The following is a 57671-nucleotide window of genomic DNA, read 5'->3' as shown; positions in this document are numbered from 1 at the left end:
TGTAGAAATACCGCCATCACTCAGTGAGCTTTTAGTGGCCTATGGCCACACAGCCATTGAAAATAACGATACTATTGCACTGACTGCCGCACTGCGCTCACTTTCAAAAGGCCAAGCGCAAGGGCTGTGTATACAACTAGTAGATGCTGCATTAAGCTCATCTCTTAGTACTGATTCAGATGTACTTTTAACAATTGCAGGGCGTTGTTTTGCTCAACTAGAAGAGCCTGAGCGCTTACATATTTTTATGGATAATTGTGCGCACCACCAGCAAATTGCCGAGCTATTTCCCAGTATATTTGCTGATTTAGTTGCAATACCCACTATACGCCCACACTTATTAGGCTTATTACGTAAAGAAAATCGCAGCGAAACGCTCGCTCGCGCAATTGGAAGGTTGTTCTCTTAATGGCTACTTTGTGGACGTTTATCGCTATTGGCGCTGTAATATACTTATTTTGGCTAAACCGAAAAGTAGCAGAAGCTGCTAACAGTCATGCTGCGCGCCAAGCTGAACAATTACAGGTTCAGTTAATGAGCGTAGCGTGCACAAAGCGCCGCTTTGGCGTTTTAAAAAATGGCAAACCGGGGATCAAAAGCGAATTTATGTTTGAGTTTTCAAGTGATGGCGAAAATGCCTATCAAGGTATTTTAATTATGGAAAATGAAATGCTAAAAAGTGTTGTTGTGCCCCCACACAAAATTTAACGCTAATCGTTAAACCAGTGGGGTTAAAGTGAAACCACTAAAATAAGTTAATACATAAAACTAAGGCGTAACAAAAGTTACGCCTCACTCTTACAGCATCCTGCTTGTTATCCTTGACCCAAAATCCGTATTATCATCCCCTGAACGAGTAAACAACCCTATTTACCCTCAACATTGCATCCTGCAAAATCCATAACCATCCTGACTAACCCGCGTAAACTAACGCTTGGCTACTTACTGTAGCATCATCCTTGGTCATCCTTTTAAGTAGCTCCTGCCACTTTAAATGCATCCTGCATTTTCCACTTGCCGCCTTGGCCATCCTGCGTAAACTAACGCTCCTGCTACTTCCTGTAGCCTCATCCGTAAATATCCTTAAGTAGTTCCAACTACTAAGCGCTTCATGCACTTCCTCGTTCGTCCTTGCGTCCTTTTTAATTTGTCCTTTATGCTTCCTGCTGGCATCTGCTATGTTGCCTATTCCGTATCCTTGGCAGTAGCTTAGTCATTAAGCTATGTCGTCTTGACACGTTAAATACTACGCGAGTTTGGGTTTCATCCTACTAGGTAAACAAAATTAATTTTTCGTAATATATATGAAAAAATATGAAACCCCATACAAAACAGAACCTTACCCTATTAAAGCTGCATTTGTGAACGACCGTAACTGATAATGCGCACGTCAATGTAAGATATATCTCACGGGCATATGTCCGTAATGGCGCTTATCGCTTACAGACTTACTTTGCATATGGTTTAAAAAGAAGCTCTCCAGATACTTTATTAAAGGCAAGTGCTTTATAGGTGCTAAATCCTTCTGATTTAAAAAACGTATTATGCTCTTGGCGTGTAACAAAAACGGCAAGCCCTTTGGCTCCTGTGTTTTTAGTTGCTAAATCATCCAAGCCTCGTAACAGGAAACGCCCAAGGCCGTGGCCTTGCACGTGCGGGTCTACCGCAATAAACGCTAAATAGTAGTAATCGCCAATCTCATTAAGCGCAGTGCGTATTGTTTGCTCTTTTTCTATTAGTTGGTTGGTTTGCAAATACCCTGCACTGAGCATTAACTTTAAGCGCCAATGCCAATAACGCTCTGGTTGTAATTGGCTGCTTGACTCAAATACACACGCGACCGCCTTTAATTTATCATCGCGGTACAAGCCTATTAATGGCAGCTTTTCTTGCCAAAAAGCACTGAGTTCTTCGCGTATCACTGAGCGTAATTTTTTCTCGTAGGCAGCCATATTATGTTGATCATAACCTAATAAATTTTGCAGTAGCGGATCATCATGATAGGCCTGATAGATTAAACTCCCTGCCGTGCTTATATCTTCAGGGGCGAGGTATTGTACGCTTAATGTGTGCTCATTAGAGGTGACTGTCATTGTGTATCCTTTTTGCTTTTCTACCCTCAACGTTGCCAGTTGTTTACCACATGTAAGATGGTTGGTAATTGTATGGCGAAAATGTTTATCTATACTACACGTTAACTATATACCTAAAGCAAAAATACCGTCAATTCAGCGAGAGTTTAACTAGCAAAGCCTATAGTCTGGCTCTAAGCTTGGTTTAATTTAATCAGATGGAGTAATAATATGGATACGACAAAACATGATATGAAAACGTTGTTTGCACAATTGGGTTTACCTAGCTCAGAGCAACAGATTGACGATTTTATTGCTTCTCACTCACTAGAAGACACAACGCTTTTACAACACGCTCCTTTTTGGGATGAAGCACAGCAGCATTTTTTAGCAGAATCGCTAGCAGAAGATGGCGCGTGGAGCGAAGTAATTGATGAACTTGATGTAAGGCTTCGCCAAGAAGGTAAGTAATCCCCCCCTCTACTTATACCAAGGCTTTATGCGCCTTGGTATTGTTGCTACTATAGCACCCGCGCAACAAACACTTGCTGCGCATATATATTAAAGAGTTACAAATCTAATGAATGCAGTTGTATTTGATGCAATTAAAGTCCTTCTTGATGAAGGCAAAACCCCTACTGTTGCCCTAACTAAAAGCCGTTTAGCACAACCTGTGCCTATGCCGGTTATTATTGCTGCAGTAAGCCAATATAAAAATAATCCTGATTCAATTCATAATTTAATGAAAAACCCTGAGCAGAGCATCGTTGAGCCTAAAACATCTCAACTCGATCGCATTGAGAAAAAACTCGATAGGTTGCTAGCCCTGTTAGAGCAAAAATAATTTGAGACTATAAATGTTCGTTGTTGATTTAACGTTTGACTGCTACCAAGACACTACCCTAGAACACGCCGAGCAAGCCATTAACCGGTTAGTTAATGCACTGCGTTTTAATGGCCAAATTATGGGGGAAGAATTCCCAACTGTATTAAAAGATGGCTATTTTATTACCCGGGTAATGTGCCCAACCGAAGACGCCATGCACCCATTAAATAATAGCCCTTTTGTAAAACACAGTATTGAGAAGCTACACAGTGCTGGTTTGCTTGCCCCTAAAATAAAAGTGATTGGCCAAGACATTCACTCAAACGGTGCCGATACCTGTAAATCGCCTTCAAGCTATATTTTATACACAACCTATGTGCATACCTGTAGCCCACTGTATTGTGGTGATGACTTTTTACCTGTGCCATTGTTTACTATCCCCGCTATTGCAAATGGGGACTATAAAACACTCATAAAATGGCAAGAAGATTGGCAAGCCTGCGATAATGCTGGATCATTACTTAGACATTGAATGTAGAAAGCTATTTTTCAGAATTTAGACCCATAGTTACTTGTAAATTTACCCTTCTATATTTACCTCAGTCAACTTTAATTTTTATCGTTATATACTTCAGTATTTTGAAAAGTATGCCGATCTGCTAGAAGCAGAAAATGCTAAGTTTAGGTAATCTTTAATAGTGCTTTTTTCCACTATTGTGTAAGAAATTTGTCACTAATAGTGAAAATAAACACTATTATGAAACCTTCTAAGTGCTCAATACTCTCACTTGGGGTTCTCTCTACAAATTATCAAGCTTATGTTATCTGCATCGTTCTACCGATTTATAACTTTTCTAAATCAGGGTTTGCAACTAGCTGTAAATTAAATAGTTTTTATATGGGTAAGATAAAAACCCTTTAATATTAAGCAGGATTCTACCTACTTAAGTAAAAGTTGCTTAACATAATTATGTTGAATCATGCTGCGGTAGTCCAACTTTCGCTTAAAACTTCAGCTTGCTTCAAACATAACTCGATTGCTTCATCTGAACGATCTGGTGGGTACTTGAAACGTCTAAGCGCCCTTCTTACCAAGTTTCTGAGTCTAGCTCGAACACTATCTCGTTTTTGCCAATCAACTGTAGTCGATTTACGAAGCTTCGTGGTTATCTCTTTGGCGAGTTCTCTAAGATTATTGTCTCCCAATTCCCTTACTGCGGCTTCGTTTTGGATTAGTGCACGATAAAACGCAATCTCATCAGCATTCATGCCTAGCTTTTCAGCTTCAGCAAGATCTTCTTCCATATCCTTAGCCATTTTTATTAGCTCTTCGATTACTTGAGCTGTTTCAATGGCACGGTTATGGTATTTCCTGAGTGTTTCTAATATGCGATCTGAGTAAGCTTTTTCAGACACAACATCATTTTTCATGCGTGCTTTAACTTCATCCTTGAGCAGTTTTTCAAGCAATTCAACTGCAAGATTTCGTTCTTTCATATTTCGAACGTCGTCTAAGAACTCATCAGAAAGTAAGCCAACATTAGGCTTATCTAAACCAGCTTGCTCAAAAACATCAACAACCCCGTCTGCAACTATCGCATTATCAATAATCTGCTTCATTGCTGAGTGTTTTTCTTCGTCAGTTCTTCGCTTGTCTGTTCCTGTATACTTACTAAGACTCGCCTTAACCGCACTATAAAACGCTACTTCCTTCTTATACTCAGATGTTTCATCCAACGTACTACACAGCGTATAGGCTTTTGTTAAAGCAGCCATCACATCAAAGAACCGCTTTTTACCGTCAAGCTTGCCACTTCCTGGGTTTGGTAAGCTCAAAATATGATTCATCGCACCAGGTAGCAATTTTAATGCGTTATCTTCAAAACTTGAATAATCAAAACCATCAAATAGTGCACGAATAACTTCTACTTTTTCTACAAGAATAGAAAATGCTTCATGATTGTCATGAGTCGGCTTTCCTCGGCCTTTGGATTCTGTATAAGTTTTAAGTGCACTTTTCAGTTCGTTAGCAATACCAATATAATCTACAACTAAACCACCTGGCTTATCTTTGAATACACGGTTAACACGGGCGATAGCCTGCATTAAGTTGTGCCCTTTCATTGGCTTATCAACGTACATGGTGTGGCAGTTTGGCGCATCAAATCCGGTTAACCACATATCGCGCACTATTACTATTTCAAGCGGATCGGTTACATCCTTATAGCGTTTCTCGAAAAGTTTCTTTGTTTCTTTATTATGAATATGAGGTTGTAATAATGCTTTATCAGACGCAGATCCTGTCATAACAACTTTAATGGCGCCTTTAGCAGGATCATCGTCATGCCACTCTGGTTTTAAAGCAACTAAAGCATTGTATATATGAACACAAATGTCTCGGCTCATACACACAATCATAGCCTTACCAGGAAAGTTAGATGTACGAGTTTCAAAATGTTGTATTAAGTCAGTAGCGACTTTTGCTATTCTCGGCTCGGCACCGACCAGCTTTTCAAGTGCAGCCCACTTTGACTTTGTGCTTTCACGAGCAGCTACATCTTCTTCATCTTCTATGACTTCATCGACTTCTTCATTTAGAAGCTCTATTTCATCTTGACGAATATCAAGCTTGGCAAGGCGTGACTCGTAGTAAATAGGCACAGTTGCCCCATCTTCAACGGCATCCTGAATATCATAAATCGATACATAGTCACCAAACACAGCGCGTGTGTCTTTGTCTTCTGCTGAAATTGGCGTACCCGTAAAACCAATAAAAGAGGCATTTGGCATAGCATCACGCATATATTTTGAATAGCCGTACACATATTTATTGCCAATTACCAAGCCATTTTCATCTTTTATATCAACAAGGCGAGCCTTATCACCGTATTGACTGCGATGAGCTTCATCACTCACTACAACAATATTGCTACGTTCACTGAGTACAGGGTGCGCTGTTTCATCTTTTAATAAGGCAAACTTCTGAACAGTTGTAAAAATAATACCGCCAGATTGCTTTGCACTTAAAATCTCACGCAGTGAGTCTCTGTCTTCAGCTTGCACTGGAGTTTGCTTTAACGTGTCTGCGGCCATACCGAAGGTATTATAGAGCTGACCATCCAAATCATTTCGGTCAGTTACAACAACTATGGTGGGGTTATTCATTTGTGGCTGCGCCATTAACTTACCCGCATAACACACCATTGAGATAGACTTGCCCGACCCTTGCGTGTGCCAAACCACCCCAGCTTTACCAGAACCTGGCGTCACTTTAGAGGCATAGTCAGCATTAGCTTCTGCAACCATTGCCAATTCGCTTGGCTGCATTGTTGCCACAACGGTAGCTTCTACCGCAGCTCTCACTGCATGAAATTGATGATAGCCCGCAATCTTTTTGATCAAAGCACCACCTGATTCTTCAAAGAGAATAAAATGGCGAATGTAATCTAAAAACAACTCAGGTTTGAAAAATCCACGTACTAATGTCTCTAATCGAAATTCTAAAATTGGTTTATCGTTTTCATTGTCAACGGTACGCCAAGGTAAAAAACGCTCTTTACTCGCTGTTAGTGAACCAACTCGTGCCTCAACGCCATCGCTGATAACTAGCGCTTCATTGAATATAAATAAATCAGAAACTTCGTTTTTATACGTTTCTAATTGATTGAATGCGTGCCAAATATCAGCACTGTTATCTGCGGGGTTTTTAAGCTCTAATACAGCAAGGGGTAACCCATTTATGAAAACAACAATATCTGGACGGCGGCTGCCTTTTGTACCTGTAATTGTAAATTGATTCACCACCAAAAATTGGTTTTTCGCAACATCACTAAAATCGATTAGGCGAACATAGTCCGCTTTATCTTCACCATTTTCTTTATATTCAACTTTAATACCCTCTAACAGGTATTGATGAAACTCTTTGTTATTCTTTATTAAAATTGGCGTTTCGGGATGAATGACTAAAGCTATTGCTTGCTCTAACGCATCGAGCGGAACGTGCGGGTTAATCATTTCAAGCTGACTTAAGAGTCTCGCTTTTAAAATAACTTGTCGAAAGTCTTCACGCTCTGGTGTAGCAGAGTCAGGTGCAATATCGTAACCATTCGCATACTGGTAGCCTGTTTCTTTAAACCAATCTATAGTGATTTGTTCTAATTGATCTTCCGTTATCATATCTTTTCCTTAAGCAAAGCTAACTCGGTTAGAAGATTTCTAAACGAGCTAAGCGAAAGTAGCTGTGTTTGTATTTCAGAAAATAGCGTGTGCACTGTATCAACTTGCTCTTGATGCGTATGCATATCCTTAAAAATAGGTAACATAGGCGTAAGAAGAAAAATAGGATGCCAGCGATTATATTTGGCCTTTGGCTCTAAAGCGGTATCAATAAACTGCCATTGGCAAAACTTCTCTTTCACCAGTTCTGACAAGTCTGATTTAAAATCTTGATAGGTATCTGAACCACTAATATAAGTCTGTCCTAACTTGTTAAAGTCGAAAACAAAACATAAGTTAAGTTCATCCTTGATAAACTCAGTTACGCCGTGATCACCACCATCGAGCAAAACACCACAAAAAATACTCGGTAACCAACACCTGCCATACTCACCAAACTCTGGGCTAAACTCCAACCCGACACGACTTTCTGTTTTTTGCCGTTTGAATAAAGGTTTAATATCAAGGTCTAACAGCGGCCATTGCAACTGTTCAGCTTGTTTAAAAACCGAATCTACTTGGCTATCAAACTTAATCGCTTCAAGGTAATGACTCATTGCAAAACGATTAATTGGCGTGCTCGGCCCTAACCCTTCAGTCTTAAGTAAGGTTAAAAAATCATTGAGTGCCCAGCTTAACTGTTCGTCGTTGTTATTTTGCTCAAGCTTGTGTAAACAATGATAAATGTCTTGCCAACATAAAGCGGCGTCGGGGTTCTGAGCGTGCTGATAAGTTTTAGCCGTAATTAAAATTAAGCGATAGTCATCACTATGTGACTCTATATAATCTCGATAACTCTTTAATTGATTACTATGTAAATGTGACCACACCTTGTGCTCAAACACCCAAGTACAACCAGGCCAATTCACCACCAAATCAGGAAACTTACCGTTAAAGTTCTCTTGGCTCGAAACAACACACTCGTCTTGAGGTAATTCACAAGGTAATTGCAGAGCCTGATTAATTCTAGTAAATATCACTTTTCTTACTTCTTCGCTGCTTCTAAGCAACCAAGCAAAGGCTTCTGTGACAAAGTTTTCTAGCGGATCTGTATTATCACGAGGTCGGTATTTACGTAGATTGACAAGTAAGCTATCCATAAAGTTAATTCCCTAAATTGCTTCTACTTCCATGCTCCGTTCTTTTGGAGAAGTTTCATTTGGTGAAAGTTCGTCTTGAGAACGAGTATGTTCTCTTTGAACAATTATACTTATTATTTGATCAATCACTGAGTCTCTAATTGAAGATGAGACTCCAAACTTTCTTAGTATTACTCTCGCTTTTGAGCGCATTTGGGACAATATTGTTTCGCGCTTATGCCAATCAACCGACTTCAACTCGATAAATGAGCTAGCTAGTTTTTCAGAGACGACCTGTATTCTTCCTGCTTCAATAGGTTTATCAGAAACAGATGTAAGAATCGATACAAAGAGATCTACCTCATTTCTATCAAGATCATAAATTATATTTGAAGGCTTTGTTTGAGAAACCTCCAATGTTTCGCTACTTTCTTTTAGTTTAGCTGCTTCAGAACCAGCTCTATCAATTTCTGCCTGCCTTTGGTCTTCTGCTATTAATAAATTACAGTGCTCTGACGCGCCAATAAGATCGGGAAATAAACTTGCGTGATGAACATTCATTCGCCTGAGATGCCTTAGGCACCCTTCTCTATCCTCATTTTTGATGTAAATTTTACATATATATTTAGCAATTATTCTAGATTGTTCATTTTCATCGGCATTTCGAAGCTCATCATCTTCAAATTTTTCATCAGAAAGAGTATCTGCTAATTTTGCCTCAATAGTTGAGTCATAAGGGGAGTAAGTAAATAGTCCAGCTTGATTTACCAAACGACCATGATCATCCTTTTTAGGTTCAATCAGGCGAATATCAGGACACAAGCTATCATCGGCTATAAAAGTTTTATTGAGCACATATATTGCTCTGTATGGATTATCTTGCTCGTCTTCAGAGTCTTCCTTAGAAAAAGCGAAGAACAACGCCACAAACGGAGAAAATGTCCAATCCAATAAAGGAGTCAGTAAACCGTGGTGTTGCCCTACAGACCAAAGTTCATCTTCTTCTCCATCCAAAACTAATTGATTATCAGACAGTCTCCCTCTTACTGCTTTTTTAAAAATATCTAACTGGTTAGTCGCTAAATCTTCATTAATTATGCCATTGCTTGCTACCCTTGCTAGAGTTGGCATAAGACTCCAATCGAAGCGCCTGTGCCCTCTGTAAACAACTTGAGTTCTAGGTCGGTTGAAAAAAGGTGATTCTAATAGCGCTGTAAAATGTTCCCAATGCTCTAGCTTGGTTGTTGGAATTCTTCCATTCACCTTATCAGCGATAATCTCAAAGCTGTTTTCTGTTCCATCCCAGAGCGGGACTTTTGAGAAATCGTATTCTTCCATTTAATTAACAATCCCTTTAAAGTTTTAAATTACCAGATAATAATTGAGGCAATATGACATCTCTTATCTGAATTAAGGTGCTATTTTCAGCCACGTTAGCTTCTTTCTGTTTAGCTAAAGTTGTAGCTAAATCTGAATAGAACTCTGCTAATTCAAAAGATGGCGTAAAAACCTGTTTAATAATAAACTCAGACCAATGCCTTCTATATTCTTGAAACTTTTGCAGATCTTTTATAGCTTGAAAGACCCAGATGGTTGGAAAATCACAACCTTTCAATGGGATAACATTTGACGAAATATCGAATGGCTCACATGACAAATGAGTCACGCATGTATGGTCTCCAAAAATAAAAATTGGAGACTCTGGGGTAGCTTTAAAACCAGCTTCTCCATTTTGGTAACCTAAAAGTATTCCCGCACCTTGCTCATAAACAGGAACATTTCCATGTGGTTCGACTTGTTTTTTGGTGAACCTTTGTTTGGGCTTTAGTCGCGTGACAATTTCTTCTACTTTTTTAAGTTCCCAACCCTCTGGTATTTGACCTAACTCACTTTCAACAAGTTGGTTAGGGAATAGGTCTGCTAGGGTATGGAGTTTTTCGGTTGGGATAATATCGCCAGCACCTGCAATGGCGACAATGGCAGCTTGCGTTTCCACTTCTGCTACTTCCTGTGGAGATGGGGCTTTGCCTGATTGTTCTTGATACTCAGCAATTATAGCTTCGCGAGCTGCAATTTTGGCTTTAACAGGTTCAAAATCAGCAAACCAGCTTTTGAAAATCGCTTGTGCAATGTTCTCTAGGCTTTGGTTTATGTGGCAGTTGGTTTCAATTTTATCGTCAATATTTCCAAAACACTTAATTATCTCTTGTTGTTCTTCTATTGGAGGAACGGGAACATTTAACCTGGCTAAATCAGATCCAGTGATTCCTGATACAGCAACTTGCCTCAAAATTGTTCCCAGTAACCATTTACCAAATGGAGAATTAAACAGGTAATAATAAAATTCTGGTACTGCTACTTGGGAGTTTAATCTCGCTCGAATAATTGAAGATTCAAATGTTGTAGGCTCATCAATTGCAAGAATTATCGAGCACTTTCCTGCTCCTTCTGCTGTTAGCGAGCGTCTAGCGAAAATGAGATCGCCTTGCTTAAGAGTCGCCTTGATAAGCTCTTTTTCAGTCAATTCTACTCTTTTCATATCCACGCCTTCCTTTAGCCGTGGATACTTAAAAAGTTCACCCATATTAACTATTTTCGCTCCAGAGCCGTGAAACTCTTTCTTTTTATAAATTCCATTTCTTAACGGCTCGCTCAATAACGATTCAAATGTCTGCCATTTCCAATGTTTAGGGGTGTTAAAGCTCATAACCCAACCCCTTTAGATTATCCTTGAGATGCTGTTCAAGCTCTGCACTTTGCTCAAATTGAGTTTTAAGTTTAGATGTTAATCGCGCCATTTTGTCAGAAAACGGTTCACCGTCATCATCGATTTCTGCTGCTCCTACGTAACGGCCTGGTGTAAGTATAAAATCATGTTTTTCGATATCAGTCAGTTCTACAGATTTACAGTAACCAGCCTCATCTTCATAGTTTTCACCTGTTTGCCAGTTATGGAAAGCATCTGTGACTTGTTTGATGTCTTCAAGTTTAAAGTCGCGCAGTACACGGTCTTTCATATAACCTAAATTGCGAGCGTCGATAAACAACACTTCACCTTTGCGTTTACGAAGCTTACGACCATAGTCGGTGGTGCGCTCGCCTTTATTCTTGGCTAAAAACCAAATACAAGCTGGGATTTGCGTATTGGTGAATAGCTGGCCTGGTAACGCCACCATACATTCGACTAAATCGTTTTCAATAAGGGCTTTACGGATAGCGCCTTCGTTATTTGTGTTCGAGGACATCGAACCATTAGCAAGTAACAAGCCTAATGAGCCATTCGGTGCCAAGTGATACAACATATGTTGCAGCCATGCAAAGTTGGCATTACCACTTGGTGGTGTCCCATATTGCCAGCGCGGATCATTATCGCTTACCCCTGCATCCCACTCTTTCATATTAAAAGGCGGATTAGCCATGATGTAATCAGCGCGCAGGTCTGGGTGCTGGTTATGGGTATAAGTGCTGGCAGGCTCTTTACCAAAGTCAAAGTCAATACCACGAATGACCATGTTCATCGCGGCTAACTGCCAAGTAGTGTGGTTGTATTCTTGACCGTATATAGATACGTCACCAATTTTACCACCATGCTCGGTGATGAACTTCTCTGATTGCACAAAGAAACCACCACTACCCATAGCAGGATCGTAAACACGCCCTTTAAACGGCTCTAGCATTTCAACAATCAAGCTTACAATCGATTTAGGCGTGTAATATTGACCGCCTTTTTTACCCTCGGCTAACGCGAATTGACCTAAAAAGTATTCGTATACATGTCCCAGAATATCTTTTGAGTTCATGGTGGAATGGTTGAATGGCACAGTCGCTATTAGGTCGATAAGCTCTGCAAGTTTGCTTTGGTCAATTTTTAGTGTGGTGTATTGTTTGTTTAGCACACCTTTTAGTTTGCTATTGTCTTTTTCAATCGCTTCAAGGGCGTTATCAATCAGCTGACCAACACTACGCAGTTTTTTACCCGTTTCGGTTTCAAGCTCACCGCCGATCACAACCTTATTGTTGTCTTGTAAATATGACCAACGCGCTTCTTTAGGCACCCAGAACACGTTTTTCTCAGTGTAGAAGTCACGGACTTCAAGCTCTGCGTTTAATTCTTCAATATACTCTGGGTCTTCAGTACCAGCATCAAAGTCAGTCGGGTCAATGAAGTATTCATTATCCACATCGGCAAATTGCTTTTTTAATTCTTCACGGCGAATGTCAAACGCATCAGACACATATTTAAGGAAAACTAAACCCAATACAGTATGTTTGTATTGTGCGGCATCGAGTGTAGAACGAAGCTTATCAGCTGCCGTCCAAAGCTTTTTCTCTAATTCGTTTAAGAAGTTTTGTGCTTCATTTTTCATAACAAACCCTATTTACCAGTGCTGGTGAGCACAAAGTATTAATGCGTGTGTTGGCAGGATAGAAAGATAATGGCTAAAAAAATGATAATTTACATGCCGTTATAAAGCGATAAATTACAATTTTTTTTAGCAAATAGAGCATGGTTTAAGATAAAAGACGCCCTGCTCCCTGCCGACTGACTTTTGTATACATTGATTGTGCCTCAAGTTATTCAATTTTCATATGATTTTCATCAATTATGCGATTAGTTGCATGAAAAGTAGCAAACAACTCTTAAAGCAGTTTCAAACTTTGATTAACACGTAATGTTCTTTTGATGTTTAGTTACTGAATTACGTATACAGCTTAATAAAAGACTAATTAGAGTGTTCTTGAAATAACGCGTTTGCTGAAATTGAAAGATGATTTCGTGGGCGAGTTAAAGGAAACTAAGGGTCTAAATAAATAGCCTTTCCAACCCAAAAGCTAATTTAGTAAAAATATTTTTCTTCAAATTATGTAAGCAATGAGTCTAGAGGTGTTTTGACCAGTTAGCACTCACAACACATATAATAGTCACTAAGATATTAAATAAAATTAGGTACTTACTCTTCAACATCCGAGAACATAACATAATGAGTGAATTGTAATATGACTTTTTTTTAAGCTTTTTCATTGTTAGCTTCTGCTGAAGTTTTCCTCTTCAGAGTCGTGAATACAATGAATTTTTAAAATATCAAACTAAATCTGAATAACCATTTTAATGTTATAACTTTCAGTGTGTTAAAAGACTTCATTAAGAACTTTTTAAAATGCCTAAAACATTTTAAAAATGTGTTCTACTCATTCAAAATTGATAAATAGTAAAAAGCAGCTATAAATTACACTAACAAGATTGTTACCCTCACCAAAGAAAAAACCTAAGAGACTGATAAAAAAGAAATTATTGACAACAAACCCATTATCCTCTATCTATTTTTTTAGCCAAAAAAATTAGGTTAAGAAAAATGGATAAACTAATTAAAGAAATATTTCATCGACACATTATCTCTACAGATATGTCTCTCAAAGAAGCATCAGCGCGTCTAACAATGGCGATTATTTTCGAGACAGGGCATAACTGCCAGAACTTGGGTAGCGTGCAAATCAAACGCATGAGATATGATAACGAAATTATTCAAGTGCTAGTTTATAAGTCAAAATTTAGTTCTACTACCAATCAGTTTTTCATTCCTATTTCCCGCAAGCTCTATCAAGCCATCAAGTTGTTTCAAACGCATTTTGACATGCTAGACGTCAAAAATTGTAAAGATGATACAAATCGCTCACGCCAAAATACTACAAGACAACATTTCGAGTCTAAGCATGAATATTTGCGAACACACCTGGGTCACTGCATGGGGCACTCTAATGCATCACACACAAGGTTATATATCAAAAAGTGAAGCTTGATGGGCAAAATTCATAAAGAGGAATTGAGACATGTCTAGAAAAAAACGACTTATATCACCAAGCTATGCAAACGGTGACTATTGTTACGTTTGGCTCACTACTGAGATAAATCCGAAAATCGAATTCATCCAGGGTAGCCAGCACATTGACTTTCAAACAATAGAGCAAACAACAGGTGAAATATTTGAGTGTAAAATTAAGCAACGACAAAAACCCTATTTGATCCGCGCCCCTTACCTATGCTGCCCAAAAGGTAATTTAGTATTCCCTGTTCTTTTGTATATACGTTCTTTAGTCGCTCTACACAAAGATGAAAGCACTCTAATGACACATATCCAAGCTTTATTAATGTTTTACAGATGGTTACACAAGTGTCGAAAAACAATTTACGATTGCAATGCAGAAATAGAAAAAGGAGTTGTTTATCAGTTCAGAGATTTTCTACTAAAAAATGTTAAAAAAGAGAGCTACAACCCTGAACTGAAGGTCAATGAAACCCAAGGTCGCTTTAGTGCAAGTACATGCGCTACCTACCTACTTAAGATAATTAAGTTTTATGTTAAGTTGGATCATCAAAGAGTTTTACGACTTTCTGAGTCATTTAAACCTTTCGAATTTAATATAAAAACTATAGAAGGAAAATCAAGAAGTCGTGGAAATATACTCGCTAACCTTAATTCAAAGGATAGAAGCATTGTTGTTGAAACTACAGGGCTAACAGCGCCTTTTGGTAAAGTTCAATCTCCGTCTTCTTCTCACTCTCTCAAACCCATGCTTGAAGAAGATAAACAGGTTTTTTACGAATATATTCAAACAGCTAGAGGCAGCTATTTTAACGAAGAAAATATTAAAAACTTAATGCTTGAACTTGCAACCGAGACAGGCTTGAGACTTGAAGAGTTTGTGACTTTTCCGGCTTCTGAAGTAGTCAAGAATCACAAGCACAGCGACAACTATAAAGTGACAATTAGTGAAAACTTGAACGGCTGCCTAACTAAATTTAATAAAGAGCGCACCATCGTTATCAGTGAAGATTTGATGTGTAAATTGCGTGCGTATCTATTCTCAGTAGAGCGTGCTGGTGCTATTAAAAAAGCACAGTTCAGACACAATTGTTTATTTGTAAAACTACAAGATGGCCTACCCTACTCCACTAACACACTTCAAAAGCATTTCGAAACGGTCAGAAATAATATACGTATAGAAAACATAGACTGGTACTACACAGCCCATGATATGCGAGCAACCTTTGCGACAAACTGGCTATTTGAGCAACACAGCAAAAGAGGAACTTTATTCGAAATATTAATTGATGAGCTGGCTGAAATTATGGGTCATGAAAGCACGACTGACACTCAAAAGTATGTGGACTATATGCAAGATGAGCAGAATTGGAAAGACTTCTCAGCCAGCAAAAACTCCTTTATAAGAAATGTGCAGAGGTGAGCTATGGCTAAAAGTCCAATTTGTGATATTGAACTTGAAACAGTTCATGATGATACAAAAAATAAAATAGAAAGCTTAGGAACAAAAAGAGATTTGCCATTCTCTTTAACGTTAAAAAGCCATAGTGAAAAAAAATTAAATATCGGCGAGTTAAGTTACTATAAATGTAATCAAAAGCTTGGATATCCTACCTACAATAGGCAAGCCGAAGTAAAGTTATTTTATAAATTTTTACATAGAAAAAGAAAAGATGAATACTCTGATGATTCAATTTACCAGTTTTATGTAGTTTTTCGTCCGTACATTTGTTATTGCGATAATTTAAATATTTCACCGTTTTCTGAAGTTGGTTACCTATCATACCTTGGCAGTGGAGGAGAGTTATGGAGACTTGTAGCACTATATGAGTCAAGAAAAAAGGATTACTTTGAGTATAAAAACGATGAGGAAATCGGCTTAAAAGAACGTACTGCTGCGAGTTACAAGAGCGTAATTGATCAAATCTTAGTTGCTTTGAATTTTAATATATTACCGCTTCAAAGCTCATTAACAGTGTTTAAATTAAAAAATCAGTCTGGCACAACAGCATATACTCATAATGAGTTATCAGTGATGATACGCCGTTTAAGCTTTTACTTCGGTTCGCTAGCGACCCAATTAATTCACTACCACAAGTCAGGTAATGAACTTCCACCTGAACAATTAAAAGTTGTTGTCGATAAACAAAATAATCAAAAGGTTTATGTGACTGTTGGACAAAACAAAGGGAGATTTGGGCCATGTTCCCCATTGCATCAATGCATGACAGCGGGATATCTACTCTTTTGCTATTTCACAGCGTTTAACAAAACGCCAGTATTAGAATTGCACCACCCCGTTTTCGTTGAAAACTACAGAGATAAGACTTCAAGTAACTGCTGGATCAAAGCATACAAAGGAAGATCGTATAAATCTATAGAAGCGCTCTTTAGAGAAGATCCATCTGCTACAACTCACCCTGAGTTAAAAGGCACTTTAGGCGAAGAGCCAGATAATGAAGCTGGATTCATTAAAACACCGATTCATAAAAGTGACAAATTCGCTATTGAGAGTGGGATGGATTTTATAAATAAATTAGAAGAAGTTTCTAAGCTCTATTCAAGTTCCGAATACGGAAAAGTGTTTTTTAGTATTAACTCTAATGGAGAAGAGGTCCCCCTTCACATCTCATACGCTAGCAATGTAATTTCTCAAAACTTATGCTTGCTTTCTGATCAAAGAAGTTATCTTGCTGAACACTTTATTCACAGGTTTAAACAAGTGCAGAACCACTCTGTATGCACTGAAATCGTTACTAAAACAAGTGGGAAAAACTCACTGATTATCAGCAAAATACAAAGAGAACTTCACGCTAATAGCATTAAACGTAGAAGCATCGAACTTGCTTTTGCAGCTTTGTCTTGTATGACTAATTTACCGCTTCGCAACATTATTATGCCTCTGACAATCCTGGCAAATGAAGATAACCCTAATAAAATTAATGTTTCTTTCAGTTATTTAGATGGTAAAGCAGGCTCTTTCATAACTGAAAGAAAGTTTAAGAAGTTTTTATTAAGCTTAGAAAGCTACGCGCAAACCTATAATAGGCTGCCGTCTCAGTATCAGCAAACTAACCCAAAAAGAAAAAATAAGCCTGCTTTTTTACTTCCTCTCGGCAAGCGTGATAAAACTTATCAATGGCAAAGTATCGAGTCGATAATCAGTCCAAACCTTGTCACTAGACTTGGGGTCAGCTCAGGCAACTTCTTCTTAGTTTTATCATCATCAAAGCTCAGGTTAACAACAAGCGATCAAGAGTATAGTGAGGCAGATCGAGGTCGTTCAGCTCGATCAATACTTCAAAATGAAAAAGCAACGCTTGAAAAAAGCTATATCAACGGGCACCCCATTCAAAATAAGAAAATGGTCTCCCAAGGCATACAAACAATTGAAAATATTGCAAAAGGTAACTCATTAGAAGAGTCTAAACAAAGAGTAAAAGTCACAAATAAAATTGAAGTGTTAGCTTACGATGAATATAAAGAATTAAAAACACCAACAAACCCGAATGGGATTCATTGTAATGGCAAACCAGAAATTGATGGGGAAAAAGACTATCATTACGCTGCGAGAAAATTTGCGTTAAATAACTCAATTATACATCAGAATGAAGACATCACTTGCTACCAGCTAGACTTGTGCATCTTCTGTAGTTCAGCAAAGCTTGTTGATGATCCACACTCTATTTATAAGCTAATCAGCTTTATCGAAGCTTTAAGAAGCAGCTTATCGCTTCTACCAACCGTTAACAGTCGCGTTTTAATGAAAATAGAACGCTTTGAGCTTCTCTTAGAGCAAATACCGTCAAACACATTTAACAAAGCTTTAGACAAGAGACTAAAAAATGGAATTTACCCATTATTTTCTGACGAGCACTTGATTCTGAACTTTGCGATAGGAGCTACAAAGTATGATCGATAATATCACTTCTAATAGCCCCAAAAATGTCAGAAATTATGAGCATATTACTACTTTTGATACTACATATATTTACAAGACAATTTTACCAGCACTGGCTGAAGGAAACTGGAAAAAATTAAAGGAGCTAATTGTTTATCAAGATCAAAACATAACAATTTTTTTCAAAGAAAACACATGGAAGTTTCTTGATTCTAAACTCCAAGCAAAGTCAGTTAGCAATTTAGTTTTTAATAATGACACGGGAAATGTCACACACATACACTCTGAAGTACATGAAAACTTAATAAATGAGATAAAGTGCTTTGCTTTAGCCCAAGTCTACTTCTGTAAAGACAAAGTAACGTTCAATAATATCGGGAGTCATATTCGTTCTCTAAGAAAACTGATTCCATTTCTTATGAGTAACAATATGAGTAGTTTTTCGCAACTTACAGAAGACTCTCTTTTTGAAGTCAACAGTTTAGGATACAAATTTAGTAAGAAGGATAGCTTGTCAGGATTGAATGCCCTGATCAAAAGCGCTCAACATCTACACTTTGATATGTCTTTTTATAACACTATTTCACAAAAAGACTTAAAGGTTGCAATTGAAGAAGCAAAACAATATCCAGTTATCCCCCTACGTATTTATACCGAGATATTAAATCAATACTCGACTCTAATTAAACAAGCCTACTTTGAATTACACACTTTAAAGACTCAAGCAGAAAAATTTCAGAAATTTATAGATGAACAGCAAGCTGACAGGATCTATAAGTTGCGGCATGGGCTTGTAAAACTGTCAAAAAGAGAAAAAGCCACTAAATCAGCAAAGGGTTTTTTACATGATTTGAAAGAAAATGGTATCGAGCTAGTAGATTTTGAAAAGAATAAACTGTGGATTGAGTTATTTAAAAAGAACCAAGTGTCATTAACTATGCCGACAAAAAGAGTGAAGAAAACTTTATTTCAAACCCTTAACGGTGAAACAGTTAACTTTACTCAATTCAAAGAATTTAGAAAAGAATTAATTATATCAGCTAGTTGGCTGTGTCTATTTTTATCTGGAATGCGGGTTAATGAACTTCACTCAATGCACCATATGCATGGCGCACAAAAAACTAAAGCTCCAAAGGACGAACCACTAAATAAATCGCCAATAAAACCAGAACACAAAGCTTCCGAAGCTTATAACCCCTTTCAGGAAGAAACAATTTATTTGCTAACAACAAGACAGAGTAAAATCACTGGTAACAGTCAGACCAAAGATGATGTTTATGTCACAACTGAAGTCGGTTACAAATCTTTCAAAGTATTAAGTGCATTAATGAATCCACAAAGAAAGAGAGCAAAGTCTAGTACAAAGCTATTTTATTCATTAGACAGATTAGTACCTGAAACACTTAATTTAAAAACATTAGACTATCTATTAAACAATAACTTTAATGCACTAAATGCCACTGGAAGAATAAATCTAAAACTAGATAAAACAGACGTCGAGTACCTAGACAAATCAGAAAAAAAACATCAGTTTAAAATTAAAGAGAGATTTCAAATTACAACACACATGTGTCGAAGAAGCCTTGCTTACTACTTGGTCGGCTTTGAGTTGTGTTCATTCCCAGCTTTAAAACAACAATTTAGCCATGTATCGCTTCACATGACTCGGTGGTATGCAAGGAATGCGAGTTCATTTCTAAAGTTTTACTCAGAAATTCAAGATCAGCGCTTACAATCAAAAGCTAAAATTTTTGCTCGTATATTCAATAAAATAGCTAACCGTGAGCGTATCGCTGGCGGTAAGGGGAAGCAAAAAACCCTTGAAATTGCAAAGTTAGGAAAAAACTATTTTGAAGAAGGTGGTAATAAGTCACTATTGAACCCTGACTTTTGGTACAAACAGTTAAGCGCTGAAAAAGAACATATACATGCTATCGCCCCAGGCATGTATTGCACAAATAAACAGTGCTCTATGAGAGTTAACATTGACCTCACTGAATGTGTTGATTGTGATTATGACTATATAGAAGACGTTGTTTTTGCTGAATCAACCAGATTTGAAGCCATGCGACACCTTTCTTTACTAGAGGAGTTGAATGATCTCAGCCCATCAACTGCTGCAAGACTTTTTACACAAATTAAAGCTTCAGAAAAAATTATGTCAGACCTAAATTTTGATTATGAACCTTACCAATTCAATAAGAAAATTCTGGATATGGTAATAGTAACAAGGAGCATAAGCTAATGAACTCTAGAGATAAAAGCTATAAACAAACTGAACAAAAATTACGTGTTGCTATACAAAATATTCGTGATGGTAAACTTACTAGCCCAGAGCTTATTGAAAAAACAAAAGCAGGTAAAACGGTTAAGCTTAATAAACAAAATGTTGAAATTGAAGCCGGAAAAGGAAATGGATTAATTCGAAAATATTATAAGCATATTGAAAGAGAGATCGATGCGATAGTTACTGCTACGGCAAACCCCCTCGGTGATATAAGTTCACACCCAGAATACATTAAACTAGTCGAAAAAAATCATTCTCTCAAAGAGAAAAACAAAACTCTGACAAAACAAAATAAATGCCTTTTAGCTGAAGTTAGCAATAAAGACACTGTAATTGAAAAAGACCTTACTGAAGTTAACAACATGCTAGCTGCACTTTGGGAAGCTATTCCGACAAGTGAAAGGCAAGCTAGAATGAGGGCCGCACACCAATTAGCCGAAATTGTTCATATTTCAAAAAACAAAAAAGATGATTAAATTTTCGATTAAGCCTTAATTTGAAATGCCAAATTAGAAAGGTCGCTATTAATTTTACTAGCAAAGACATGGTATGAAAGTCGTATTGAATACATCTAGAGAAAGGGCTTTAAAGGCGTCACCGCCTCTTCTCTTATCTAGTTTGAGTTAGTTAGTAGACAACTCTTACTAGATGAATTAAACAAGAATATAAAGGAAAGCTTAATTGAAAGCCCGCTATTAAGAGATATGTTTCCAATTATCACATTAGCTAAATTTCTCTTGATCGCTAAATTGAACTTTCCTAAAAGTCTCAGTTTACTGATGATCCCACGAAATATTTGAAACTATTCCACAAGTGTCACATTTAAAGTCAAATAATCCAAACCACGCTTCGTCTAGTAGCCAGTCACCATCACAACTTGGACATTTGCGCTCAAGCTCTGATTCTTTACTTTGACCACCAACTCGATATAGATAATAATACACAGGCTTGCCAGTTAAGTAGGCTATTCTCTTCCTTAGAGACTGCCCTCTTCTGTACAAATCACTATCAACATCGGCAAGCTCTTTAATAGCTGCAAACTCACACCTAGTAGCTGCATTGATCTGGATCTGATCGCAAGATTGCCAATCTTCTTTCCATTTTATCAATGCCTTATAGTCACCATTTGAGATTGCAGGTAACTTGTATAACGGGACTGGAAGAAAGTCATCACCGCAATAGATCGGGCTACATGTGTGTACATAAGTCGTATAAATGATATAGCTGCTTGGCTCTTTACATTCATCTGAACCATTAGAGTGTATATCTTGCCCAATTACTTTTACTTTTGGATGAAGGAGTCCAACTTCTGTGAGTTTATCAAGGCTGTGCTTCACAAATGGGCTATGATTCAAAGGGTGAAGAGAATCTTTTTCTGGACACATAACACGAGTAACAAAATACCCTTCATTCAAAACTGTTGGAAACTCATCCCCGATAATCTGACCATTAAATCGAAATGCATTCACTAGTTGAATAATCGCATGTTCTGCATCTGCTAAAGAAGTATCTTGGTAGCAGTCAAAAATCAAATCAACAACGAACATATATTAATAACCCACAGTTTAAAGAAAGATTTAAAACGACAAAGTCTACCAGAATAAAAAAATGATGCTTGACTGAATAAGTCATAACTTGATCTGCCAAATTTGATTTCTAGAATTGAATCAAACCTTACAATGAGTAACCGATTTGTGCCAAAGCTGCTTTTCCAGTCTAACTCATTTCTCGTTAACGCAAATACTTTAAAGATCTAAAGTGTTTAGATAGATTAACTCACAGCTTAAAGCAGACATTAAAATACCCTCGCACTACGTGTTCTTAAATCCAGTTTTAATGACTTTCCTCCCATATTCAAGAAAAAGAGAAAATTGCACATTTTTGTACTCGAATAAAAACGAGGTATAGTAATTTTTAATTGTATTGGCAATAACTTATTCATCAAACGATAAGAAGCCCAGAGGAGCTTAATAGTTAATTAAGGCTGGGCATTATTATTTAAAATTTCTTGGTAAGCTTCAGAACCTGAATTATACTGTACAAATAAACAGTATCGAGGTGTGTATGTTTGTTATTCCAATTTATATCGATGCAGGTATTACTGGCTTTGAGTCTCCGGCAGCAGAATACAAGGAGCTAGGTATATCTATAGACGAGCTAATTATTAAACATCCTAACGCTACATTCATTGGGTTAGCTTCAGGTCAATCAATGCAAGATGTGGGGATATTCGATGGGGACTTACTCGTTGTTGATAGGGCTGAAGGTGTAAGCTCAGGGGATGTAATCGTTGCGAGTTATAATGGTTCTTTTGTGTGTAAGATAATAGATAAAACAAACCGCTTGCTAATTTCAGCATCCAAAAGCTACAAATCTGTTTATATCTCACCAGAGGATGACTTTAAATTAGAGGGTGTAGTCACTACTAGTATCCGTTTACACAAAAATAAAATAGAGCTAAGTCGATGTTTGCCCTCGTAGATGCTGTCGCTTTTTACGCTAGTGCGGAGAAGGTATTTGACCCATCTATTCGCTTTAAACCTGTAGTGGTTCTTACAAATAATGATGGATGTATTTGCGCCATATGTCCTATAGCAAGAAAGCTAAACATCCCAAAATTTCAGCCTTATTTCAAAATTAAAAACTATTTAGAACAGCACCATGTCGTGGTTCGATCTTCCAATTATGAGCTTTATGCTGATTTAAGCGAAAGGATGATGACAGTTATAAACCGATTTTGTGATGACCATTATGTATATAGTATCGATGAGTCATTTTTACGATTTACAGGGTTCTCGCAAATCATTGATGATTGGGCTGACTACGGACATATAATTCGCCGAGCGGTGTGGCGAGAAACAGGTTTACCTGTTGGTGCAGGCTTTGGCACAACACCTACGCTAGCAAAAGCGGCCAACCATGCCGCAAAAAAACTATCAGGGTACAACGGTGTGGCCGTTATTAATGATGAAAAATCCCGTAAAGAAATACTAATGCGAATGGATGTAACTGATGTTTGGGGTATCGGCTCTCGTTTAGGAAAAAAACTTAAGTTGATGGAGATTAAGACTGCATGGGACCTAGCTTGCCAAAATCCTAAAGCAATGAGGCGTATGTTCAGTGTTGTTGTGGAGCGAACTGTCAGCGAATTAAATGGTATTGCGTGTTTAAGCTGGGATGAAGTAAAGCAAGATAAAAAAGAAATTTACTCCACAAGAAGTTTTGGTGAAAGAGTTACTGATTTGACCACACTAAAATCGGCTTTAGTTACACATGCCGCCATTGTTGGACGAAAACTCAGAAGACAACAATCATTAACAAAGCGTATAGTGATATTTGCTGCCTGTTCACCACACGAAGATGAGCATTATAAAAAGTCACTTTTATATGAATTTCCAGTGCCAACATCGGATAGCAGCGTTATGGCTAAAGCTGTATCTTCTGTCATTGATGAAATATATAAACCTAATACGCGCTTTTATCGCTGCGGTATTGGAGCGATAGAGTTAGAAAGTGAATCATTTCAACAAGCCGATATGTTCTCTGTTAGTGAGGATAAACCTAAAATGATGGAATGTTTAGACGTGATAAATAAACGCTATGGTGTGGGGACTTTATCAATAGGCAGTGAAAAGCTTACACAATCGTGGAATATGAAGCGGGCTTTCTTATCACCACACTACACGACTCGCTGGACAGACATCCCTATAATTAAATGCAACTAAGTGAATTAAGCTACAGTGAAGCTAGTTTAAAAATAGACACAAGGAATTCAAATGAAAAAGCTTATATTATTACTTACCTTAATAGCCCCTTATAGTGTATCAGCCCACAGTGGTCGTACAAATTCAGAGGGGTGCCATAGTGATAAAAAACGAAACGAGTATCACTGCCACAGGCGTAAAAGTCAGCCAACATCAAGTGAATCAAATATAGTTAAATCTGTTCCAAAGGGCCTTGCCGTTAGTTCGCTTGTTTATAATAGAAAAGATTGGCCGCACTGGGTTGATGCTGATAATGACTGCCAAGATGCGAGAGCTGAAATACTCATTAGAGATTCTAAATCACCAGTTAAATTTAAAAGAAATAAGCCGTGTAACGTTTCTTGGGGAGAGTGGATAGACCCATACACAGCTCATACTTTCTATAAAGCATCAGATATAGATATTGACCACATAGTCCCCTTATCCCATGCCCATGAAATGGGTGGTAAATACTGGACGCGTGAGCAAAGAAGAGAGTTTGCTAACGACTTTGAAAACCTACTCGCTGTAGAGGATAATGCAAATCAATCTAAAGGAGGGAAGCCTCCCCAAGAATGGATGCCTCTAAATAAGTCGTATCATTGTAAATACATCGAAAAGTGGAAGCATATTAAAAATAAATACGCACTTGAAGAAAGTGTGACTGAGAAAACATTTATAAATAATGTTGTGCTCAGAAATAGATGTAGTGATTAAGCTAGTAACTCCTTATGTGATTAAGTTTAAACTTTATCTGTCAGGTTTGATTTTTAGCCTTAATCAAATCTTACAGTCGTATAAATGCCAATTTCAGTCATTCATGCATAACTCGCTTCTGCCCCATTACGATTGTAAATATATCTAATACTTGACCGCTGATTTTTATTAGTTCAGATTAGAAGTTATAAAATGGTTAAGTTTATAACTTCAATAACTTACCCTGAGGATAAGCGAGGAAGCGGAATTGAAAACTATTGAAGGACTAATAATTAATTCAGGAGCCGATTACCTGACTTGTCATGTCCAATTATTAACCCATGAAATTAAAAATTGCATTAGAAATCATTTACAGAATATTTGCTACGGTACTGCTTTAGCTGAGAGAGGCCTTAACGGTCAAACATATCAAAGAACATTGAAAGCGTTTCGGGGCCGATACACCCCTAAAACTGATAATATTAAGAAAGGAATGATTGGGGAGCTTCTTACTCATGTCGTAATATTTGAATTATTCGAAAACTTAGAAGTTGTCTCCCCATTTTTTAACATGGAAGAAAAAAGTCAAAGGAAAGGATTTGACTTGATTCTAGCAGAAGCAAGTGGGAAAGATGTTTGGATAACAGAGGTAAAATCAGGCGCATTAAATCAAACAGGATGTCCAGATAATTCAACAAGTAGCTTTTTAAAAACAGCTAAAAGCGATTTAAACCGAAGGTTAAATGAAAGCGAAATGACCTTTTGGCAAAATGCTATTAACTCGACAAACAACTCAATTCTTGATTGCCGAGATTACAAGGATGTAATCATAAAAATTCTCGATGATGAGCTAGTTGCTGCGGCTGACGAGAAGGCGAATTCGCAAGACAATAATGTGATATTAGTTTCTATTTTGTATTCTGATGTCAATAACCCTTTTAGATCCGATGCTGTTATAGAAACATGCTCAAAAATAAAAGAAGAAGCCATTTTTAATAGGGTTTTCACCCTATCTATTCAAAAAAGTACATATGAGAAAGTAGCTCACTTTTTATTTGAGGAAGAATTAGATGGTTGAAGGAAATAACCCAAAACAATTGACGTTATTAAGATTACTAAACACCTCTTTTAATGAGCTATATAATTCTTTATTGTTGAATGAACAAATAGAGCCAAGTGATTATTTGAAATTACTTTCTATAGCTATTGTACTGACTAATCAAGATGAGGTCTCGCTAAAACGATTGGCCTATCGAATTGTTCTAAAGTATTCATTAAATACAGGGGACTATATCCCTTTGTATGATTTTTCGTTAAACAATGGACTAATTCCTGTAGCTAGAATGATTGGTCAACTTATTGACAACCCCACAACTATCGCAAGATCTAGTTTTGTGAATGAGTTTAGTTTAAGTTTTATTGATTCATTTGAAACTAACGGGTTGTATAGAACGGAGCAACAGTATGCTTTAGGTGACTTTGTGAAAGTAAATAAGAATGAATCGTTGTATGTGGTTGCTCCTACATCCTATGGTAAGTCTGACTTAATTATAAATGAGATAAGTAACGCAAATACAAAAACTTGTATACTTGTCCCCTCAAAGTCACTACTTGCTCAAACTAAAAAAAGAATATTTGATACAGATATTGAAGGTGTCGATTTTATAGTTACTCACCCTGAGATGTATGAAGAAAATCCAAATGCTAAGGTTTTTCTGTTAACACAAGAGCGATTATCTAGACTACTTTCCCAATATAGAGATTTAGCTTTCGACACAGTTTTTGTTGATGAAGCCCATAACTTACTTAATAAAGATAGTAGAAGTCGATTATTAGCATCAGTCATAACTATTTTACAATTTCGAAATAGTAATACCGCTGTTAAGTATTTGACTCCATTTATAAATGAAATTGAAAATATAAAGCTAAAGTTTACACCTCCTTCAAATTTAAAGTTTTCAATAGATGAATATGTAAAATCAGAGTTCTATTTTATAGCTGACTTTAGGTGCGAGAAGAAGGAGCTTTCGTTCTACGATCAATTTACCAATAGTTTTATAGAAAACAATGCCAATGCCAAAGACCATTTTGAGTATTTGTTCCAGAAATCTGTAAATAAAAATATCATTTATTTCAATAAACCCACTAGTATTGAATCTTTTGTTAAAGAAATGATTAGATCTTTACCAATTATTCAAAATGAGCAGATTAATTCAGCAATAGATGAGTTATCAGAGGGGTTTGCGCCTGAATATCTTATCGTGGAAGGTCTCAAAAGAGGGGTTGTATATCATCATGGTTCCATGACTGAGCCAGTTAGAAATTATGTTGAGCACCTCTTTAGGGAATGTGCAGAGTTAAAGTATTTAGTTTCTAGCTCAACCTTGCTTGAAGGGATTAATATGCCTATAGAGCGACTGTTTTTAATGTGTACAAAAAAGGGAATTGGAAATTTAACTGCTGCTCATTTTAAAAACTTAGTTGGTAGAGTAAATCGCTTTTCAGAAATATTTAATGAATCTGATTATAACAATATCAAAAAGCTAACACCTGAGATTCACATAATTGGAACTGATAAATATTCGGCTGCAAACGCTAATTTTCAGAAATTTTTAAAAAATAGAGTTAATGTAAGAAAAGAACTTAAAGACAAACCAGAAAATGTGCTGTTAGAAGCTGTTGATATTGTAGATGGTAATAAAAAAGAATACACAGACGCTATCACTAGGTTGGAAAACTTGGAGAAAGGGGTTGTTAATGATTATCAATACCAATACACGAAAACAGAGGTCGGCAATTTGCTTATAGCAAATAGTGTTAGTGAAATTGAAGTTTTTGATAAAGAGCTAGAAATACATCAAACAATAGAAAACATAGAAGATGAATCTATAACAAACACTAATCAATTAATGGATGTTGTTTATAATTGTTTTGTGTGTTTTATTGAAGAAACTGAAGTTGATTCACCTTTACCTCGACTTGAAAATCAAGAAGCAAAAACCTTTTATGCTATGCTGTTGGATTGGAAAATAGATAAAAAACCATTTAAATTAATGATTCGCTTATTCATGAATTATTGGGATGATTTGATTCAACGAATACCTAATTTTCAAATTTACGTTGGTAAGTGGGGGGATGAAGTTAAACGTTCTGGTGGACATAAAACTCACTATACTCAAATAGGTGGCAAAACTAGAGCTGAAAAAATTAATCTAGCGATTGTACGAATCAAGGAAGAAGAAGACTTTCTCGAACATGAGTTATTGAAATTTATAGAAATTTTGAATGATCTTAATAAGATTAATTCAAGTTTCTATAAAAAAGTTAAATATGGTACGACCGATGATGAAACAATTAAGTTAATTAAAATCGGTTTATCGAGAGGCGTTGCTGAATTATTACTTGTTAAATACCCTCAGTTTGTTTTAGATATCCCTAATTCTCATTCAAAAAGAATTAGTTACTTAGTTATCGACGAAATGAAGAGACAAGAAGAAGGGCTACTTCAACAGTTAGAAGTTAAAATGAACGTAACGAGGGGATAATAATATGTACTAGCTCAAACTTGATCTGACAGTTACCCGTTTTTCAATCGGTGACTGTCAGTTTAGATTTGAGCTAAATTCTTCTCAGCCCAAATCGATTTCCCATCTAATAATGTTTCCAATGGCGTTCTGCAACAACACATTTTTCCTTGATGAGTTCGGTCATTATTGTAATAAATCATCCATTCGTCCAGATCCTTTTGCAATTCCTCTAATGAGCTATATAGCTTTTTACGGAATGTAACTTGATAGAATTCATTGAGTATCGTTTTGTGGAAGCGTTCGCAGATACCATTTGTTTGCGGTGACATAGCTTTGGTTTTTGTATGATCGATATCATTAATAGCGAGATATAACTGGTAATCATGATGTTCGACTTTGCCACAATATTCAGTGCCTCTATCGGTCAGAATACGTAGCATTGGAAGCTCGTACTGTTCGAAGTACGGCAATACTTTGTCGTTGAGTATATCAGCCGCAGTAATTGGCGTTTTCGTGGTGTCGAGCTTAGCGAACGCTACTTTGCTGTAGGTATCAACGAAGGTCTGTTGATAGATACGGCCAACGCCTTTGAGATTACCCACGTAAAATGTATCTTGAGAGCCTAGGTAACCTGGGTGAGCCGTTTCAATTTCACCACACGCTTCGTCATCATGTTTTTTCTTTTCAAGTGCAGTCACTTGGGCATCGGTGAGAATGATACCTTCTTTAGCCACTTTATTTTCTAGTGCCTTGAGACGCTTTTTGAAGTTCTCTAAGTCATGACGTAGCCATATTGAACGAACACCGCTGCCAGAAACGAATACGCATTGTTTTCTGAGTTCATTACTCGTTCTGTGTTGGCCGTGAGCTGGATAATCGACAGCGTATTTAATGACTGCTTGTTCAGTTGCTTCATCAACTCTATTTTTTAAGTTTAGCGCTCTACGACTTTTATCAATTAACGCATCAAGTCCACCGTCTTCAACGAGTTCTTGATATCGATAAAATGTATCCCGCGAAACACCCATAACTTTATAGGCTTTTGAAACATTACCTAATTCTTCAGCAAGATTAAGCAAACCCGTTTTGTGTTTAATGATTGGATTGTTAGTATGCAACATGAGAGTTACCTTTTTGTTTGTTTTGATTCAAAGATTAGACACCTTAATCAAAACGGGTAACTCTCAATTTTTCAAATTGAAGTGTCAGATCTTGTCTGAACTAATACAAATAATACTACTAACTAATGCTTCATAGTTTGGCCTTCTCCAAAAATAAACTTTTCGGTTCTAACTCATTTTGTCCGGAGTTGTGTCTAAGGTGAGCACGTTCAACACATCTTTGTCCAAAAACGAGTTTATCCGATCGCTTGCTTCTCACTGTTCATAGCCACCTGCCTGATGATGTTCAAACTTATTCACCGAAACTGTAAGATTAGATATGAGCTACTACAGCTTAACACTTGCGATGAGAGTGTGATGTGTATCCTAGCGCAAGTTCGAGTTAAACATAATAATTTGTATTCAGTAATTATTCTTTAAAACAATAATGACAGTACCACTACTGAATATCCTGGTTCTTCCAATTGTCGATTGCAATATTAAGTCTTTTATCTGGAGTATTATCCCTGAAATCAACTGTACCGCTATTTGGCTTGTGAAGAAGTTCATCCATTCTAATTCGAATCAGTAACATACACGCATCACCAACAACTAGTATTCCCTCACGTTCAACTCTCCTCCTCTGTATCTTTTAATTGATTTAATGTCGGTAGGAAGTCAGATGGCTCGCATTCTAGTGCTATAGAAAGCTTATAAAGGATATCTAATGTGATATTTACCTCGCCCCTGTCGATGCGGCCAACATAACTTCTATCAATTTTTGTTACGACGGCTAACTTATCTTGAGAAATCTTCTTACTTGTTCTTATTGTTCGTAATTTTGTACTGAAAATTTGGTTTCGATCATCCATCCGGTTTACTCCAAACGAAAAGACTGATCTTCCCATATTGCGGATTATATTATCACGGACTATAATCCCACGGATTATAAGCACACCATGCAACTATCCTTAGAGGGTTCATATGAAGTTAAACTTTCTTATCGCTCAAATTATCTCTGCTAAGAATTTTGATAACTTTTCAGCATTAGAGCTAAGAGCCGCATTTCTCGTATTGCAAGAAGATAAGAGTTTATGCCCTATTGAAGCCAGAAGGTTCTGTTATACGGAATTGATAAAACTAGTAAGAAGAAATTGGTTAAAGAAAATTAAATCCAATAAAACTGGTGCTGTAAGCTACAAGAAAACAGCGTTATTTAACGCAGGTAAAATTCTATCTGAGCCGAAAAGTTCAATGACTGAAAAGTCGGATCTTCTTCATCGTTCAGAAAAAGTAGAAGCTCCCTTGTTACGCAGATTAAACCGTTACAAAAAAGAACTGTTAATTAATTTTGGAGAACTAGAAGAGTATCAACAGCTCTCAAAAGTTCACCCAGAATTAAATGAACAACTTCAAAGTAAGTACAATCAAGCCCGTGAACAAAATTCAGCTTTACTTGGCAAAATAAAAGCAATTGAAAACCTATTAATCCAATGAGTAAACCTTAATGAAATTAAGAAAGTGGCAGAGTGAATGTGTTGAAAAAGCACTTAAATATTACTCTGAAGGAATAAAAAATTTTTTAGCACTTGCGACACCTGGTGCAGGTAAAACCATAATGGGATCAGAGCTGGCTAAACAATTATTTGAGCAAAACATGATTGATTTAGTCTTTTGTTTTGCTCCTTCGAGAATTGTCGCATACGATTTTAGTCAAAGTTTGGAACAAACTATTAAAGCTCGCTTCGATGGCCTTATCGGATCAAAAGGTAACTCAAAAACATATCAAGGAATGCAATATTTAGATGAGTCATTTTGGGATCTTTTTAAGTCACATAGGGTTTTTGTTATCTTTGATGAGATACACCATTGTGCCGGAACAAATATCGATAACGCTAACTCATGGGGAAAACCAATAATTGAAAAAATAAAGTATGGCGCTGAATATACCATTGCCCTTACTGGCACACCTTGGCGCTCTGATGCTTCTCCTGTTGCACTTTCTCAATACTGTGATGCAACCCGAAAGATTAAATGTGATTATGTTTACGGTTTAAAAGAAGCTATACATGACAAAGTTTGCCGAGTACCACAATTCATCGCTATTGATAACGATAATATTACGCTTACAGAAAATGATGAAACACAGCATTTTAAGTCGTTTGCAAGTCTATTAATGGAGTCCGGTCTTCCTTATTCTAAAGTTGTTCAAAATGAAATTGTTGTCGAGCAGATGCTTATAAAAGCTAACTCTCAACTAGACCGATTAAGAATCGTTAATCGTGTGTCAGCAGGTTTAATTGTTGCTTCAAGCATTAGCCATGCTTGGAAAATCCATGATATTTTACGAAAAGTATTAGATGAAGATGCGCTTGTGGTCACAAGTGATGAAGACAAACCAAGCGAAACTATCAGACAATTCAGAAAAGGTAATGATAAATGGGTGATCAGTGTAGGAATGATTTCTGAAGGCACCAATATCCCTCGCCTGCAAGTATGTTGCCTGCTGACAAATGTGACTACAGAATTATATTTTCGACAAATCTTAGGTCGTATATTGAGAATTACGGATAAAGCAAACCAAGAGGCAATCATGTTTATGCCTGCGGAAGCTATGTTGATGGAGTTTGCAAAGAATTTAGCTCAAGATATCCCTGGTACAGTTCCAATTGTAAAAGTAGAAACCACGACCAATTCTGTTGACTTAGAAGGTGATGATAATCCTATATCTGAAGCAGAAAATGATATTAAGGATAGTTTCCTCACATCTGATATCGATCTTGATTGTTCAAAAGCCTTAATGTGGCCTCCAGAAATAACGCAAGAGTTGAACAAACCTTCAATACAGTGTGATTTAAGTAACAATTACGAAAGAGAATTAGGTGTATACGGGCGGTTTAAACAAGAAATACTAGAAATCAGAGACTTCTAGTATTTTGAGTAATGGACTTACCATAGTTTACTACACCAAATGAGTTACATTATAACTTCTAATAAGAGGTATTTTATGAATGAAGGCAAGCGTCATACCCTAAAACTTAAATTGGGTACTTTTAAACAAATTACTGAGCGTGGATATTTAATTGAATAAGTCGCTCAACGATTAGGTATTTGTACCAAAACGTTATATCACTGACGGAGCCAGTTAACAGATAAATCTAAACCCGTTCAGTCACCAGATGAAAAACTTAAAAGCATATTATTCTGAGTTAAAAACTGGTCTAGTAAAACTTAGGAAGTTCATTTCGAAAGGTGGCGGAAAGGAGAGTTGTTTTCTTTCAATGATTTCATGGCTGATTTAGCTATACTAAGAACACCTTATAAAGATACAGTTCGGGATATAGCTCTAGTCCCCTATTTCTTAATTAATACATTCAAACTGAATTATTAAAAGAGTCAATTCTCATAGAGGAAATTGTAAATCTATTTAATAAATATGAGTTTTATAAGGCTCTAGCTCAAAAACGGTTTGCCCTATACCAAAAATCAGGACAGCTAAATCCATAGCTCATATTTACTCTATTGATATAACTGAACGTAAGCAAAAACATTAAAGAATAAGCAAATGAACCAACATAACGAACATTCATCTTACAGAGAAAAGCTAATTGAACATTTGTTTATAAGCGAATTGCTTAAGCTGTCTTGGCTTGAACACGAGTGTAGCCTTGAGATCGCAAAACCAGAAGTAGATAACTCAGGGTATGATGTTATTGGTGAGTGTTATGGTGTTGTTAGACATATTCAGTTAAAAGCCTCCTTCATCACATCTTCTACTTCAAAGCAAAACATACACATGAAACTAGCCGATAAACCTTCAGGTTGTGTTATTTGGATTATTTTTGACGAAAACACTTTAGAATTTAAGAATTTTTTATTTTATGGTGACGTTGCAGGTGAACCTTTACCTGGTATTGAAAATTTAAAGACTGCACGGCATACAAAAGGCAATAAGGATGGTATTAAGAATGAACGACCAAATATTAAAATAATCAATAAAGGACAATTCCAGTCTATTAATTCCGTAAGAGAATTATTCAATATACTTTTTAGTATAGATCATTCTGAAAAGGATAATCGTGAGGCTTGTATCATTCCAAGAAATGAGAGTTCTGACATAGAGAATCATACTGTAACTCGCTCTAAAAGTTTTAACAAAATGAACAGAATAAAGATATGGTCTCAAAAGCCTTGGCAAAAGAACTATCAACTAATAAAAGGTTTTTTAGATTTAAAATCAACAAATAACACTGTGTATTTTGATCAATTAATAACACATTGCTCAAATGTTTATGGTGAAACTGAGGGTATTTGGAAGAATAACTTTAACTCGATGAAAACTGATTATGGAAACTCACACGGTAAAGTGTTTTATATAATCAATAATGAAGTCAACATATATGATGAAGTGAAGAGCGAAATAGAGAAATACTATTAAACGAACACGCCGCATATTAATTCTTGTTTGAAATAATAGTTTGCTTTTTTTAGACTGAAATTAAAAGGCAACTTAAGTTTCAGTTTTTTTAGACTGACACAGAAATACAAACAAAAGCTAAAAAATTAGCCTTTTTTATTATAAAAAATCATAGCCTTGCAATTAATATTGAAGCTATATTGAGAAACTAGTATCCAACATTAAGAGATTCAAATACAAATTAATGGCGCTACGCGGTGCGAATTTCCCGCGCTTGAAGAAATATCAAGCACAAAAAGTGACTTATATCGCCGCGGTAAAGACATTGCTAAACGTATCCGCTTTTTAACTCAAAAACCGGTTTATTATTATTTATACCGTGTAGGTGGTGTCGATAAAGCCTCAGAGCTTGAGCGTAAATGCCCTAGCTGCAATAGTGAGTGGAAACTGCCAGAACCGTGGTTTGGGTTATTTGACTTTAGATGTGAGCCATGCGGGTTGGTATCTAATATTTCGTGGGATTTTCAGTAACAAACTAATAGGTGCCAGTAGTGAGTTAAGCTGGCACCTACTTTTTACACTGTTAACGCTTTTAAAAATGATTCTATATTGGGTGCAAGTACATGATGCGGCTTTTTACCCACGTACTCTAAACATACCTCACCGGTATTTACCTGCACGGTAACCAGTAGGTCATCTTGCTCAGTTAAACCAATGAATAGGGTTTCTGGCTGCTTTAACTTTCGTTTCATTAAGACATGGCCAGTAATATTTTGTTGCAGCAGGTCAAAATCATCTTTATTCCACGCTTGTAATAACTCAACACGGTGGCCATCGATGCTGGCTAAAATACTGCCGCCATACATGTGCCCATAAAACTCATCAAACCCTGCAGGGAAGCTCAGCTCAAGTGCGTTAGCTAAATCTGATAACGAACCTATGGGAGATTGCAAAGCACTTTTCCATTGAATATTGCCTTGGGCGTCTACTTCGCCAAATTCACACGGGCTAGGCCATTGCTCATCGTGTGCCATAAGCGGGTATTTAGCGGTGTTTTTAACGGTTTTTTCACAAAATTGTGCGTGAAGTTGGGCCATTTGCATTGCAACAGACATACTGCGAAACTCATTTAAATTAGATATAATCCATCTATTGTAACTATTTAAGAGCAAACATGACAGATTACAGCAATTCTCCAGATCTCAAAGGTAGTGTGTTAGGGCAGTCTACTGAATACGTAGATGTATATTCGCCTAGCTTACTTTTTCCTATTGCCCGCAAGTTAAATCGTGATGCTTTAAATATTGACGAAGCCGAGTTGCCCTTTAAAGGCCAAGATATTTGGACAGGTTATGAGCTTTCGTGGTTAAACGCTAAAGGTAAACCACAGGTTGCCGTGGCTTTATTTACTTTTGCGTGCCAAAGCAGCCATATTATTGAATCTAAGTCGTTTAAACTTTACTTAAATAGCTTTAATCAAACCCGCTTTGAAAGTATTGAGGTAGTAAGACAGCATTTAATTGAAGACTTATCAAATGCGGTAAATAGCGATGTAGCAGTAACTTTATACGCACCTGATGACTATAACTGCTTACCTTGCACGCAATTACCTGGGCAATGTATTGACGATTTAGATATTGAAATAGATAACTACGATATTGACGCCTACTCACTTAAATCAAAAAGTGACACCCAAGTAACTGAGACCCTGCACAGCCATTTACTTAAATCTAACTGCTTAATTACCTCGCAGCCTGATTGGGCCAGTATAATTATTCGCTACACTGGTGAGCAAATATGCCATGAGGCACTCTTGCGCTATTTAATTTCATTTAGAACGCACAATGAGTTCCATGAGCAATGTGTAGAGCGTATTTATAGTGATTTAACCACGCAGCTAAATATTAAAGAGCTTGAAGTCTATGCGCGTTATACACGCCGTGGTGGACTAGATATAAATCCGTATCGTTCAACGCACTATAACGATACGCCGTTTGCGGTAAAAATTAATCGCCAGTAATACCAATCGACTTAAATATCACTATAAAAAAAGGAGCCTAAGCTCCTTTTTTTATACACATTATATGCTAATTAATGCGCTTAGTCGGAATAGGCATTGCGCACACATCAACATAGTTATGGGCGTGCACAAACCAAGGTTCGGTACGATTTTTTCGCGCCTCAATCAATTCTCTAAATGATTGTGAGTCTGTGTTCATAACACTAAAGGTGCTTTTATCACTTTTAATATCAGCTAACACCTCAATGTTTGTAATTGGGTTAAATGGCGTATTAGGAACAGGCTTACGCTGTAAACGATTAAAGTGCTGCATACCTTCAAGCACTCTTCCAAACACAGTAATATTATTATCAAGGTAGCGCGGACCTTGCCCAATGGTGACAAAAAATTCCGTGCTTGCACTGTTTATCTCATTGCCACGCGCCATGGCAAACACGCCGTGGCAATGTACCTGCCAAGTTTTTGTATTAGTAGCATTTTGTGCGACGGCAAAACCGTTTAAAAACCCCGTTACAGGCGCGTACCCATCACCTTGCAGCTCTGTAATTTTAAGCGGCTGTGTAGTGGTATGGTAAAACTCCGCTGGCACCGTTTTATTAGCCGTTTTAATTGGTTTGTTGCCTGAGCTGTCGCCACCTTGTGCTACAAACCCTTCAACAAAACGATAAACACGGGTATTTTTGTAAAAACCTTCTCGTGCAAGTTGTTTTATGTGCGCAGTATGTTTAGCTGCAAGCTGCGGGTTAAGCTCAACATAAGCCGCCCCTGTAGGTAGCGTAATTTTTAAAATATTTTGCTTGTCTACATTTCGCCATTCGTGCGCTTTAGCCTGCTTTATTACCTCGCTTGCGCTACGTGTTGGGGTTTGTTGAGTACTCGCGTATTGCTCTGTGTGTTGGGCACAGCCAGTTAATCCTGTTATTAGTGCTGCTAAATATAATCCTTTCATATAATTCTATTTAATCCCAATCAAACTTATAGAGTAAATCAACATTTTGATTTAAACCACTGGTGATCTCTACATAAAATTGCGAAAGCAGCTGATAACGAATAGCGACCTCGCTGAGCGAGTCAAACACCCCTACGCTGTATTTAACTTGTAAGCTAGGCGCTACATAGCCAGATATTTCAAGTTTAGTGTTATCGCCAGAACCCGTTGAGCTTAAGCTTACATCAGATAAACCAATGGTTTCGCCAACTTTAGATACAACGCCTTCACTGCGGCTCACCCCTTGTGAGAGCAATAACTGAGTAAGCATGGCGTCGCTTGAACTGTCACCCTCGCCTAACGGCTGCCCATTGAGTAAATAAGCAAGCGCTTGTGCTTGGTCCATTGCCGGCTCAGAAAACACTTTTAAGGTAGGTTGCTCAACGTTACCAGTAAGCGTAACACCTGCCACAACACCGTTTGCTGTTGTGTCTGGATTACGTATGGCTTTAATATTTAAAAATGGTTGCTCAATCGAGCCACTGAACCCTATTTGCCCAGTACTAATAATTAAATCTTGGCCAAAAGCTAAATACGTTCCATCGATTAAATTGAGCTCGCCGGTGGCAATTATAGGGGCCCCTTGGCTCATTTTGATGGCCAAATCTCCCGCTATTTTAGACTCAAGGCCAAACGATTCTATTTTCACATCGTTTTTAACAATGACTTTTAAATTTACATCGTAGTCAAATGGCACGTTTTCTGATTTTTCCGTTTGCTGATCAACAATAATCTCATCGTCGCTCACTTGAACGGCGCCCTCTGGCAGCTCTTCAATCATTACTCTGCCATAAGGTACAATCACTTCGCCCGACAGCTTTAATGCATTATTTGCCAGTCCAATGGTTAAATCAGGAGATACTTTAAACGTCACGCCTTGCTGTGCACGCACAAAAAACTGCTCGCCATTAACGCTTACGTTTACCTCAGGCTGTGCGCTTTGCCAATCTACATCGCCAGTTAAGTTTATTTTACCACCTTGGCTGTCGTTTAAATTACCTTTAATTGTGGCGGTAGTTTTATCAAATAAAATGTTTATATTAGATTTTTGCAATACTATAGGTAACTGCTCACCTTCTAAATTGATATCACTAACATTTAGCTCACCTTTTAATAGTGGGTCTTGTAATGTGCCAGCAAGTGCCACATTACCGGTTACATCCCCTTTTAATTGCTCAAGGGTCTCTAAAAATGGATGTAAGTCTGATAGCAAAATTTTGTCTATATCGATGTTACCGTTTAATGTTTGCTGATTTTGAATATCATCAATATTAATTTGGGTGGTTATTTTACCCAGCACACTTGAGTCTAAATCTGCTTCTAGTTTACCTGTTTGAGAGTCAGTATAGGCACTGATTTTTAGCGTTTCTATAGGCAACCTAAACCGGTCTTCCTCTGAGGTAAGAACCGCAACAAGTTCGTGCGAATTTAAATTAGCCCGTAGTGTTTTTAAAGCGCCCTCGCTCCAATTTGCAGCAAAGTCGCCGCTTATATCGCCTCGCGTACGCATGTTATCTGGTAAAAAATGTTTTAGCTCTTCAAGTGCTAAATTGCTCAAGCTGGCATTAAATTGGCCCAAGTTTTTGGTTTGCGCAAGAGTGTTAATGCATAGCTCACTTTTGTTTGAGCGCCAACAATGCGCACTCACATCAAAGTCGCTGGTTTGAGTATTAAACATCACTGCAATTTTTTTACTATTACTAAAACTAAGCTTTTTATCACTTAGCGTTATGTTACTGAGCGAGCCATTCCACACGTCATTATTTAGCTTACCGGCTACTTCAAGCTCAGCAGCCCCTTGCTCTGCATCTATAGCGACAACAATTTGGTGATCGGTTTTATCGCCAGAGGCTGTTAGCTCAACGCGATTAATGATCTCATCAGCAACCTTTGCTGAGCCTACGTTTAAGCTCACATCAGTTTGCCAGTCTGCGGCGGTATCGAGCTTTCCTTTGAGGGCGAGTTTGTTAACGTTTATATCGTTATAGATAAAGTTGTCGAGTAATAACGATAAATCAACGGCAGGGGTTAAACGCTGGCCTCTGATTTTTAAATCGGCCTTACCATTTGCTACAAATGGCAGGTTTGTTTGCTCACTTCCTGTGAGTGTTACTTTCCCGTCAACCTGCCAGGTGTCGTCTACTTGCCCGCTCAAGGTTAACTTATTAGGCCCGCTACTCAAATACAGGCTATCTATGTTGGCTTTAAGCGTATTATTAAGTGTAAAGTTTGAGGCAAATTCAAGCGGTGTTTGGTTAAGTGTTCCTGTAAGCTGCGTATTATCCATTTGCAATTGCCAGTTTTGCCCTTCGCTATTAAAGCGCCCCTCTAGCTGACCAGAAATATCACTTGTAACGGTATCTGTTAAATACTGTGCTTTTAAACTATTTAACGAACCAGAAAATTCGGCCTGTATGCCCTTTTGCCAATTAACGTTGCCATTGAATATTGCACTACTGTCGTTTGCTTTTAGGCTTAAAGTGCTTAGCTGTGCTTGGCTAAGCGAGCCGTTTAATTGCGTATTTAATACAACAGCTGGATAGGCACCTAGCTGGCTATCCGCTTTTAAACTTAGCGTATAATCATCTGCATTACCCGAGGCTGATAAATCAACATGACTTACTTTTAGCTCATTACTTTGCGCGTCAATCAGCCACTGCTCAACTTTACCGGTAAGTTCAAATGGATAATTTTTTTGTTTTAAATTAGCCGTTGCCGTTAAATTCAATGGGTATTGGCCGGTTGTATTTAACTTTATATTTAAATCAGATAGATCGCCACTTAATGCCAGATTAGCTTGATGTAAGTCGCTATTTAAGGCTATTTCACCCTTTATCGGCAAGTTCCCGGTAAGTTCACTGCTCAACTGCGTATTTAATTGCCATTGTTGATACTGCGCGCTAAGGGTTTGTAAGTTAACTTTTTCATCTTCTACATTTAGTGCAAGCGCTATGTTTTCAATTGTATGTGTTTGCTCACCTTGTTCAATACCCACGTTTTTTACGTCAAACTGCTCTACCCGTAAATTAAGGGGCGATGTAAATTCTATATCTGGTAACGCGGGTAGCGCTGTTAGCGCCTGGCTTTGCTGAACCGTTGCCTGTTTGGATGAGGTGGGTTGCTCTTTAAGCTTTACCAGTACATCGCTAATAGTCAGGCTTTTTACCGCTAAGGTTGCATCTTCGGCTTTCGCTGCAAGGGTAAAGTTATTTACGGTTACATCAGCACTGGAATGATTTAATACAAATTCGTTTATTGCTATATTTTTTACTGCAATATTAAAGGGAAACGTAATTTTAGCTAATGGCTCTGAGGCGCTCTCTTGTGTAGCTTCGGGCGGATTGCCAAGAGCAAGCTTGACTGACCGCGCACTTACATTTTCAATACATAAGCCATCGCACTGCCACCAAAATAAATCTATTTTAAGCTGCTGGGCTTTAAAATCTGTACTTTGGTTTTTAAAGCTCACATTAAACGGGTTGTTATATAAAAAGCGCCCTTTTTTAATCTCAATATGTAAGCCGTCTACCATTTTGTTTGCACTATAAGCAATAAATTGATTACCGGGCGCAGTAAATAACAAACAAAATATAATAACGGCAAGCGTGATTAAAATGCCGATGACAGCGGCGGATATTTTTTTAAATACTGACATTAAATTTCTGGCCCTATGGTAATACTTAAACGTGTGCTTTTACTTTCTTTAGTCAGCCCCCATGCATGATCTACTTTTACGGGGCCTATGGGCGTTAAATAACGAAAGCCAAAGCCTGCGCCCACTTCAAAGTCATCCGAAAAGTCATTTGTGGCGGTACCACCATCTACAAATATGGCTGCGCGCCAGTTTTGCGCAAACTGGTAGTTGTACTCAATCGTACTAGTTAGTAAGTATTTACCACCAATTAAGTCACCGTCTTCATCTTCAGGAGAAATAGACTGATAAGCAAAACCACGTACACTTTGGTCACCACCGGCATAAAAACGCAACGAATAAGGTACGTTTTCAATATTATCGACCAGCATTGCGCCAACGTTTGCTTTTAAAAAAACTAAGTGTTTATCTAAATAAGTTCGTAGCCACGCATGCTGCAATTGCACCCGCACCAAGTTTGTAGTTGAAAGTACATCGTCTAAACCAAACTCTGCCGAAATTAACCACTGCTCCCCCCAATAAGGCGTTGTGCCCCCTTTTGTTTTTTTACGGGCATAGCTAATACCTGGCATTAGCATTTCGGTGCTTTCTTCAGGTTCATCACCAATGCGATATGTTTCTTGGTCGCGGCGTAAAAATGCCGTGCGTACCCATTTATCTTCAGTTAACCATTGGCGCTGTAATTGTCCGGTCAGTATTTCACTGTAAATATCATCGGCAAGTTCATCTTCTAATTTGTAACCTACTGAAAACCGCCATAAATCGTCGTTCGGGTCATCGACTGGAATGGTGTACGCCATAGAAATATCTTGTTGTTTCTCAGCTACATTTAAATTGCTTTCGAGATAATGCCCGTCATCGGTTATCCACGGTTTACTCCATTTAAAACGCACTTTTGGACCCAGTTCGGTATTGAAGCCGCCACCCACTTCGTAGCTATTAGCGGGTTTGTGCAGCACGTCAATATTAATCGGTACTTGCCCGTTGGCTCTTGCTGGTATATCGGCATAAATACGCACGCTTGAAAAATACGGCGTGCTTGAAAGTTCAAGGTTATAATCAGCAATCTGTGTGGCTTTATAGGCTTGACCTTGGATAAAAGGTGCAAGTGAGCGAATGTATTTTTCTGCGGGTGTGTCTTTTGCGATAATAATATTGCCATAGGCGTAGCGCACGCCGGTGTCTATACTGAATGTGATAACGGCACTGTTTTTTTGCACTGATACAGCAAGCTTTCGAACTGGCCATTTAGCATCGAAATAGCCTAGTTCTAATAACATCGACTCTATTTTTTTATGGGCTGAGTCGTACTTGCCATGATTAAGCACATCGCCTTGGGTTAAATTTAAGTTTTTAATAACATTTTGTAATTGCGAGTCGCTTTTCCCCTCACCATTGAGCGTTATATTAATTGCTTCAATGCGAGTGGCAGGTCCGCGTTCTATTTGGACGATAAGCTCTTTATCGTCTTTATCAAACTCAATGTCTATCGTTGGATTGTAATACCCCAGCGCTTTAATACTGCTTTGTACTTGCTTTTTGGCGTAGCGACGCAAGGTTCTTGTAGGCTTTTCACCAACTAGTTGCTTTAAATATAGCTCAACGTTACTTTCTAACTCGCCACTGATCCCTTTAATCTCGTAATCTTCAATTACCCTTTGCTCAGCGCTGACTTGAGAGCTTATGAAAAAAACGAAAAAAAACACAAAACGTAATAACTGTTTGAACAAGTAAATATCCTTACTTTTTATTCTTTAAATTTAACCTTGGATGAGTTGCATACTAACATAGCCATAATGAGCAACACATTAACTTAATCGTAATCTTGCACCAAATTTTGCTCGTTTTTAACGTTAAAATTAATACGCTTTAAAGCAATATTTTGGTTACAATAGCCACTACGAATACAAAATTAATTTTAAATGAGTTTTTAATGCAATTCCCTGATGATGATAACGGCCAACTTTTAGCCGAAATAGCCGCTGCTGGCGTTGATTTAAGCAAAATGCACCAAATCGATTTTTTCATTTTATTTGAACAACAAGCTGACGCTGAAAAGTTTGCTAAAGAAATAGTCTCTGATGCATTAGTACAAAGCACTAACGTTGAAAAATGCAAAGACACAGGCGTGTGGGAAGTAATTACTCATGTACAAATGGTGCCAGAGCACACATTACTTGGCCAAGCAGAGCAATACCTTGAAAGCATTGCTAATAGCTACAATGGCTATGGCGATGGCTGGGGTTTAATGGACGAAGACGCCGCTTGATAAGGATCAGTTAAGCCTAGCCGCTTAACTGATTCGCTTTTCTAAAGCTGCCTGTGTAATCAAATAATTTATCAGATACCTTCCAGCCATACTTTTTACTTTTACGCGCGATAACAAAGTCAGGGTGCACTAAATCAAACTGTGCCTTAATAACCTGCTCAGCATTTTTAAATTCGACTGGCGCTTGCCCCTGCCCTAGGCGTTTTCCAAACTGTTTATTAAAAATATATTGCCCACCTTTACTGGCAAGGTTATATACCTCATCGCAACTTGCGCCATCTTCATCAAAGTAGGTTATTTTAATTAAATCATCTTTCAGTTTTACCACTGATAACCCGCTGCAGCGTAGTACTAACGCATCCTTTAAGTTAAGTGCGTTGCGTAGCTTGTCATCGGGGTCGGCCATTACAGCGCCGCAATCATGGCATTTACGCGCAGCAATATCGTTTTGAGCGCCACATTGGTCACACTCTTTAAACCTAAACCGATAATCGCATTGCTCTTTATGGCCTTCGTCATCTTCTAATAAACCTTGGCAGCGCCTACCAAAATGCTCAATGACTTTGCCTGCTGAATCGGTTTTTCCCCAAAAAATATTTGCAAACCCACACCCAGGGCAAAGCACTTGAACGGGTTCATTATCGCTATCACCTTTTTTATCACCCACTTCAGGGTGAAATAAATCAAAGCCGTTGCCTGCGTAATCTATAACTAAGCAGTCTGTTTTTCCTTCATTTAGCCTAAGTCCACGGCCAACAATTTGCTGGTATAGGCTAACCGATTCGGTAGGGCGTAAAATAGCGATAAAATCGACATGCGGCGCATCAAATCCGGTAGTTAAAACAGAAATATTAACGAGGTATTTGATGTTTTTTTGTTTAAATTGATTTATTAATTTATCGCGTTCAGCATTTGGGGTATCACCAGTTATAAGGGCACTTTGCTCTGCGGGTAAATAAGTTAAAATTTCTTGCGCGTGCATCACCGTTGCCGCAAATATCATTACGCCTTGGCGGGTTTCGCTGTATTGTATTACCTGCTTTAGTATAGCTTGCGTTGCGCGCTCACTGTTTTTTAAAAGCGCATTCATATCATCAGTCGTATATTGCCCAAACGCATTAGTAGCCAAAGACGAAAAGTCATAATGACTAATTGCCGCGTCCACTTCATTTGGCGGCGTTAAGTAGTTATGTTTGATCATATACCTGAGCGGTAATTCAAATATACAGTTTTTAAATGGGCTTTCTTTATTACCTTTTACAAAACCATGGTAATGATGATGGTATATCCACCCCATTCCTAATCTATAAGGTGTGGCCGTTAAACCCAATACTTTTAACTGAGGGTTATATTGTTTGAGCGTATTTATAACCTTTCCGTATTGGCTTTTTTTATCACCATTTACTCTGTGGCACTCATCAATAATAAGCAAAGAATAATGCTCATTTAATTTATTTAAATTACGCGATAAAGATTGAACACTGGCAAAGGTAACTTGGTGGCTAAGTGATTTTTCTTTTAACCCTGCTGAAAATATACTCGCTTTTAAACCAAAGCTTTTATATTTTTGTGCGTTTTGCTCTACAAGCTCTTTAACATGTGCAAGCACCAGTATTTTTTGTTTAGCTATTCGCGCAAGCTCTGCAATAACAAGGCTTTTACCGGCACCGGTAGGCAGTACAATTACGGCAGGGTCATTTGTTTTTCTAAAATGTAAAACGGTGCGCTCTACGGCCTCTTGCTGATACGGCCTTAATTTATAGCTCATGAAAATAGTAAATAGAATAACCAGAAATGCAGTTTAACAAATACTAAGCGACTGCGGGGAGTTTAAGGTAAGTTTTCGCCAATTAAACCTGACTTGCAAAGCGTAAGCCTAAGGTTTAGTTATTAAGTTATACATCATAAAAAAAGAGAAGCCGTAGCTTCTCTGTTATTTTATTAAGCTAGGTGCTTTTGTAAATCAACACCTTCAAACGCTTTAGGACGACGTCCACGACCGGTCCATTCAACCACCTCGCCATCTACTTCAATGCGATACTTAGCTTTTACTTTAGTTCGCTTATCTGCAGTACCATCTTGTAAATCTTCTAACGTAAGTCCTTTTTCTTTTAAAAGATCCAACACTTCCTGTTTAGCTTGTAGCTGCTCAGTATATTTTGCAATCGCATCAGTGATTAATTGTTGTGCTTTTTCTAGCTCAGTTAATGATGCTGTTTTAATAAAAGATCGAACTTCTTTCATTTATATCTCGCTAAATTATAGGGTTAGATTTTAATTCCTTTTTAGTATAAGCCTAAAATAGAAAATAGGCTACGAGAAGAAAGTATTAGCTATTTTTTTAAAGTTTAAAAAAAAGCCGCGATTAAAATCACGGCTTTGACATTTAATAACTAATTAAAACTTAGTAGTTAAACTTAATTGTAAGTATCTACCAGTTACATCATATGCTTCAGAAACTGTATTAATACCTGTACCACCACTAGAAGAACTTTGGTTAGCAACTGGTGGTTGCTTATCAAATAAGTTACGCACTGTTAATGTCACATTTGTACTATCAGAGAAGCTATAGCCTGCTGAAATATCGTGATAAACAACTGATGGGAATTCGTTATATTTCTCTAAAGGAGTAAAGTCTGTGTAGTTGAAGTTACCTCCATCAACACTATCTTTTGAACGATCCCAGTAACGCATACGCCACGAAAGATTTAAATCTTCTAAGCCGTAGCTTAAGTTAAGATTTGCTCTGTTATCTGGAGTGAATACTTGGCCAGCATATTCAACTGTTTCACCACTCTCGATACCTGTTTCATCATATTTGATTAGATGATTCCAAATCAGATTTGCACCAAATTCACCATGCTCAGTATCAATCTTGTACGCTAACTCAATGTCAAGACCAGCAGTTTCGATATTGTTTTCGTTACTTGTTCCTGAGTTTACTTCAACTAAAGCACCATTTTGGTCACGTAAAGAATTCCCACCACAAGTTGGATCAAAGTCAGCAGCACTTACATCAAAACAACGGTTTAGTACTGTAGTACGGCTTGTCGTTGAAATAGCATCTTCCACAGAGATATCATAGTAATCTACTGTTAAAGCAAACTCTTCAGTTGCTTGCCACACAACACCTAAGCTGTATGTATCTGCAGTTTCTTCTTGAACATCTTCATTACCACCAATAAAACCACCAGTGCTTTGTGCCTCTGTTTGTGTTAATTCAAACGAGCCATTTGCGGCAACACGAGCAGCAATCTCAGGAATTGATAAACAGTTTTGAGCTACATTACCAGTATCTGAAGCAGTCACACCACTACACGGATCTGTTACTGTAGCAAAGGTCTCACCTCGGCCACCAAATAAATCTGCAATGTTTGGTGTACGTATAGCTGTTGCTGCTGAAGCTCTAAATTTCAATGTATCAATTGGTGAGTATTGAATACCCGCATTCCATGTTGTTTGACCACCAACAATTTCATGATCTGAATAGCGAGCAGCTAAATCAAGCTCAAGATTATCTAAAATAGGTAATATTGTTTCTACATAGTAATCGTTAGAGTAGTAACTGCCATCAGTTGGTAATGAGCGGTTAGTACTTGACGCACCAGTTTGAGCTAGATCACCTGGGTTGAAGAAACCACTTTCTAAACGGTGCTCTGCCCCCATAGCTACACCAATTCTTCCGCCTGCTAGTTCAACTGGTAATTCACCAACTAAAGAAGCAGAAACTATAAATTGCTCAGTTTGGCCAGCAATTTTGGCAGGTACTTTAACATAATCAACAGCTTCTGCTGAAACAGAGCCCTCACCAAATAAATTTAATGGCACACAACCTTGTAAAACAGCTAGATCATTTGCACATTGAAGTGAACCATCATCGTTTTGTACTACATCAAAAGCTTGTGCTGCTCTTTCAATGTTAACTTGGCCACCACTGTCTTGACGTTGATCAGTTTTACCCCAAGATACATAAGTATTTAATGACCAGTCATCATTGATCATCCAATCTATGCCTGTCGCAATTCGAACAGTATCACGCTCTAAATCAGTAGAACGAGCACCAAACTCAACCATACGGCGAACTAGCTCGGGAATGTTATCATCTAAGCCATAACCGTCATTAAGAAGATTTTCACGAAGTAACTCCGGAACCATAGGATTACTAAGCTTTATCCCACCTTCTCCACCACGTTCTGGTAAGAATACATCATTAGTAGAAAATGGCGTTGGCTCAATAGTCGAGTTATAAGTTTTAGATGAGTTCCAGTTCATCTCAGCAAAGAATTCCACATCATCATTAATTTCTTGCTTGATGTTTAACGCAGCATACTTTCTTTCAAGTGGGGTAACTAATTGACGATAATCAGCTCTGTTAAATGCATCGCCACCTTCAAGCCCAGTGTAAGGAGTACCGTCAGCATTATACGAGCCGACACGCCCCTGAGGAGTATACGAAGAGAATACCTTCCCTACATACTCGTTACCGTTTTCATCAAGTAGTATCGCTTCATCAAACTCAGAAAACGCACGGTCAGAAGGTTTTAGACCTTTGTCATCATCATAACCAATAGCAACGGTTACATTACCTGAATCCCAACTATTACCAGCGGTTAGATTTAGAGAGTACTTCTCACGATCACCTTCGTCGGAAATACCAGTTTGAGCGTTAACTTCAACACCCTCTACGTTATCACGAGTGATAATATTTACTACACCAGCTACAGCATCTGTACCATAGATGGCAGATGAAGCGCTTTTTAATATTTCGATTCGCTCAATCATTGAGGCTGGGATGGCATTTAAATCAACGGCATAACCACTTGAAGGTGAACGACCAGATACAAAACGACGGCCGTTAACCAATACTAAAGTGCGCGCTTCACCTAAGTTTCTTAATGAGGTTGTATTTAAACCTACGCCAGAAGTACTGAATGAAGAGTTAGATTGGTCTGCGCCGGCTATAGCAACAGGTGATTGGTTTAAAACGTCAGCTACGTTTAATGCCCCCATTTGCTCTATATCTGTTCTGCCAATGATAGTCACAGGTACTGGTGTTTCTACGTCAGTACGCTTAATACGTGAACCAGTAACTTGAATACGTTCTACTTTTTCAACCCCTTCTTCAGCAGCAAATGTATTTGCTGAAAACGCAGCTGCAGATGCTGCACCAAAAGCAATCGCTAAGCGCACTGCCTTTGAAACTTTATTATTTAACATGTGATTCTCCCTGAAAGAATTTTATTTATATATTTATTATTTTAGCTATTAAATGAATAGCATAAGAAGTGAAAGCATCGCTTCTTTTGTAAATGTTATTACCAACATATAAACATAGTCAACACATTAAAAACCAATAATTCACATCACTTTAAATATAATTAACTAGAGTTTATTTCAATAAAAGGGACAAACAATTAAACTTAAATATACCAAAAATCGGAACGATGTATTTTTAGGTATAAAGTCTAAAACACATTTATTTATTAACATTTTTAAAGGTATTAACAAGATAATTTAAAATTTATAAATGACAATGTGAGTGAAAATGTTGTTTAACAAGTCGCCACAAAGCTAGAAGGAGTGGGCTATGCAGCTCATACGGCCTATGAAATACCATCAAAGCTGCTAGGTTATTAATGCACAGAACGCATTTTAGTGATGAGGCTAGCTATTTGCGTCCCTTGTAAAGCGTTCCGATATATTCATTATTAGCGTCAACTAAAGCCTCTTTAGATATTTTATTGCCTAATAACAACTGGCTAATTTTCTGTGAATTTAACGCCGCTTGCTTTAAGTCATTTAGCCTAAAGGTCAGCCCCTCAAGCTCTTGAGTAAATAATTGATAGGCGCGTTCTAAATCTATTTTTCTATTATTCAAAATAAACTGAAAAAAGTCAGGATACCGTGTTCCATTAACTGCGTGTGGATGTACTTCCCTTTCAAGCTGGATAAGGTTATTTATTGTTTTTATCAAGTTATTGACCTGAGCATTATCACCTTTTGTTAACTCATCAATTAGCTGCTTTAAGGGGGTTAACAAGTCGCTACGTACGCGAACAGCAGACTCCAGTATAAGCACATTTGGTTTAACTATATCTGAGTCTATTTCATGGCAAACAATTTGATAAAACCCACCCGGTTTTAATACTCTAAATAATTCAGGAATGCTTTTTGATAGTTCACTGTATTCAATTGCAAATTGAGCCACTATCGCATCAAATTCATTATTTTCAAAAGGTAAGGTCTCTGCACTTACACTTGATAAAATACGCGACTCAGGCACGCCTGTAACACTCTTTGCCACTGTTGCTTTATCGATACCAATAAAATTCAACTGATCTTTACTACTATCGTGTATGAGCTTTATCAGTGCGCCATTGCCAGTCCCTATGTCTAATATCTTACACTGTGGACTAAGCTCGCTAGCAAAACCTGTCCAGCTCTGCTTGAGCTTGCCTGTATAGTTTTTTTTAATATCCTGCCCAAATGAAGTTAAATACCCTTGAGACCAATACTCACTCCAATAATTTTCCATATAAAATCCCCATAAAAAAAGGGCTGAATAAATTCAGCCCTATATATCAACCTGTTTCTAATTAATATTAGAAGCTAATTGAGTAGTTTAGACGGTAATCACGACCAAAGTTGTTGTAAAGGTCTTGGTTATCCCATGTACCAGCTGAAGAAAGAACTGGGTCTTCATCAGTTAAGTTACTTACTGTAAATGTTACAGCGCCGTAAACACCTGCATTGTAGCTGTAAGTTAAGTTATGGATTAACCAGCTGTCTAAGTCACCTGATTGCTCGTAGAAACCATCACCATCTTCATCAACTTCAGTTTCAGACGTACTTGCTGTGTAAGTAGAGTTCCAAGATACTGTGTGATCATCAAGTGACCAAGAAATTGTTGCTACTGACTTAAGATCAGGTTGGCCAGACCAACCAGCAGTGTCTTGTACAACACCACCCACTTCAGAATCGTATGAAAGAGTTACACTGTTAACATTGTTAAAGCGGAAATCACCAAAATCAGTCTCTACGTTTGCATTAATAGTGAAGTCAAAACCTTCAATTTCGAAACCAGCACCGTTAAAGTAAGAAGTACCCGCTTCAAGTAGCGTACCTGAAGCAGAACGCTTAAGGTAGAAAGTTTCGTTAGACGTATCTGTATCAGCACTTACTGCAGTGATTAGGCCAGCTGCCTCATCAGATAATAAGCCCTGTAGAGATTTTGACTGTATAACGTTATCAATAGAAAGTTGGAAGTAATCTAACTTAAAGCTTAAGTTGTCGTTTACATCCCACGCCACACCTAAGTTGATGTAATCTGACTCTTCCGCTTCAAGCTCTGAGTTTGCTGTGTAGTACGTATCGTACTGACGTGATGTAGTAGAGCCTGCAGAGTAATCGATTGCAGATTCAGCTGAGAATGTACGTGCTGCGTTAAGTAAATCTAGGCCTGGCGCGCGGAAAGACTCAGAGTAAGAACCACGAATCACTACGTTATCAGCAACCTGCCAACGAGCAGATACTGCAGGAGCAAGGTTATCACCGAAGTCAGAGTAATCATCGTAACGAGCTTTTAAGTTTACTTCTACTGTATCAGAAACTGGTAGTACTGATTCGAAGAAGATAGCAGTAACATCACGGTCACCCATTGAAGAGTTACCAGCAGAGCCACCGATTAGGCCAGCTTCAGATTGACCATCGTAAATATCTTCGTAAGTTTGTTCAAAGTACTCAACACCTACGTAGTGAGCAACAGCACCCCCTGGTAGTTCAAATAAGTCAAAACCTAAACCAGCAAAGTATTGGTCAAAAGTAGAAGCAGAGCTTTGTAACGTAGTCGATTTCATGTTGGCAATGCCTTCATCAGAGCCTAAATCGATATCGTTAGCTTCGTTGTATGCTAAACCGCTGTAAGAAAGGTAGTACTCACCCACAGATTTGTTATCTGCTTTGTTGTGGTGGTAGTAAACTTCCCAAGAAGCGTTGTTCCAATCTAAATCACCACGTAAACCAGCTGTTAAATCTTGGTTGTAATCGTCTACGTTACCATCACGTGTACCTATACCTACCCAACGGAATAAACCATATGCACCGTCTTCACCGTATGGGTTGTGTGGGTTATCAGCTGACATGTTTTCCCATGGTGCAGCCGGTGGAGCGTAACGACCAAATGAAGAGTTTTGTACAAACATTGTTTGAGCAAAGAACTCAATGTCGTCTGTTAGCTCGTAGTTAGCACTAACATATAATGTGTTACGGTCGATTGAAGCTGTGTTGTAAGATACGTTAGCGAACGCATACATACAGTACTCAGAGCCTGGACCCCAGCTTTCGTTTGCATCAACGCGACGGAAAGTATCTTCACCGTATTCAGAGATTAAATCGTCACATAAAAGTGAAGCTGATGCTGTAGCAAAATCAGGTGAAAGTACAGTAGCGCCGTAGTAAGACCAACCTACAGTATCTGCAGTGTAAGCCTCAATGTCGCCATCACCGTCTAAATCACCAATTTGCGCTTTAGTGTAGTCACGGTCAGCATCTGAAATGCCTTTACGAGATTGGTGGTCAAAAGAGAATGTAATGTTACCTTTATCGCTAGATACACCACCTGTTACAGAAAACTCTGTAGAAGTAGTACCTTCGTCTTGGTCACGGTGACCTGCACCGATGTTAAACGTTAGGCCTTCAAAGTTTTCTTTTAAAATTACGTTAACAACACCCGCCATTGCATCAGAACCATAAATAGAAGATGCACCTTCAGTCATGATATCGATACGTTCAACAGCAGCCATTGGAATAGCATTAAGGTTAGCAGAAGCACCACCTAATGTTGGTGAACCAGGGAAACGACGACCATTTAAAAGTACTAAAGTACGACGTGAGCCAGCACCACGTAAGTTGATAGTTGCCTGTGATTGAGCTGAGCTACCAGAACGCTCTGAAAACGAACCGAATGAGTTTAATGAACTAGAACGTAGCGCATCTGCAACTGTGTAGTCACCTTCTAGTTTAATATCAGCAGAAGTAATAGATACTACTGGAGAAGCACCCTCTAAATCTGTACGTTTGATACGTGAACCAGTTACTTGGATGCGTTCTACTTTCTCTGCAGACTCTTCTTCTGCAGCAAATGAACTTGACGAAAATGCAGCTGTTGATACTGCACCAAATGCAATCGCTAAGCGAACTGCCTTTGAAACTTTATTATTTAACATTTGATTCTCCCTGGGTCACCACTTGTTAGAAGCGACTATTATTTAATTATTTTTTGTTGTCACAGTTTGTTAACAGCGACTAAACCAAATACTAAACAAAAAATATCTAAAAGCCAACTACTGTTAACCAAATATTAATTAAAAAAGGGGTTTTTATTGGTTTTTAGCTTAAATGAAGAATTACTGTACAAAAATAGAGCTAAAACGTGGATTATGTAATCAAAAAATGCATTAATGGGTACAAGTTAGAACAATTCGAACTGTTTTAGCTCAAAATTGTTTACGTTAACGTTAACAAACTGTGCAACCATTTCTAATAAAGGTACAATCTGTTTATCTATATACAATGGGTAGTCATAGCTATGCAGCCCCTGATACAGCTCAACACCGTGGGTTGTGTAAACGAATGTAACAAATTCACCTCTTTTTGGCGTAAATTCACTATTTTGTTTCTGAAACTTTTTTACTGCTTGTACATGGGGTGGGATATTTTTTTGATAATCGGTTAAGTTTTGACCTAAACGTTTTTTAAAAACCAGCAAATGATCAAATTCGCCACGTAAAAGTTTACTAATGTAATCGTTTACAAGGTCACTAATTTGCTCAGGTTGATTAAAAAGGAGGGTAAATAAGTCAAATTGGAACTGTTGAGCCAGTTTAGTCCAGTCACTTCTTACGGTTTCTAAGCCTTTAAAAACCAATTTTGATTCTTCCGGCTTTATCAACTGACCTACATAGCGCTTTTTAGACCCCACACTTTTACCTCTTATGGTGGGTAAAAAGAACGGGCTGTAAAGCGATTCAAACTCTATTTCTAAATGGCTAGTTAAATTATATTTAGCGTGTATGTGTTGCTGCCACAACGTGTTTATGTGTTTAGCTAACTGTTTACCTATTTTATTACACACTTCAACACTTAAATCATCCGTTAATTTTACAAAGGTCGAATCGGTATCGCCGTAAATAACACTATAACCTTGCTCTTCAATCCACTTTTTAGTTTGCTGCATTATTTCATGGCCACGTAAAGTAATAGAACTTGAGAGTCTAGGGTCATAAAAACGACAGCCTTGTGATCCTAATACACCATATAAGCTGTTCATTATTATTTTAATGGCTTGGGATAGCATTAAATCGTGATTATCTTTAGCTCGTTGACGCTGGAGTGCTAGGCTTTTTATAAGCTTGGGTAAGTGGTGCTGCTCTCGAGAAAACTGTGCGCTATTAAAACCTTCAATACTATTTTCAGGGTTTTCAATCCCTTCTATCAGGCCAAGCGGGTCTATATGAAAGGTTTGCATAATACTGGGGTACAGGCTTTTAAAATCAAGCACGATGACATTTTTATACAGCCCCGGTACCGACTCCATAACATAACCACCTGGACTTTCAAAAGTCAGCCCATGATCGCCCATATTGGGGGCTACATAACCGCTTCTATGTAGTAAAGGCAAATACATGTTTACAAAAGCCGCCACTGAGCCGCCACGCTTTTCGAGCTCAAGGCCGGTTAGCTGTGTGCGAATAACTGCAAAATCGAGAAGCTTTAGCTTATCGAAAATTTTATTAACAAGTATGCAGTCTTGGCGGTTGTAGTTAGCGAGCGCGAGCTTATCTTCATTAAATTGACGAATAATCTCTTGTAAGCCGTTACTGGACTCGATTAATTTAGATTCACCTAAAATCTCTTTTGAAACATTGGCAAGTGAGAAGGTCTCGAAGCTATAAGTGGCATTTTTTAAGGTATCAATGCCATCTATTACGCAGCGCCCAGGAATAGACACCCGTGTAAAATGCCCTTTTCGAACATATAAAGGAAGGTTTCCTCTTCCTAGTAATAGTTTTACTCCAAGTGCCACAGAGCGCTCATAAATAACTGCAAAATCAAACTCAATAACATTCCACCCAATAATAATATCTGGGTCGCATTGCTTAATAAGTGTTACAAGCTGATGCAATAGAACAACCTCGTCTTCGCACCATATAATAGTATAACCAATGTTTGGATCATGATACTCAGGTTCGCCAATCATAATCACGCAGTCTAAACCACAGCCTACTAAGCCAACAGAAAACAGCACTCCACTTTCATTACACTCTATATCAAGTGATAACTTAGAAAGTGTAGGTGTATAGTCTGCGTTAGCTTTTAATTTAGCATCTAAAATTTCAATGTAATGCGCATGATCTACTCGTTTACCCGTAACCCACGCTCCACCTTTAATAAAGCGTTCCATTAAATAGCGCTCAATGGGCCTTATATCATCTTCATAAAGTGTAATACCGCGACTTTTTAACGCTTTGCTCGCACTATAAAAGTGTTTGAGCGAGTAAAAGTAACAGCCACACATTACTTGCTGCTGAAAGTTTTTAAGTGAAAGAGGTTTGATTAAAAAGTTCAGTGATTCGGCAGATAAAATAGCTTGAGCTGCTTTTTCATCTGACTTTTTTATAAAAAATAGCGCGGTTTCATTCTCAGAAATTGTTTTTATAGGTCCATTATCGGTAGCAAACCAAATTTCATATTGTAAACCCTGAGCGCTATCGTGCGCTTGTGCAGAAAGTACAAAGCCAGAAGTTAAATACACTATCAATAAACCTTACTTATATTTTGTTTTTCTACTTTAGGGCCTATAAACATTAAGGGTTGATAATTGTTCAATCTCAAAATATAAACAGACCACAATAGGGAGTAATTTATAAACTTAAAAAATCGCCGCATTAATTTACTAAATTAATTTCATCGTTGCTTGTAGTTACACGGTTATAACTCTAAAATTCCTACACTGTAATTATATACATATTTTAGGTTTATCTCCCCATGCTTTCTGACCAACTAAAAAAAACCATTAGGCAAGTACACCAGCATGTGGCTAATAACCTCATTGATTACCGCCCGCGTAGTAGCCAAAACTACCTAGTTGCCGAAATAGCAAAAACACTGGCTGGCGAATACCATAAAAAGCAGCGCATTTGTGTAATTGAAGCAGGCACAGGTACAGGTAAATCACTTGCCTATTGTTTAGGCGCACTACCGCTTGCCCTTGCACAAAAAAAGAAGCTAGTTATTTCTTCGGCTACCGTGGCACTGCAAGAGCAATTAATAGCAAAAGAGCTGCCTTTTTTTAAAAAGCATTCTGGGCTCGACTTTAAGTTTGACCTAGTAAAAGGCAGGCAGCGCTATATATGTGCCCATAAACTACATAACGCAGTTAATGGCGATAGCCAAACGCAAATGGAGTTTATGCCCACACTTACCTCGCCACTAAGTGATATGGAAACAAAGTGCTTAAAAGGTCTTTACGATGCATATGTAAATAAACAATGGCAAGGTGACAGAGATAGCTGGGCCGACACCATCCCCGATAGGGTATGGAACTTAATCGCCTGCGATAAACACGCATGCCAACGCCAAATGAAAGCCCACCAAACTTGTCCATTTCAGCTTGCTCGTAATCAGCTTATGCAAATGGATGTACTTGTAATTAATCATTCGTTATTACTCGCTGATTTGGATTTAGGGGGTGGTAAAATTTTACCCGAGCCCGATAATACTATTTATGTAATAGATGAAGCGCACCACCTTGCGCATATTACCCGCGACTTTTCATCGGCAGCGGCCACTATTAAAGGCACTATTGATTGGCTCGATAAGCTCACCAAATTTAGCGGCAAAATGTCTAAGGTACTAGTGGGGCAAAAAGCCATTGGGCAAAACTTTAAGCTATGCGATAGCATTAACGATGCTAATAAAGACTTAAAAGTAGTGCGTGATATTCTTGATAATGCCGACTTTGAATATTCAAAAGACGACACATACCGTTTTGAGCATGGCGAAATACCAAAATCATTGCACAACAAAGCTAAAGATATAAGTGATGCCACCCTAGATGCACTGCGTTGTTTAAATAAAATGCACGATACCCTCACGCAAGATGTAAGCGATGGCGATATAAAACCCTACGTTGCCGACCCTGTTTTGGCCGAAAGCGGACACTACATAAACCGCTTAGAGCAATTAAATAAGCTGTGGTATAGCTATGCAAATAAAGGCGAAGGCACACCCCACGCTAGGTGGATAAAGCGTTTAGAATATAAAAACCATCACGATCACCTATTAAGTGATTGTCCTATCGAAGTTGGCTACTACTTAAAAGACAAACTATGGAATGAATGCGCCGGTGCAGTTTTGTGTTCTGCTACTTTAAGTGCTCTCGGTTCGTTTGATCATTTTGCTTATGAAAGTGGCTTAGCAAAAGAAGAAGGTGTTAAGTTTATTAAGGTCCCCTCTCCTTTTGATTACCCTAAACAAGCAACCTTGCGTATTCCGGTAAGTAAAATTGAGCCAACCGACAAAGCCTTTAGCGATCATATAGCGCAAACCTTGCCTGAGTACTTAAACACAAAAAAAGCTAATTTAGTGTTGTTTGCATCGTATTGGCAAATGGACCATGTGGCTAAGTTTCTTAGAACAAAAGGTTTTAACTTATTAGTGCAGGGCGAAATGTCGCGAGAGGCATTATTGAAAAAGCACACTCAAAATATTGATAGTGGTAAAGGTAGTATTTTGTTTGGTACGCAAAGCCTCTCAGAAGGGCTTGATTTGCCTGGTAAATATTTAGAAAACCTAATAATTACAAAAATACCATTTGCCGTACCTACATCACCAATAGAAGAAGCCCAAGCCGAATTTGTACAAAGTAAAGGCGGTAACCCGTTTTTGTCTATCACCGTGCCCGATGCAGCAAAGAAATTGGTACAAAGCTGTGGTAGACTGCTGCGAAAAGAGAGCGATGAAGGCCGTATAACCATTCTCGATAGACGCTTAGTTACCAAGCGCTACGGCAAAGCCATGCTCGACACCTTACCACCTTTTAAAAGACAAATAGATTATTAATGTTTGAACTTGCACTAGATCCCACAACACTGGCAGTTTTATGTGCCGCGGCCCTTGCTGCTGGCTTTATTGATGCAATTGCCGGCGGCGGTGGGTTACTTACCGTACCCGCACTACTCACCGCAGGCTTGCCACCGCATGTAACGCTAGGCACAAACAAACTTGCGGCAAGCTTTGGCTCATTAACGGCCAGCTACACGTATTATAAAAAAAATCTATTTAGTCCTACGTTTTGGGCAAACTCCATTTTTGCTACCGCCATAGGCGCTGTGATTGGTACGTTAATAGTTGATCATTTAAGTATTGAATTTTTAAATAAGCTTTTGCCTATTATTATTATTATGGTGGCCTGTTATAGCTTGTTTGGTAGCTTAAGCACCACACAAGGGGATGATTTACCAAGAGTAACCCCAATACTTAAACTAAAGCAGTGGTTGCAGGGTTTAGCGTTAGGTTTTTTTGATGGTGTAGCAGGCCCAGGCGCTGGTACTTTTTGGACCGCATCTAATAGTTTATTTTATAAAATGAGCTTGCTGCTTAACTGTGGATTAGCCCGTTCAATGAACTTTGTATCTAATTTTATATCGCTTATTACCTTTGTGGCACTTGGTCATGTAAACTTTTTATTAGGCCTAATCATGGGCTTTTTTATAATGTTAGGTGCTTGGATTGGCGCTCACTCAGCCATTCGCTTTGGCGGTAAGTTTATTCGCCCTGTTTTTAACACTATGGTTATACTGCTAGCATTAAAACTGATTTACGAGGCTTATTTGTAAATGCAAACACACGCGTTAGATAAATTACGCCAACAAGTTGCTACGCTTAAACAACAAGCTGAGCAATTTGATAGCGCAAAGTTGTTTTCTAAAAACCGCTATATGCAGGCGCAGCCTAGTTTATTTGACCGCGGCGTATTTAGTACTAAAAGCATGAACT

41 protein-coding genes and 2 pseudogenes (2 of these 43 only partly in view) are annotated in these 57671 nt (G+C 38.0%); 24 read left to right on the top strand and 19 right to left on the bottom strand.

Going from position 1 to position 57671, the window contains the following annotated elements; all coding sequences use genetic code 11:
* Both AN393_RS02865 and AN393_RS02860 read left to right on the top strand, forming a co-directional pair.
* On the top strand, positions 1-409 hold the 3' end of the coding sequence (locus tag AN393_RS02865) for a DUF3549 family protein (protein WP_055013905.1). Its footprint begins 620 nt before the window's first position; 409 of the gene's 1029 nt are visible here — the last part of the coding sequence; the start codon falls outside the window, past its left edge; it ends in the stop codon at positions 407-409.
* Positions 409-708, top strand: a complete 300-nt coding sequence (locus tag AN393_RS02860) for a DUF3301 domain-containing protein (protein ID WP_055013906.1) — start codon at positions 409-411, stop codon at positions 706-708. Before AN393_RS02865 ends, AN393_RS02860 begins: the two co-directional genes overlap by 1 nt.
* A gap of 740 nt (positions 709-1448) precedes the next feature.
* On the opposite strand, the gene AN393_RS02850 is transcribed toward AN393_RS02860, so the two are convergent.
* Positions 1449-2093, bottom strand: a complete 645-nt coding sequence (locus AN393_RS02850; protein ID WP_055013908.1) for an N-acetyltransferase — start codon at positions 2091-2093, stop codon at positions 1449-1451.
* Positions 2094-2303: 210 nt separating this feature from the next.
* Here AN393_RS02850 and AN393_RS02845 point away from each other — a divergent pair, with 210 nt between their 5' ends.
* The 3 genes and pseudogenes from AN393_RS02845 to AN393_RS02835 all read left to right on the top strand — a co-directional run.
* The gene (locus AN393_RS02845) at positions 2304-2543 is read left to right on the top strand and encodes a DUF2789 domain-containing protein (protein ID WP_055013909.1); all 240 of its coding nucleotides are present in this window, start codon (positions 2304-2306) and stop codon (positions 2541-2543) included.
* A gap of 109 nt (positions 2544-2652) precedes the next feature.
* Positions 2653-2916: a hypothetical protein gene (locus AN393_RS02840; protein WP_004585969.1), complete on the top strand. Its 264-nt coding sequence runs from the start codon at positions 2653-2655 to the stop codon at positions 2914-2916.
* 13 nt (positions 2917-2929) lie between these two features.
* A pseudogene (locus AN393_RS02835) lies at positions 2930-3403 on the top strand (DUF2310 family Zn-ribbon-containing protein); the annotation flags it as partial.
* A gap of 473 nt (positions 3404-3876) precedes the next feature.
* Here the strand turns inward: AN393_RS02835 and AN393_RS02830 are convergent.
* From AN393_RS02830 to AN393_RS02810, 5 genes are read right to left on the bottom strand one after another with little or no spacing between them, the layout of a single operon-like run.
* Entirely contained in the window at positions 3877-7074 is a 3198-nt protein-coding gene (locus AN393_RS02830) for a type I restriction endonuclease subunit R (protein WP_055017256.1), read from the bottom strand.
* Positions 7071-8213 carry a PD-(D/E)XK nuclease family protein gene (locus tag AN393_RS02825; protein ID WP_055017255.1) on the bottom strand — a complete coding sequence of 381 codons (1143 nt, stop codon included), beginning with the start codon at positions 8211-8213 and terminating at the stop codon, positions 7071-7073. The genes AN393_RS02830 and AN393_RS02825 overlap by 4 nt, the downstream gene beginning before the upstream one ends.
* A 12-nt stretch (positions 8214-8225) precedes the next feature.
* Positions 8226-9530, bottom strand: a complete 1305-nt coding sequence (locus tag AN393_RS02820) for an FRG domain-containing protein (RefSeq protein WP_082422660.1) — start codon at positions 9528-9530, stop codon at positions 8226-8228.
* Positions 9531-9546: 16 nt separating this feature from the next.
* Entirely contained in the window at positions 9547-10899 is a 1353-nt protein-coding gene (locus AN393_RS02815; protein ID WP_055017254.1) for a restriction endonuclease subunit S, read from the bottom strand.
* Positions 10889-12559: a type I restriction-modification system subunit M gene (locus AN393_RS02810; protein WP_055017253.1), complete on the bottom strand. Its 1671-nt coding sequence runs from the start codon at positions 12557-12559 to the stop codon at positions 10889-10891. Before AN393_RS02810 ends, AN393_RS02815 begins: the two co-directional genes overlap by 11 nt.
* A gap of 987 nt (positions 12560-13546) precedes the next feature.
* On the opposite strand from AN393_RS02810, the gene AN393_RS02805 reads away from it, so the two are divergent.
* From AN393_RS02805 to AN393_RS02785, 5 genes are read left to right on the top strand one after another with little or no spacing between them, the layout of a single operon-like run.
* Positions 13547-13984 (top strand): hypothetical protein, encoded by a 438-nt coding sequence (locus AN393_RS02805; RefSeq protein ID WP_055017252.1) that lies wholly within the window; start codon positions 13547-13549, stop codon positions 13982-13984.
* Positions 13985-14021: 37 nt separating this feature from the next.
* On the top strand, positions 14022-15437 hold the full coding sequence (locus AN393_RS02800) for a site-specific integrase (RefSeq protein WP_055017251.1): 1416 nt from the start codon (positions 14022-14024) through the stop codon (positions 15435-15437).
* A gap of 3 nt (positions 15438-15440) precedes the next feature.
* A complete protein-coding gene (locus AN393_RS02795; protein WP_055017250.1) occupies positions 15441-17936 on the top strand; it encodes a hypothetical protein in 2496 nt (831 codons plus the stop codon).
* Positions 17926-20160 carry a hypothetical protein gene (locus AN393_RS02790; protein WP_055017249.1) on the top strand — a complete coding sequence of 745 codons (2235 nt, stop codon included), beginning with the start codon at positions 17926-17928 and terminating at the stop codon, positions 20158-20160. The genes AN393_RS02795 and AN393_RS02790 overlap by 11 nt, the downstream gene beginning before the upstream one ends.
* Positions 20160-20678, top strand: coding sequence for a hypothetical protein (locus AN393_RS02785; protein ID WP_055017248.1), 519 nt, complete (start codon positions 20160-20162; stop codon positions 20676-20678). The genes AN393_RS02790 and AN393_RS02785 overlap by 1 nt, the downstream gene beginning before the upstream one ends.
* A 297-nt stretch (positions 20679-20975) precedes the next feature.
* Here the strand turns inward: AN393_RS02785 and AN393_RS02780 are convergent, their stop codons facing one another.
* Positions 20976-21749: a Zn-ribbon-containing protein gene (locus AN393_RS02780; RefSeq protein ID WP_055017247.1), complete on the bottom strand. Its 774-nt coding sequence runs from the start codon at positions 21747-21749 to the stop codon at positions 20976-20978.
* Between the two features lie 517 nt (positions 21750-22266).
* On the opposite strand from AN393_RS02780, the gene AN393_RS02775 reads away from it, so the two are divergent.
* The 5 genes from AN393_RS02775 to AN393_RS02755 all read left to right on the top strand — a co-directional run bounded on the left by AN393_RS02775 (position 22267) and on the right by AN393_RS02755 (position 28186).
* Positions 22267-22683 (top strand): S24 family peptidase, encoded by a 417-nt coding sequence (locus AN393_RS02775; protein ID WP_055017246.1) that lies wholly within the window; start codon positions 22267-22269, stop codon positions 22681-22683.
* A complete protein-coding gene (locus tag AN393_RS02770) occupies positions 22668-23927 on the top strand; it encodes a Y-family DNA polymerase (RefSeq protein WP_055017245.1) in 1260 nt (419 codons plus the stop codon). Before AN393_RS02775 ends, AN393_RS02770 begins: the two co-directional genes overlap by 16 nt.
* Before the next feature lie 51 nt (positions 23928-23978).
* A complete protein-coding gene (locus tag AN393_RS20510) occupies positions 23979-24662 on the top strand; it encodes an HNH endonuclease (RefSeq protein WP_055017244.1) in 684 nt (227 codons plus the stop codon).
* A gap of 247 nt (positions 24663-24909) precedes the next feature.
* On the top strand, positions 24910-25719 hold the full coding sequence (locus AN393_RS02760) for a Hachiman antiphage defense system protein HamA (RefSeq protein WP_055017243.1): 810 nt from the start codon (positions 24910-24912) through the stop codon (positions 25717-25719).
* The gene (locus tag AN393_RS02755; RefSeq protein WP_055017242.1) at positions 25712-28186 is read left to right on the top strand and encodes a DEAD/DEAH box helicase; all 2475 of its coding nucleotides are present in this window, start codon (positions 25712-25714) and stop codon (positions 28184-28186) included. The genes AN393_RS02760 and AN393_RS02755 overlap by 8 nt, the downstream gene beginning before the upstream one ends.
* A 62-nt stretch (positions 28187-28248) precedes the next feature.
* Here AN393_RS02755 and AN393_RS02750 read toward each other — a convergent pair whose 3' ends face one another.
* Positions 28249-29289, bottom strand: coding sequence for an IS481 family transposase (locus tag AN393_RS02750; protein WP_055017241.1), 1041 nt, complete (start codon positions 29287-29289; stop codon positions 28249-28251).
* Between the two features lie 608 nt (positions 29290-29897).
* Positions 29898-30140 carry a helix-turn-helix domain-containing protein gene (locus tag AN393_RS20195; protein ID WP_055017240.1) on the bottom strand — a complete coding sequence of 81 codons (243 nt, stop codon included), beginning with the start codon at positions 30138-30140 and terminating at the stop codon, positions 29898-29900.
* Positions 30141-30252: 112 nt separating this feature from the next.
* On the opposite strand from AN393_RS20195, the gene AN393_RS02740 reads away from it, so the two are divergent.
* The 4 genes and pseudogenes from AN393_RS02740 to AN393_RS20020 all read left to right on the top strand — a co-directional run.
* Positions 30253-30765 carry a hypothetical protein gene (locus tag AN393_RS02740; protein ID WP_055017239.1) on the top strand — a complete coding sequence of 171 codons (513 nt, stop codon included), beginning with the start codon at positions 30253-30255 and terminating at the stop codon, positions 30763-30765.
* Positions 30766-30775: 10 nt separating this feature from the next.
* On the top strand, positions 30776-32200 hold the full coding sequence (locus AN393_RS02735; protein ID WP_055017238.1) for a DEAD/DEAH box helicase: 1425 nt from the start codon (positions 30776-30778) through the stop codon (positions 32198-32200).
* A 633-nt stretch (positions 32201-32833) separates the two neighbouring features.
* Positions 32834-33706 (top strand): hypothetical protein, encoded by an 873-nt coding sequence (locus tag AN393_RS20400; protein ID WP_200909020.1) that lies wholly within the window; start codon positions 32834-32836, stop codon positions 33704-33706.
* Between the two features lie 210 nt (positions 33707-33916).
* Positions 33917-34216 (top strand): annotated as a pseudogene (locus AN393_RS20020) (DUF2310 family Zn-ribbon-containing protein); the annotation flags it as partial.
* A 44-nt stretch (positions 34217-34260) separates the two neighbouring features.
* Here AN393_RS20020 and syd read toward each other — a convergent pair.
* Positions 34261-34800 (bottom strand): SecY-interacting protein, encoded by a 540-nt coding sequence (gene syd, locus AN393_RS02725; protein ID WP_055013911.1) that lies wholly within the window; start codon positions 34798-34800, stop codon positions 34261-34263.
* Between the two features lie 59 nt (positions 34801-34859).
* Here syd and queF point away from each other — a divergent pair, with 59 nt between their 5' ends.
* Positions 34860-35705, top strand: coding sequence for an NADPH-dependent 7-cyano-7-deazaguanine reductase QueF (gene queF, locus AN393_RS02720; protein WP_055013912.1), 846 nt, complete (start codon positions 34860-34862; stop codon positions 35703-35705).
* Positions 35706-35772: 67 nt separating this feature from the next.
* Here the strand turns inward: queF and AN393_RS02715 are convergent, their stop codons facing one another.
* The 3 genes from AN393_RS02715 to AN393_RS02705 are packed head-to-tail and all read right to left on the bottom strand — an operon-like array spanning position 35773 to position 42051.
* Positions 35773-36654 (bottom strand): peptidylprolyl isomerase, encoded by an 882-nt coding sequence (locus AN393_RS02715; RefSeq protein WP_055017237.1) that lies wholly within the window; start codon positions 36652-36654, stop codon positions 35773-35775.
* A gap of 10 nt (positions 36655-36664) precedes the next feature.
* Positions 36665-40348 (bottom strand): translocation/assembly module TamB domain-containing protein, encoded by a 3684-nt coding sequence (locus AN393_RS02710; protein ID WP_055013914.1) that lies wholly within the window; start codon positions 40346-40348, stop codon positions 36665-36667.
* Entirely contained in the window at positions 40348-42051 is a 1704-nt protein-coding gene (locus AN393_RS02705; RefSeq protein ID WP_235576183.1) for an autotransporter assembly complex family protein, read from the bottom strand. The genes AN393_RS02710 and AN393_RS02705 overlap by 1 nt, the downstream gene beginning before the upstream one ends.
* Positions 42052-42278: 227 nt before the next feature.
* Here AN393_RS02705 and AN393_RS02700 point away from each other — a divergent pair, with 227 nt between their 5' ends.
* Complete coding sequence (locus AN393_RS02700) at positions 42279-42614, top strand: ribonuclease E inhibitor RraB (protein ID WP_055014124.1); 336 nt, start codon at positions 42279-42281, stop codon at positions 42612-42614.
* A 16-nt stretch (positions 42615-42630) separates the two neighbouring features.
* Here the strand turns inward: AN393_RS02700 and AN393_RS02695 are convergent, their stop codons facing one another.
* From AN393_RS02695 to AN393_RS02670, 6 genes are all read right to left on the bottom strand, one after another.
* Positions 42631-44382: a DEAD/DEAH box helicase gene (locus tag AN393_RS02695; protein ID WP_055013916.1), complete on the bottom strand. Its 1752-nt coding sequence runs from the start codon at positions 44380-44382 to the stop codon at positions 42631-42633.
* A gap of 173 nt (positions 44383-44555) precedes the next feature.
* On the bottom strand, positions 44556-44858 hold the full coding sequence (locus AN393_RS02690) for an H-NS family nucleoid-associated regulatory protein (RefSeq protein WP_055013917.1): 303 nt from the start codon (positions 44856-44858) through the stop codon (positions 44556-44558).
* 153 nt (positions 44859-45011) lie between these two features.
* Positions 45012-47831, bottom strand: a complete 2820-nt coding sequence (locus AN393_RS02685) for a TonB-dependent receptor domain-containing protein (protein ID WP_055017235.1) — start codon at positions 47829-47831, stop codon at positions 45012-45014.
* 451 nt (positions 47832-48282) lie between these two features.
* A complete protein-coding gene (locus AN393_RS02680) occupies positions 48283-49149 on the bottom strand; it encodes a class I SAM-dependent methyltransferase (protein WP_055013919.1) in 867 nt (288 codons plus the stop codon).
* A gap of 67 nt (positions 49150-49216) precedes the next feature.
* Entirely contained in the window at positions 49217-51838 is a 2622-nt protein-coding gene (locus AN393_RS02675) for a TonB-dependent receptor domain-containing protein (protein WP_055013920.1), read from the bottom strand.
* A 245-nt stretch (positions 51839-52083) separates the two neighbouring features.
* Complete coding sequence (locus AN393_RS02670; RefSeq protein ID WP_055017234.1) at positions 52084-54426, bottom strand: DNA polymerase II; 2343 nt, start codon at positions 54424-54426, stop codon at positions 52084-52086.
* 233 nt (positions 54427-54659) lie between these two features.
* Between AN393_RS02670 and dinG the strand changes: the two genes are divergently transcribed.
* The 3 genes in view from dinG to AN393_RS02655 are tightly spaced (each overlapping or abutting the next) and all read left to right on the top strand, a layout consistent with a single transcriptional unit that may run on beyond the window.
* A complete protein-coding gene (dinG, locus tag AN393_RS02665) occupies positions 54660-56735 on the top strand; it encodes an ATP-dependent DNA helicase DinG (protein ID WP_055013922.1) in 2076 nt (691 codons plus the stop codon).
* Positions 56735-57511, top strand: a complete 777-nt coding sequence (locus tag AN393_RS02660; RefSeq protein WP_055017233.1) for a TSUP family transporter — start codon at positions 56735-56737, stop codon at positions 57509-57511. Before dinG ends, AN393_RS02660 begins: the two co-directional genes overlap by 1 nt.
* A protein-coding gene (locus AN393_RS02655; protein ID WP_055017232.1) for a primosomal replication protein crosses the window boundary here: on the top strand, positions 57512-57671 show its beginning. The gene runs 449 nt beyond the window's last position; only the first 160 of its 609 coding nucleotides appear in the window; the start codon lies at positions 57512-57514; its stop codon lies beyond the right edge, outside the window.

Source organism: Pseudoalteromonas sp. P1-25, from assembly GCF_001401805.1.
Lineage (GTDB): Bacteria > Pseudomonadota > Gammaproteobacteria > Enterobacterales > Alteromonadaceae > Pseudoalteromonas.
This window is presented reverse-complemented; position numbering and strand designations above follow the sequence as displayed.

Coding starts and splice junctions, on each gene's coding strand:
- AN393_RS02860 (WP_055013906.1), top strand. CDS start 409: ATGGCTACTTTGTGGACGTTTATCGCTATTGGCGCTGTAATATACTTA.
- AN393_RS02850 (WP_055013908.1), bottom strand. CDS start 2,093: ATGACAGTCACCTCTAATGAGCACACATTAAGCGTACAATACCTCGCC.
- AN393_RS02845 (WP_055013909.1), top strand. CDS start 2,304: ATGGATACGACAAAACATGATATGAAAACGTTGTTTGCACAATTGGGT.
- AN393_RS02840 (WP_004585969.1), top strand. CDS start 2,653: ATGAATGCAGTTGTATTTGATGCAATTAAAGTCCTTCTTGATGAAGGC.
- AN393_RS02830 (WP_055017256.1), bottom strand. CDS start 7,074: ATGATAACGGAAGATCAATTAGAACAAATCACTATAGATTGGTTTAAA.
- AN393_RS02825 (WP_055017255.1), bottom strand. CDS start 8,213: ATGGATAGCTTACTTGTCAATCTACGTAAATACCGACCTCGTGATAAT.
- AN393_RS02820 (WP_082422660.1), bottom strand. CDS start 9,530: ATGGAAGAATACGATTTCTCAAAAGTCCCGCTCTGGGATGGAACAGAA.
- AN393_RS02815 (WP_055017254.1), bottom strand. CDS start 10,899: ATGAGCTTTAACACCCCTAAACATTGGAAATGGCAGACATTTGAATCG.
- AN393_RS02810 (WP_055017253.1), bottom strand. CDS start 12,559: ATGAAAAATGAAGCACAAAACTTCTTAAACGAATTAGAGAAAAAGCTT.
- AN393_RS02805 (WP_055017252.1), top strand. CDS start 13,547: ATGGATAAACTAATTAAAGAAATATTTCATCGACACATTATCTCTACA.
- AN393_RS02800 (WP_055017251.1), top strand. CDS start 14,022: ATGTCTAGAAAAAAACGACTTATATCACCAAGCTATGCAAACGGTGAC.
- AN393_RS02795 (WP_055017250.1), top strand. CDS start 15,441: ATGGCTAAAAGTCCAATTTGTGATATTGAACTTGAAACAGTTCATGAT.
- AN393_RS02790 (WP_055017249.1), top strand. CDS start 17,926: ATGATCGATAATATCACTTCTAATAGCCCCAAAAATGTCAGAAATTAT.
- AN393_RS02785 (WP_055017248.1), top strand. CDS start 20,160: ATGAACTCTAGAGATAAAAGCTATAAACAAACTGAACAAAAATTACGT.
- AN393_RS02780 (WP_055017247.1), bottom strand. CDS start 21,749: ATGTTCGTTGTTGATTTGATTTTTGACTGCTACCAAGATACTTCTTTA.
- AN393_RS02775 (WP_055017246.1), top strand. CDS start 22,267: ATGTTTGTTATTCCAATTTATATCGATGCAGGTATTACTGGCTTTGAG.
- AN393_RS02770 (WP_055017245.1), top strand. CDS start 22,668: ATGTTTGCCCTCGTAGATGCTGTCGCTTTTTACGCTAGTGCGGAGAAG.
- AN393_RS20510 (WP_055017244.1), top strand. CDS start 23,979: ATGAAAAAGCTTATATTATTACTTACCTTAATAGCCCCTTATAGTGTA.
- AN393_RS02755 (WP_055017242.1), top strand. CDS start 25,712: ATGGTTGAAGGAAATAACCCAAAACAATTGACGTTATTAAGATTACTA.
- AN393_RS02750 (WP_055017241.1), bottom strand. CDS start 29,289: ATGTTGCATACTAACAATCCAATCATTAAACACAAAACGGGTTTGCTT.
- AN393_RS20195 (WP_055017240.1), bottom strand. CDS start 30,140: ATGGATGATCGAAACCAAATTTTCAGTACAAAATTACGAACAATAAGA.
- AN393_RS02740 (WP_055017239.1), top strand. CDS start 30,253: ATGAAGTTAAACTTTCTTATCGCTCAAATTATCTCTGCTAAGAATTTT.
- AN393_RS02735 (WP_055017238.1), top strand. CDS start 30,776: ATGAAATTAAGAAAGTGGCAGAGTGAATGTGTTGAAAAAGCACTTAAA.
- AN393_RS20400 (WP_200909020.1), top strand. CDS start 32,834: ATGAACCAACATAACGAACATTCATCTTACAGAGAAAAGCTAATTGAA.
- syd (WP_055013911.1), bottom strand. CDS start 34,800: ATGTCTGTTGCAATGCAAATGGCCCAACTTCACGCACAATTTTGTGAA.
- queF (WP_055013912.1), top strand. CDS start 34,860: ATGACAGATTACAGCAATTCTCCAGATCTCAAAGGTAGTGTGTTAGGG.
- AN393_RS02715 (WP_055017237.1), bottom strand. CDS start 36,654: ATGAAAGGATTATATTTAGCAGCACTAATAACAGGATTAACTGGCTGT.
- AN393_RS02710 (WP_055013914.1), bottom strand. CDS start 40,348: ATGTCAGTATTTAAAAAAATATCCGCCGCTGTCATCGGCATTTTAATC.
- AN393_RS02700 (WP_055014124.1), top strand. CDS start 42,279: ATGCAATTCCCTGATGATGATAACGGCCAACTTTTAGCCGAAATAGCC.
- AN393_RS02695 (WP_055013916.1), bottom strand. CDS start 44,382: ATGAGCTATAAATTAAGGCCGTATCAGCAAGAGGCCGTAGAGCGCACC.
- AN393_RS02690 (WP_055013917.1), bottom strand. CDS start 44,858: ATGAAAGAAGTTCGATCTTTTATTAAAACAGCATCATTAACTGAGCTA.
- AN393_RS02685 (WP_055017235.1), bottom strand. CDS start 47,831: ATGTTAAATAATAAAGTTTCAAAGGCAGTGCGCTTAGCGATTGCTTTT.
- AN393_RS02680 (WP_055013919.1), bottom strand. CDS start 49,149: ATGGAAAATTATTGGAGTGAGTATTGGTCTCAAGGGTATTTAACTTCA.
- AN393_RS02675 (WP_055013920.1), bottom strand. CDS start 51,838: ATGTTAAATAATAAAGTTTCAAAGGCAGTTCGCTTAGCGATTGCATTT.
- dinG (WP_055013922.1), top strand. CDS start 54,660: ATGCTTTCTGACCAACTAAAAAAAACCATTAGGCAAGTACACCAGCAT.
- AN393_RS02660 (WP_055017233.1), top strand. CDS start 56,735: ATGTTTGAACTTGCACTAGATCCCACAACACTGGCAGTTTTATGTGCC.